A 52,821-nucleotide genomic window follows, 5' to 3' on the forward strand; every position below is an offset into this window, starting at 1 on the left:
TCAACAAAATCCATATGCAGCACCACAAAACCCATACACAACTCAACCACAACAACCGCAATATCAACAACAAATGTATCAACCAAACTACGACGCACGTGTCTCACCACCTAAACCACCAACAATAGATCCAACTCAGCCACAAATTTTACCGCCCGGACCAACACTAGACATTACACAACCACAAATCTTACCACCTGGACCAATTACTGAACCAACACAACAACAAATTCAACAAGTTGTCGGTACACAATTTTTACCTTTCAAGAAACCTGTACTAGATTTCGTAAAACCATGGGTAGATTACGGTTTAAATGAAGCAAAACATACATCACACGAACACGCATTAACAGAAGTTGCTGCGATTATGTTTTTAGTTGGTAAAGGCTTCAATCCGACGATTGCACATTATATCGTTGAATCTTGGGAGAAGAATGAGCAGTTTTAGGGTTGTTTATTTGATAAAATATAAAAAACACAAAAGTGCCAAACCCCTTATACCACAAGGGTTTTGGCACTTTTTAATATCTAAAACAAATTTTATTGAAATAATTATTTTTATAGATTTTCATACTTTTTTATATAGTACGTGAACATATACAGTACAAAAATACACCTTTGTATACACATTTTTAGAAACATCTTACGTTTATCAAACAATAACCAAAAGATGTACCTGCAACCTCATCATATAAATAATAGATATTAAAAAGAGGACACTATAAGCGCCCTCTTCCTTAGGTTTTAAATATGTTCTCCATGATCCATAAACACTTCAATTGCTTCGTTTTGTGGTATGTCTTTTGCATTAGTAAGACCAAAAGTAAAAACAGCGGATAACATCATCATTAATAAGATTGCTTTTTTCATTTTAGCGCCCTTCTTTCTATGCTCTTTTTGTCTGCATCTAAAGCGATGTGCAAATACTTGCTTGCTTTTCTATGATTTTCTGAACCATAGAATATTTCACCTAAAAGAGAAGCATATTCTTTTACCCAATCATATAATTCTTCTTTTTCAAAATACGAAATACCTTCTATAACCACATTTTCTAATTCTTCTTGCGGTACATAGTTATGTACTGCTTTTAAAATTCGGAAATGATGACGATAACATAAGTCGCTAATCTTATAGCCATTCTCAATATATTCATTAGCGATATGACTATAACCTAACTTAAAATGTTCTCTTGCTAAAAGAAACATAGTTTTAGCGTTATTTTCTAATGAATCCTCTAAGTGTTTAATTGCTAACTCTGGCATGTTTTGACTTGCGTATAAAAGTCCTAAATTATGCTTAACTCGTTTAATAAGAAGTTCATCATTAGATTTTTGGAAGGTACCTAGTGCTGAAAGTAAATATTCCTCTGCACTTTCGAATTCATTTAGTCGAATGTGTGCCATTCCTAAAGTATTTAAGCATGCTGCAGTTTTTAATTCATACCCTGGACTAATTGAAAATACTTCATTCGCCTTTGTAGCAAATTGAACTGCTAGGATCGGTTTTAATACGTGATAGTAATGGACTGCAAGCCAATAATTAAATTCAGCTTTTTCAATTTCATCATGCATGTACTCTAAAAACGTTTCAGCTTTTTCAAATTGCATTCTTGCTTCACTATGATTTGCTTTATTAATAGCGTAAATTGCTTTAAATAAATGATGATAGTACTCTAAAAATGTTTCTGTAGACTCTGGTAAAGGCTCGATTTTGTCCAGAATATCTTTTGTACTATCCATATCCCGAATTAGCAGTTTATACCGTGCATTCAATAAAGCGTAGTAGACTAATATTGTTTGGTCTTCCTTAATATTATTGATTTTATTTGCAATATCTTCTTTTATTTTCTGAGACTGTAATACACGTTGTGAAATCATAGCTTGATACCAGTCGTTTAATAATTTTGTGATTTCTTCTTTAGAAATAATGTCAACACTCATCTACTTCTACCCCCTTTTGTTAAATGTTATCATGACATGCTTGTTTGCATAAATAAGTTTTTGAATATTCTAACTTGAAAAAATCATTTTTGAATATTCATGTTAACAAAATGGTCCCTTTTCAAATCCAAAAAAGAACACACGTTTGTTTGTAGTGGAGTTAAAAAAACAAAAGTGAGGTATTACATCATGGAATATAACGGCTTTCCTGTAGTACGTGGAAGAGGTATGATGAAATGGAATCCGTTTGCTTCAATACCGGAGCAATACGAGGAAATACATAGAATGTTTGAGGAACAATATAAAGTACCTAAACCTTTTTTAACACAAGATACTATGGAACGAATAGAAAGAGCGTTAATGCAATCTTTTCACGAGGAAGAAGAAATACATATCTCATACTATCGTGATGGAATGGTGCAAGACATGTACATAAATGTATTACATATTGAACCGATGACGAAAACTATATATTGTACAGATGCTTTTGGTTTGAATACTAAGTTTAAGTTTGATGAATTGGTGAATATAAATTAAAAGAAGCCGCCCGACAGGACTGAAGTGCACCCCAATTGTTAGACACAGCCTAACAATTGGGGTGCACTTCACATATATAGGTGGCTTTTGTACGACAAAAAAAGAGCTCTGCTATACAGCAGAGCAAAAGAAAAATATATAACCCTATAAAAATAATACAAATTATTGATACTTTCAAAAGACGAAATTTAAATTTCCATCACAATAATACCTATGTTTAAGTATGAAACATTCTACCTTCCCTATAGCTATGAATATTCTTATTTTAGAATTCCATAGTATCCAAATAGCTCTTTGAGAAATACCTCAATACCGAACTTCTTCAAAGAATCTTTTCTTTATTCAAAGAGAAGTTCTAAAACTTTTTTCTTATCTTTGTCTCTTCCATAATGAATCAACCTATGACAGTTCGGACATATACTAACTATATTTCCAACAACATCTAAACTATTTTCAAAATCATGTTGCATTCTTAACGGTATTAGATGATGGGCCTCCATATAATTTTTTCGGCTGGCTTCCGATACAAATGTTTCATGTGTGTCATCTATTTCACATTTAAATTCTGCCTGTTTAATAGCTTGTTTAGCTTTTTTCGGATCACGAGGCCATACTTCCCTACCAGATTCCATTTTAGTTTTTTTTCGATTTTCCGATTTCTCTTCTTCTGCAATCTTTACTTTACTAAAATCCGAATCAATATTAGTAAATCCTTGTGGTGTATGGTTCAATTTGTAGCCAAAGAAAGCTGCGAATTCGATTGCTTTAATGTTTACAGGTTTTAGGTCCTTAATAAAATAGATGTATTCCCAAGTTTCATCATTATCGTTTGTTTTCTAAATTTTTCTAGCCACATCTGGGTTATGAGTCTTAGCAAAAATTGTCCCGAAAAACTTAAATTCCCCTTTAGAATATGCTAAAATCCCGTCACCCTCTTTTAACTTTTCCCATCTATCAACATTTGAAGAACCAGGAGTTGCTCCCCACATACATACATTCTCATGTAATTCATTATCTTTAAGTTTAGTTACTGTATCGGCATCTAAATCTGCTAAACATGTAGAAATAGGATATATTTTTTCAATAGTAGCTTCCAAATTTTTTATAGCACTATCATTACTTGCAGTAAAAAGATATAACATATTTAATTCCACCTTTTTTAAATTTCATTATATTTCTTTTTAGAGTCTCGAGATTTCTCTACTGGATATTTTTTATTATTTTTTCTATTTTGTTTATAATAATCTCTTCTAAGTCAATATCCAATTGATCTGCCAACTCATCTTTCATGTCTTCTTTTTTTGTTTCTACAGCTTCCTCACTGCTTTTCCACTGAAAATTCTCCAACAACTCACTCGCCTCTAAAGAAAGAGAAATAGCTAAATCTTTAGGATTGTGGAACTGCTTCCAGTTCCTATCATCCCGAAATTTTAGGACTTTCTCTAAAATAGTTTGATTCATTTTTTGAATCCCCCAGTTACTTTTCATTGGTAAACTCTTCTATTTATCAGGTAAACTATCATAAAAACGTTCAATGGCCGCTACTAAAACTAAATCTTCTAAATGAGCAGTTTTAGGGTTGTTTATTTTTAAAAACATCAAAAATGCCAAATCCCTTATATCACAAAGGATTTGGCATTTTTAAGTATCTAGAACACTCGCTAAGTTTAAGGAAAACTTAACAGACATGCGTCCGGCATAATGCTATGTCCACACCCAAGGATCGGTTACATAAAATAACGTATCTAACATGGGAAGTCTATTGGTCTTTTCCCCTTATAGTAACACTCTCTTCTACTAAGACCTTTTCTTTCTAGGACCTACAATTAATTTAATCGCTGTTCTATCTTCATTATTGATAGAAATCTCTTGAAATGCTGGTACGAAGGCTAAGTCAATACCACTTGGAGCGACGAACCCTCTTGCAATCGCAATTGCTTTAATCGCTTGATTTATAGCTCCAGCCCCAATCGCTTGAATTTCCACATTACCACTTGTTCTTAGTACACCCGCTATTGCACCCGCGACTGAATTTGGGCTTGATTTTGAAGATACCTTTAATATATTTTCCATGTAAGTTGCTCCCTCTATTATTTAATCTCTCTTTCGTTACAATTTTAAATATTTTAGCGTATCTTTAATTACTATTCACACCAAAAACAAACGATGCTTCATATGTACATTATTCTATATTTTCTGACTTCTTCCTGCTCAGCTACGCAAATAAAAAAATAAACTGAATAACCTAATATACATACAGTTAAATGCCATAACTTCACCAAATGATAACATCCATACAGCGAAAGATAATATTGCTGTTTGTCAGACGAAATTAATATAGTAAAGTGAAACTTTAATGAGTGGGGGTTTTGTTCATCCCCACCTAACTTCTTTGCTTTCGCTGAATTTTGAGATGGGAGTCTTACTGCTCGGAAAATAGCGGGATAAACGTTTCCTCGTTACTTCAATCTATTTAGAAATTCCATTTATTTTTCTATCAAATTATGAACCTTATCATCTTCAAAAGGTGTTACAGGTAATACCCAAATACTACATTTCATCATTTGACCACTTTATATTCCACATCTATCTCCTTTTATAGTACAAGCATACACGCCAATTGTGATTCACCTTCATAAACTACTATGTGGTTTAAATTTATTAAGAATAGGAGGTAATATATTGGGTTCATACTATCATTCTTCAAACTCGTATAAAAAATGTTCATGTGACCATTCACATAAACGCAGCTGTCCTGCATACGGAACTTTTTGGCAAACTGAATTTATAACTGTTCCTTTTGGCGATCCTTTTCCATTTAATCACGTTGGACCTTTAGCAGGAGGCGTTTCCTTACTAAATCCTACTACTATACACTTTAGACAATTTGGTGATTATAGAGTTTCGTTCATTTCCAGTATTAATACTACTTTAAATCCTGTATTTCCACATATCCCAGTCATAACTATATTTTTAAATAACAATCCACTTGCTAATAGTCAAGGTGACTTCGCTATTCAAATGAATACTTCATCAAATAACGAATGTCTTCAACTCGTTGGCGAAACGATTGTTACAGTGCCTGCTAATTCAACTCTTCAACTTAGAAATAATAGTGGTTTTAATCGTCAAAGTATTGTAACTTGTGACAATGGTATAAATTCAGTTGAATTAACAGTTACAAAACTAAGTTAATATTATTTCTTTACATTCAGATGCTATTTCAGCATCTTTTTTTATTGAATAACAGTTTTCTTCGACTTTTATTATCTTTCATCACGCAAAAAAAGTGCAGAATTCTTTCTAACACAAGATTTCTGCACTTTTTTATTATACTTATTTATTCTTCCTTATTTCTCTACATAAACCGACTTAACAATCGTACGATTATATGATTTTCCTTCTTTATTCATCCCTTTTATATCCATCGTAACGTTATATACTCCCGGTTGTTTTATATCTTTCAAAGCACCTGTAAATGTATTCGTATTAACATTTTGTAATTCATTAAATTCAGAGACTAACTTACCTTCTTTATTAACGACTCTTACTGTTATGGAAAGATCCCCTTTCATTTCAGGTGCTACAGGTGATTTTTTCAGTTTATACTCAGGTTTATTTACTTTAACTTTTGTAGGCATTTGAAGAACAAATGGCGCGCCACCCTTGTAATCGCTTACAACTAAATATGCATCTTTCGACTGCTTCGCCATCATTTTGATTTTCCATTCGCCTACTTCCAATTTATCAAACTTAAATGTTCTAATTGTCGCCCCATTAAAAAAAGATTCGCCTTCACTAGTAGTTATAGCGCTATCTTTATTTGCATAGATTTTTCCTTTTGGAGATACCATTTGTACTTCAACATCAGAAGAAGCAGTTAGTACAGAAACTATTCCTTCAGCCTTTTTATCAACAGAAATACTTTGCTCTATCCACTGATTTTGTGGTAATTCGCCTCCTAAAATATTTTGATTTGAAGTTGTATTTAATTGTTCTAGATTTTCATTTGAACTAGTGCTGGATGCTACTAAAGCTGGTAACCCCACATTTGTCGTACGTAAATATGGTTCAATTCGTGCAAAAACAGCTGATCCTTTTCTTATATTGTCATGATCAAATCTGGAATCTGTAAATAAATGTGTACCGTACGATAGCTTGGCACTCCATTCATTTACTAGTCCATCATTTGAACCGTACGATGATAAATATAACCCACCCATAGATAATGCAGAAAATGTTGGCCCCCAGCTAGTTCCAGTAGCCGTATAGTAACGGTTTAATTTAGCTGCTGGGTTGTTATCTATTATTGAACGAAACTTTGCCATTTCACCTATTTGTAACGAGTACGTACCATCATCTTTTTGACCTAATATAGAAGCAAGCCACCCTGCCCACCAACTATATGACAAATCTGCTAAATTTGAGCCGTGATGCGGTGTAGCAAGTGTAATAACATTTCCAACAAATCGATTCGCACCATATTCAACTAATGCAGCTTGTGTATCAATTCCACCTTTACTATGCGCTACAATATTAACTTTCTTACCGAAATGATTATATATTTCTTCAAGTTTTTGTGCCAACAATTTTCCGTTATCCCACTGACTAGCCGAACCTTTCCCCGCTGCATCATACAATTGTATAAACACTGTTTGATAGCCTGCTTTTAAAGCATAATCATACATATCATTTATATCATGATATACTGTCTTTCCATACCAACTATCAGCATTACCATTTCTTCCTTGTACAAAGAGAATTGGCGGTTTATTCTCATCATAATTAGCAGGTTTTTGGCCTAAAAACCATTCTCCAGGTGTGAATACTTCTGTATCAGGAAACCCCTTTCCAAGCTCTTTTACAACTTCTGCCTGTACATTTGTGCTAATCGTTGGAGCCATGATAAAAAATACAATTAGTAAGGCCACGCATCTTCTCATCAGTCGCATATTACTCCCCCTATTTTTTTGAAAGAAGGTGTTCTTTATAATATTTTATATTTTCCCTTCCTTAATAATAGCTAATCTTTTATTTTAAAAAGATGTTAGCCCTATTTTTAGAAGGTTACTAGTTGTATACCCTCTTCCTTAACTCTCGTTATTCTCTTTGTTTCTACCTCTTCCTTTTGATAGAATACGACAAAAAAGTTTCTCAATAATTGTTAACTTAGCTACATCCAGATATTTTTTAAATCAATATTGTTTATATAAAGCATACAAATCTTGAAAAAATTTTAGTAAAAAAACATTTTATTACTAGTTAGTTATTTAAAAATATAATAAAGATATGTACTTTCTTTTCATTAAATACAAACTAATTTTAAAGGAGCTTATATTATAAGACTTTCCTACGATTAAAAATTAAACTGAAATTTCAGAATATAAAATCACATTTCCAGAAACATATATTATGATAATTTCCGCGCACTTGAATTAACTTTTTAGAAGTACTAACCTATCGGTGAGCAGAAGAAAATTCTGTAAAAAGAAAGGAGAATACTTTATGATGACCAATTTACAAAAGGAGTTTTTTAAACGCTTAAAAATTCCTGCAAAAGAAATAACATTTGATGATTTAGATGAAATTCTCTTAAAAATGGGAATGATTCTCCCCTATGAAAATCTTGATATTATGGCTGGTACTATTAAAAATATCTCAAAAGATAACTTAATAGAAAAGTTACTTATTCAAAAACGAGGTGGACTTTGTTATGAATTAAACTCCTTATTGTATTATTTTTTAATTGATTGTGGGTTTCAAGTATACAAAGTAGCCGGTACTGTTTATGATCTGTACGATAATAAATGGAAACCCGATGATGGTCATGTCATTATCATATTAAGTCATGAGGGTAAAGATTATGTTGTGGATGCAGGTTTTGCATCTCATCTCCCTTTACATCCAGTCCCTTTTAACGGAGAAGTCATCTCCTCTCAAACAGGAGAATATCGAATTCGTAAGCGAAATACTCGAAAAGGTACGCATATTTTAGAAATGAGAAAAGGAGCTAACGGAGAATCTACAAGTTTCTTACAATCTGAACCTTCAAATGAATGGAAAATAGGCTATGCTTTCACTGTAGATCCAATAGATGAGAAAAAAGTGAATAACATTCAAAAAGTGATTGTAGAGCATAAAGAATCTCCTTTTAATAAAGGGGCTATCACTTGTAAATTAACTACTTATGGTCACATATCATTAACAAATAAAAATTATACAGAAACCTTTAAAGGCACTAAAAATAAACGACCAATAGAATCTAAAGATTATGCTCGCATTCTTCGTGAATCTTTTGGAATAACGCAAGAGAAATATGTAGGAAAAACACTAGAAAGAGGTTAGTTGACTACAAGTACTTCATAATAAAGCAGATTCTATATTTAGAATCTGCTTTATTTTATATTTTGTTATAAATTAATTTAATTTTGTTGTTACCCTTTAATTTTCAATTATATATTCATCATCATATTTATCGTATTGTAACCCTTTCCCTATCTTTGATTCTGTAACTTGATCTCTTAAAAACGGTGCAGCATCCATTTTGCTAGTTGCAATTTCAATTCCATATTTTTTCGTTAAATAAGCTAACTCTAGTAAAAACCACTCTCTTCGCAATGTAACTGGAATATCAAATGTTTTTCTTTTCATATATAATAGCACCTCTTTTATTTTCATAACTTAAAAACATCACTGGATGTACTTATTAAAACTACCTTTCACCGCTAACATCCAATGAAACATTATAGTATATGCATGTCCATTTCAAACGTGCTATCACAAATATGATATTTAAGTTTACATAATTATATTATGTAATAGTAGAAAAGGAAGGCATGTCCCTTCCCCTTCTACTATAGAGATTTAAATTAAGAACATCTTGGTACACCTAAAGCTAAAAATAAACCTGCTACTCCCGCAGTAATCGGTACTTTTAACGTAATAACATCGTCTACCTTCGTTACTAAAAAGTAAGCATTACCTTCTTGTAATATACAAGTTACCAACAATTGGAATTCCATTCAAATCTCCTCCTTTCAATCGATATACTATAATTTATGAAATCTCTTTCAAAACGTAATAGGATATATATCTATTTTTCCCTATATATAAAATAAATGTTTATAAGTCTAGTAAAAATATTAACTTTCTAAATTTATATAAAACGTGTAATATCCAATAAGTTCCTATATAATCAATAAGAAGAATCTTACAAATGGAGGTATGAAAATGACGATTTTAAGTAATATTGGTGCAGCTTTATTTTTTATTGCTTTTATTCTTTTAATCTTATGTATTATTTCATTCTTTAAGAAAAATGGAAAAGCAAAACAATATGGACGTCCTACCGTTATTCTTTTTATGATTTCTATTATATTAATAACGGCCGGTACAACAAAATCGGAACACCCCGTCGTCGAGTTTTTTTCTACTTTAAGTTTCATTCTATTTATATTCTTCCTTGTTCTAGCAATCTTATCTGTTATTAAGAAAACAGGTGTAGCGAAAAAACAATTTATTATTACAGCCGTATTATTTGTCATTTTTGTTGCGCTATCAGGTATTTCAGATCCTTCTTCTGAAAAAACGACAGCAACTAGTACAAAAGTTGCTTCTAACAATGAAGAACAGAAAGATAGCGAAAAGAAAAAAGAGGCGGACGAAAAAACTCAAAAGCAAGAAGATGAGAAGCGTCTAGCCGATGAACAAGCTCGTAAGCAAGAGGATGAAAAACGTCAGGCTGATGAACAAGCCCGTAAACAACAAGAAGAGCAAAAACGTCTAGCCGATGAACAAGCTCGTAAACAACAAGAAGAGCAAAAACGCCTAGCTGATGAGCAAGCTCGTAAGCAACAAGAAGAGCAAAAACGCTTAGCTGATGAGCAAGCTCGTAAGCAACAAGAAGAGCAAAAACGCTTAGCTGATGAGCAAGCTCGTAAGCAACAAGAAGAGCAAAAACGTCAGGCTGATGAACAAGCTCGTAAGCAACAAGAAGAGCAAAAAGCACAGCAAGCTCAAACACAACCTGCTTCAGGAAATACTAGTAGTGCATATTACAAAAATTGTGCCGCAGTTAGAGCTGCCGGGAAAGCTCCTCTATATAAAGGACAACCAGGTTATGACTCACATCTTGATCGTGATGGCGATGGAGTTGCATGTGAAAAATAGTAATAAAAAAGAAGCTTTTACTAAGCTTCTTTTTTATTATCTTAAAATATTCCGACTAATTATTCGTCACTTTTTAGCATCGTACAAGCAATTAGACAAGAATCTGCGAAGAAAACAATTGTGTTGGAAACTGATAAGCTAATGAATTTTACGATAACCGCAACATTATGGATATATAAAAACCAGTTGATTGCGAGAAACTAGTTTAATAAAGTTTCTATATGGGATATTCATTCAACCAACTTAGCGCTTGTTCATAATCATCAAAAAACTTCACAGATTCTTTTATATTGGCTTGCTGTAAATAATTCATTATCTCCCCCTCTTCAAGGAGAAACGCAATTGCCTTACTGTGATTCAAAATAGTTTCATTGAAGAACTTATCTTTCCATGCTTTTTGAACAGAAAAATGATTTGGCGTGTATCCTTTTCTATCCACCAACAATTTGTATTTCCGTCCCTCGGAAATGAATTGCTGACAAACTTGCTCAAAACCATTAAACCATTCATACACATCATCTGTTCTTATATTTCCAATTAAATGGGTAATAATTAAATCTCCTGAAACTGTTGTGCTGATATTCTGTTTATTCAATTTGAAATCATCTCCCTTAGTTACAATTATGCGTAAAAATCTCATAAAGTAAAACTTTAATCAGTGGGGGTTTTACTAGCTAGGAATAAAACTACAAATCATTATTTACTGTATTGCTCTTAGTTACGGAAACAATTATACTAGATGTAATTGAAATGAATAATCTGAATATTCTCAGAATTTAAGTTAGACCTTTACTATCTACATATAGAATTAGAAATATGTCCACTAAATTGATTAGAAAACGATAATAACATTAGGAGGATTACGATGCCCCAGCTTGATTCATTACATCCCACTGTAGAAAAAATAATCAATAATATTGAAAAAATAATGGTCGGAAAACGAAAAGAAACAATCTTAGCTTTGACAGCTCTCTTAGCTGAAGGTCATGTGCTATTAGAAGATGTTCCTGGTGTCGGGAAAACAATGCTAGTACGTGCTCTTTCTAAATCCATTGATGCTGATTATAAGCGAATTCAATTTACACCTGATTTATTGCCGTCAGATGTAACAGGAGTTTCTATTTATAATCCGAAAGAGCTCCAATTTGAGTTCAAGCCTGGACCAATTATGGGGAATTTTGTACTTGCTGATGAAATTAATCGTACATCTCCAAAGACACAATCTGCTTTACTTGAATGTATGGAAGAAGGCAATATTACAATAGATGGTATTACAAGACCTTTACCAAATCCGTTCTTTGTCATGGCTACACAAAATCCGGTCGAATATGAAGGAACATATTCTCTACCAGAAGCTCAGCTCGATCGTTTCTTATTGAAACTAAAAATGGGATATCCTACACCAGAGGAAGAATTTGAAATTTTAAACCGGATGGAAAAAACAAATCCACTCTCTCAATTACAAACCATTACTACAATAGAAGAATTAATTTATTTACAACAAAACGTACGGGTAGTAAGTATGGACAAAGCAATTAAGCATTACATTGTAAAGCTTGTTAATCAGACTCGTACGTACAGTTCTATACAGTTAGGTGCAAGTCCACGTGGCTCGATTGCTTTAATGAAAGCTTCACAAGCTTATGCATTTATCCATGGCAGGAATTATGTTATTCCAGACGATGTTAAATTTTTAGCTCCTTACGTTTTAGCACATAGACTCATTCTAAAAATGGAAGCAAAATTTGAAGGAATAACAGGAGAACAAGTTATCGGAAAAATCGTTGCACGAACTACCGTGCCTACTCAAAGGACGATGAATCCTTGATGAAACGAATGCTACGAGCGCTATATCACGTTATGAAGTTATTGCTACTCCCTTTATGTCTAGTCTTAACATTTATGTACGCTATGCTTCAAGGAGGGTTTGTCAGTTGGTTTTTGTTTTACAGCATAATTCCCATTGCTCTTTATTCGCTACTACTCCCCTTCTACGCTTTACGGGACGCTGAAGTAAAACGAATAACAAACCAAAATGGATATGTAGTAGGAGAACAATTTGTAAGCACGATTACAATAAAAAGAAAACTTCCTTTCCCCTTACTTTATTTAGTTATAGAAGATGAACTGCCACCACAATTTATAAGTTGTAAACAAACAAAGATGAATAAGGTAGTACTCTTCCCAGGATTGAAACGAAATATTTCGTTTCAATATGTTATTGACACAATCCCTAGAGGCGAGCACACTTTTTCAAGCGTTCGTGTCAAAACTGGCGATTTATTCGGCATGATAGAGAAAGAAGTAACTTTTTCAGTTCCAGATACATTTTTAGTCTATCCCCAGTATGTAGATATAGCATATCGACAATTGGAAAATCATTTCGAACAAGGAGCGCTTTCAGCAAATATAAATTCAGCAAAAGACTCTACAATCTCTGTCGGTGTCAGAGACTATAAACCTGGTGATCGCTTTTCATGGATTGATTGGAAAGCAACTGCACGAACAAACAATATTATGACAAAAGAGTTTGAACAGCAGCGCAGCCATAATGTCATGATATTCATAGACAGAACCGAGTCTCCTCTATTCGAATCAGTCGTCACATTTACTGCCTCTATCGTAAGGGCTGTCTTGAAACAAAATTCACCAGCATCATTCGTGTCTATCGGAAAAGAACAAACTATCTTCCCTTTAGACAATGGAGATACGCAGTTACAACAAATCCTTTGTCATTTAGCAAAAGTGCAAGCAGACAGTGTATTCCCGCTCTCCCAGAGTGTAGACATGGAACTAAGAAAAATTTATGAGCCCGTCACGGTTATACTCGTGACCAGTAATCTTTCTCCCGATATTCAAAAGGCGGCTGATTGTGCTGCTATAAAAAATAGAAAATGTATGGTTTTTGTCGTGAAAGAAAAAGCGAATCAACTTTCACACCGAGAAATCAGTATAATAGAAACTCTAAAAAAACGACAAATATTTGTAAACACGGTTTATGAAAACCGGTATACAAACGTGTTTTTTGAGGTGAGCAAATGATAACATTACAAACAAAATACAAGTGGGATACGAACAGATTCTTTATGCATGCATGTGTATTTCTTCTTTTACTAGAATGGCTAAGACCTCTTATAGGTATTACAAATGTAGGTAGATTAGATATTTTCGTAACATTTATAGGAATTTGCTTCGCTCTCTCTTTTTTTCAAACGAGGTGGCAGATTCCAATAAAAATTGTCACAGTCCTATTTATCATTCATTCCCTATATTATAAAAATGCTTTTATAAATCCATCTTGGCTAACAACATTTTTTTCTGATATGTCTCGAAATTCCTCCCTATTTTTCCAAGGGAATTTACTAGATATTTCTCCAGTTTTTCCGACGGTTTTATTTTTTCTCTCATTTTGGTTTTTGAGTTCTTTCACTTCATTTTGGATTATTCATAAAAAACGTGGGTTTCTATTTCTTGTATTGACTATTATTTATATCGCAACTTTTCATAACTTACATTTATACAATGCAAACTACGCTATTATTCGAACTGTTGTCATCGGATTTTTTATGCTTAGTCTTCTTCAAGTAGAACGAATAAAAGAGCGTGAACACTTACAAAATTATGCTAGGGAAATCTCAAAATTACTTAGACCACTTACAATATTTATTGTATTATTAGCAACCATCGCATACTTTGCTCCAAAATTTGGCCCTCAATGGCCAAACCCAATGGATTTTTTAAAATTCAACACATCTGAAGCAAGTAAAGAACAAAAAGTTTCTACAATTGGGTATGGTTTAGATGACTCGCGATTAGGTGGTCCTTTTCAGACGGATCCTACAATTGTTTTCACAGCACGAACGCAAAACAAACACTATTGGAGAGTAGAAACAAAAGATTTCTATACAGGAAAAGGCTGGGAAATTTCTGAAAATCCGAAAAAGATTTCTTTTAAAAATAAAAACGACATCGTAAGCTGGTACGAACAAAATACAAAAACGGAAACGACTGAGGCAACAATTACCATGCAAAAAAGTTACCCTCACCTTACCTATCCAGCAGGATTAGTATCAGTTGAGGCTTCTTCTGATGTATCATACAGTGTTGACCCGTTTTCAGAAAAAATTTATACAATGAATGAAGACTCTTCTACTACTTTACATTCGTATAAAGTAACATATGAGATCCCTGAGTTTTCCATAGAAAACTTGAAAGCTGTAAAAACAAATGAAGGTCAAGAAACAAACCCTTATTTTATGACAAAGTACACACAACTTCCCGAGTCATTACCACAGCGCGTAAAAGACTTGGCTGTCAATCTTACAAATGATAAAGACAACCGATATGATAAAGTATTAGCAATTGAAAATTACTTCACAGACAACTCTTTTACATACGAATCAACGAATGTCTTATTCCCTGCCAAAAGCCAAGATTATGTAGATCAATTCCTTTTCGATACAAAAAGCGGCTACTGTAATAATTTTTCGACGTCTATGATTGTACTACTTCGTTCTGCCGGGATTCCTGCTCGCTGGGTAAAAGGCTATACAGAAGGAACTCTTGACAATACACTTGCCTCTGCAGAAGGTGCGGATGTTTATACAATCACGAACGATAACGCACACTCTTGGGTCGAAGTATATTTCCCAGGATACGGATGGATTCCATTCGAACCAACAAAAGGATTTACCAATCCCTATAATTTTATAAATAATACGCCTGCTCCTATTTCACAAAATAGCGAAGCAAATAATTCTAATAACGAGCAAATACAACAACGAAATAATGAAGCAAAACTTAAAAGTTTAATAGAAAATACAGAAGAAGCTTCTACTAAAAAGGTCACAAATTCTAAAACTAGTTTTTCTTGGTGGTACGTATTCCTCTCTACGATACTAATTAGTATTATAGGATACATTCTCTTCACCACTAGAATGAAATGGATGACATTTCTTATTATTCATTTCTATAAATACCGAAAAAATGATGCTGTTTATCAAAAAGCTTACGGTGCACTTTTAAAACAATTTGCGAGAATTGGCATACCACGGAGTGAAAGTCAAACATTCCGAGAATACGCTCTCCATATCGATACACTTTACAACTCGGCCGATATGCAACAACTTACTGCCAGTTATGAGAACGCTATGTATAAACAGGAGCAGGCTGCAGAAGAATGGAAGAAATCTGTACACTTATGGGAAGTGCTTATGAAAAAAGCAGCTTCTCTACCTAAATCAGATGGCTTTGATACAGTTATTTAATCTTGAAAATGTGAGTTTAAAGAAAACGTCTCAAAGAACTACATTGTTCTTTGAGACGTTTTTTAATAAAGTGAAACTCCTAATTATTCTCCAAGTACCTTCTCAATCTCAACTTCTAAATCTACCGGCTTCGTCTGCGGCGCAAAACGCCCTACTACTTTCCCGTCTTTTCCGATTAAAAACTTCGTAAAATTCCATTTCACTGCTTTCATACCGAGTAAACCTGGTGCTTGTTCTGTCATGTATGTATATAAAGGATGAGCCTTATCACCTTTCACATCCACCTTTGCAAACATTGGGAAGTTTACACCGTAGTTTAATTCACAAAAACTAGTAATATCCGCTTCTGTACCTGGTTCTTGTCCCCCGAATTGGTTACAAGGGAATCCGAGTATTTCGAGTCCTTGGTCTTTATATTTATCATACACCTCTTGTAATCCTTTATATTGTGGTGTAAAACCACATTTGCTAGCTACATTGACAATAAGAAGTGCTTTTCCTTCGTAATCTTTTAACGATTTTTCTTCACCTGTAATTGTTTTAGCTGAAAAATCATAAACTGTCATTGTCTTTGCCCCTCTCTTCACTATCATTCTATGTTTATACTATACTACATTCGTGAATATACAGCTCTTATTACGTACTTAGACGCTGGAATGATAGCATTTACGTTTTTTTCATTAAATATAAAGAAACTGGGAATAAAGCATTTTACTGAAGCCTTGATTTATCAGGCTTTTTCCGTTTAATACAAATTTGATAATATACTCTTATATATGTTTGATAATCAAAATGTGGTCAAAGCCATTTTCTCACATAAAAAAGACCCTTTTCACTGAAGTGAAAAGGGTCTTAAAACATAGATATACTAACGTTTTGAGAACTGGAGTGATTGTTTTTTGGATTGCTAATCTATATAACTCCTCTTATATCGCCATTCTGAAGGCTTCCAATATGGACTAAAACGGATAAAATGGAATCTTGTAGAACAGCATTTGAACCAATTTGAACCATGTAAGAGGATAGTTGAATACAATTCACATTAAAAATCATCAAAATTAACAACATGATTCTCAATATCATATCCTAAGGTCCACATAATATCTTTAAATTCAATTTCCCTTGACTTCATTGACTCATCATAAAATTCAAAATTTATTAACTTATCTCGTATTTGAATAGTTAAATTATTTTCAATTTCTTTACCTGTTTTTAAAAACCTCACATCTCCAATTACAGATATTCCTAACATATTTTCAGATTTCTCTAATGAGACTATGATTTCATCTGAATGTAATAGTTTTTCTTTACCTCGGAAAAATTTCCGCCATATTTTTTGTAAGTCTCTACTATCAAATACTAAGTCTCTTGTATCAATCCCTGCAATTTCAAATAATTTATAAATATACCTTAATTTATCAGTCCTATTTAATCTAGTTCCCAATATAATTTCAGTTTCTTCATCAAAGAACAATTCTGTATACGAATCAAAAGTTGTGTTTAATTCTTCATGTTTAGTTGATATACATGGTATATTCATTAAATCCTTATATTTTAAATCTTTCATATTAATAACTGTAATAAATACTTTTTCCATCATTTCTTTCTGGTTATTTAAAGTATATACATCACCAAATAAAGTAAATACAATTTTTTCTTCTTTTGAAACATCCACTTCTTTAAATGTTTTAATCTCATTTGCTATGTGTTCTTTAGTAGCTTCATCTTCCAGACTAAAGTATTCAATAAAATCTTCGACCTTCATTAAATCTAATAGTTTACCAGTTTTTTTGTAGAACTCTATCTTTAATTGATCATGTACTACTCTTTCTTTACCTAACTTTATTCTCCAATCTGATTTTTCTTCTGACAAACCATCATTTGTTACAATTACAACTTTAGAGAATTTTCTCTTTTTTTCTTCATTAACTTGTAACAAATTTATTAAATCTTTCCATAAGACAAGATCTCCTGCTTTATCAGGAATAACTATGTCTCCAAATATCTTTTCTTTATCACCTTTACTTTTATCACAAAATCCTGGGGGGATATTCTTTGCATACCTATCATCCATATCTGATATATATTCATATATATTTTCTTGGGTATACATTTCTCCAAGAACACTTGAACTTTCAAACAATTTATCAATTCGATCTGTAAGGTCTGCTATTTTTTTTTCATACTCTGCTATCTTGGGTAGATTCTTTTCTGAATTAGAAAATCCTTTTAATTTTTCATTAAGTATATTTTCTATCTCAATACACTTATTTTCAATCTCCTTAACAGAACTTTCAACATATTCATTTATAGTTTCTTCTATATCCTTTTTGAGTAAATTATTTAATTGATCATAATTCTTTGATTTATTTCTAAAACTCTCAGATTTTAGTTTTTGTTTAATTGCTGGAATATCAAATATCTTTACCTTTTCAACAACTGAATTAACATAGTTTTCTAAAATGTTAATATCACTTTTTAAAGAATTGGTTACAGAATTTATATTGGATAAGAACTCTATATACGTCATAAAAGGAATATATATATTCTTCTTTTTATTTTCTAATGCTTTTATATAACTATCTCCATTAGAGTAACTTTGATAGGCATATAAGAAATAATTCGTATCGAAGACAAATAAAGTCTCCTCTGAATCTTCTTGCTTATATTTGTAGTTCAATGCAGACAAATAACTCATAATAACCTTCTTTCTACTCAAAAATTTTGCACTAATGCTAAACAAGTACTAATCTATAAAAGTATGATTTTATTAATTATCAATTTATATAATGAATTAACATCTATCTCTTATTATACGAGGATAAAACTACAAACCGTTTATTAAATTTCTTATGTCCGGAGCACCTTTCCTTTTATCTTCAGTTGTCCATGCAACCGTACTGTTCGTTTCCTTTAAACGTTCTATAAAGTCCTCAATTATCTCTACCTCACTGTCCGTATAAAGATAGAGTTTTCGCAAAGTTTTATCTTGTGGTGTGCCGATTGATAAATGCTTTGTTCCAATAAGTATGATTTTATCATTCTCATCAATACCTAATTCACTAATTACACCTTTGTTAGCCCTTATCGTTTTTATTTTCTCTTCCTTAGGTATTGTATTAGGGATTTTATCGTTAAGTTGCTCAAGAAATAATTTAAAATCAAAAGTGGTACCATTCTTTTGTAGACCGAGTTCAGAAATGATATCCTCTTTTTCTTTCTCTTTTATCCAAACTTCAAAATTCCCCTTTAAATGATTTCCATATGTTTTAAGTTTGATAATTTTGTTAATGCGCCTCAAATGTATGTAAAGTTCATCTCTTCTGGCTGAATCCTCTTCAGAAAGAAACATAATAAAAACAAATCTGCCCTTATTAATATTAATCTCAAAAGCAGTCATTTTATCATCTGAAACTAGTCCTTCCAAATATACTCCTTGAAGGTTAGTAAAATTGAATTTAGTTGCCATTCTAATTATTCACTCCCATAATTTTTTAACCTGTAGTAATTCTATTTGTTCCATCATGGATAAATCCTCTTCAATACCTTTTAACATAATTTTACACCAAACGACAAGTTAAGTCCAAATTATTCCAGTATGACTATTTGCATCGAAGAGATAACTTTTCAACCTATATTTAAATGCAGAGTGAATATATCCCTCTTGCCTCTACTTCTTTAAATACTTTATCGACTTCTTCTAATCCTTTTTCCTGATAACCGATTAATTTGTTTACGGTATTAAAGTAAATTGAAGATATTGAGAGATTAGCTATCACTCCTCGTTTTTCTTCAACCTTCTATAGTAAGTTTCCTAACATTTCTGGGAAATCTATTATCAGTTACTAATCAGTTTGAATTGATGCAAATTCCAGCAAACTACTAGACTTTTATGATGGAAAGTTTTACAATTAAATTGTGAACAAAATGTGACAGTTTATATTCCATTATAAAAGAAAAGGATGGTGTTCATTATGAAAACTGCACAACATGAAACGATTTCAAATCGCGAGTTTTATTTCGTACTATATATGATGTTATTGTATGTTACTGGCTGGGTAATCGATGTAAATGGTTTATTTTTAAGCTCCTACTTTAATTTAGCAGGAGAGATTATGCTTCCAATCGTTGGTGGCATAGTTGGACTGTTCGTTATGTCTATCAATAGAGAACAAACGAAATAACAACACTTTAAAAAGGCAGAAGACGAGCTTTCGTTTTCTGCCTTTTTCTATTTTAGCGTATAATAGAAACATGCAGTATATAAGGAGTGGTAAATATGAAAAAAGTAGAGCAATTATCTTCTCACCTATATCTTATTGATGATTTCGATTTACAGCATAATGAACGAACAGGTACGTACGTTTTATTAGGTGACGATATTACTTTAATTGAAACTTGTGCAGCCCCTTCTCTTCCGTATATTTTAGACGGCTTACAACAATTACATATTGATTTAAACGATGTTAAAAACATTATCGTTACACATGTGCATTTAGATCACGCTGGCGCAGCTGGTTTAATGATGGAGAAGTGCCCAAATGCTACGTTATATGTGCATTCTCGTGGTGCTCGTCATATGATTGATCCAACAAAACTCATTTTAGGTGCAAAAGCTGTCTACAAAGAAGATTTCAATAAACTCTTTGATCCAATTCTTCCAATTGAAGAAGAACGTGTTCATATTGTACAACATGGTGATACGTTAAAAATTGCAAAAGACCGCACCCTTACATTTTACGATACACCAGGACATGCGAAGCACCATATTAGCATTCACGATTCATTAACAAACGGGATTTTCACTGGTGATACAATTGGAATTTATTATAGAGAACTCGCAAACGTTGGTGTAGAACTGTATCTACCATCAACGTCCCCTTCACAATTTCAACCAGATGCGATGATTGCTTCTAAAAATCATATTCAAAGTATGGATGTAGATACTATTTATTTCGGTCATTACGGCGCATCCTCTCATGTTACAGAAGTATACAATCAACTGGAACATTGGCTACCTATTTTCGTTCAGACTGGTAAGGAAGTCTTTGAAAAGTATAATGATTTCGATGAAGCGACTAAAGCTTTACAAACTTTGTTAATGGATAAAATCTCTTCTCATCTTACAAAGTTAAACGTTCCATCAGATCATTCCGTTTATAATATTTTACATTTAGATATAGAAATTAGCGCAATGGGCATTATTGATTATTTCACGAAGCAAGAAAAAGCAAACTCCACTATTAACTAACAGTAAAAGAAGAGATATACAACAGTAGTTATTGTATATCTCTTCTTTTTTTGAATATATTTTGAGTAAAGGATGGTGGAATATAATGCAAAAAGTGATGCTATACCTCTGCTTCACATTATTTATCGTCTTATTATTATTTGTAGGAGTAAAAATTCAATTTTATTTAGATACAGATGCACAAGTGAACTTTAACGTTTATCCAAGATTATTCTACTTTACACTCTTCCCTCTTATAGTTGGCATTTTATTACGCTTTCTTCAATCTATTAATCGCGAAACGAGTAAACAAAACTGGAGCTTTCAACCGGATAAATTTATTGCTATTACAGTGCCTACACTATTCATTTCCTTTTCCCCAGCACTACTCTTTTCACCACTTGCCGAATACCTACCTTATTTAGTTAATATTATTCTAATAAATACAACTTTTGTTACGATTATTAGTTTAATAGCTGGTTATTCCCTTTTAGATTGTTTTATACAAAAGGACAATGCAACGATGAAAAAATATAATTGAATGCTCTATTTTCTTTTAATAAAGAAAGCTCAAAGCTAAAGCTTTGAGCTTTTTTACTTATCTCACCTTTTCATCTACATACTCCATAAACTGCTCCGCTTTAATAAATCTTTCTTTGTACGCCTCAGGTACTTCTTCTATTTTTATTGCACCAGTTGATTTTGTCTTCACTCGTACTATTTCATGTGTCATTAAAGCTTCCATATAGCGATCAAACTCTTCTTGCGTTAATACTTCTTTACTAGATTTATGACCATTTAATTTATCAAAGTATGGTTGAAGGCCCATACTTACCTTTTTCATTTCTTCTCTTTTTGCTGGTGATAATCCATCATAATCTATATTACCATTCGAATCTCCGTACGCAAGCTTTGCATTTGTTAATTTTTTTAGTTCTTTTGTAAACTCCTCATATTCCTTCGTGCCCATTTCATCTTTCGCTTCTGATAACTTTGCATTAAAACGCATATACGCTTCTAACGTCATCGCTCCGGCGTGTTTTTTTAAATTCTCAAAAGATCCGTATATACCATCCGCCATAATAGATTGATATGCAAAACCGGTCGTAGGGATTAAAAATGCTGCTGCAAGCACTCCGGCGATAAGGCGTCTCTTCACCTTACTTCCCCCGCGATTCATTTTGATTTGAACAATTATTTTTTCTTTTAACTCCGGCGGGGCAACAATACCCTTTGCTTCTTCTTGTATAGATTCCCTAACTCTACAATCTAAACTCATTTCACATTCCCTACCTCTCCTAAAAAAATTTCTTCTACTTGCTCTTTTTGACGTAGTTTCTTTAATGCCGCATGAATTCTAGATTTCACTGTACCGATTGGAATATGTAATATTTGTGCTACTTCTTCTTGTGAATAATCGTGTAAGTATCTTAAGATAATAACTTGTTTCAATTTATACGGTAATTTATGAATGAGTTCGATTAGTTTTTGGTTTGATATTTTACTTACAACATAGTTAGAAAAATCAATTTGCACTGGCTTTCTTTGCTCTTCTGCTTTTTTTATAATTCGTAGTCGCATCCACCTCTTTCTTCTATAAGAATGAATTTGTTTAATCGCAAGCCCAATTAGCCAAGGGCGAAATGGCTTCTCGCTATCATATTTACGAAGCGATTCATATAGCTGTATGTATACTTCTTGAACGACATCATCTACATCCATTTTATCTTCAATTAAAAAATGTGCTGTTTTATATACTTCTTGAATCGTTACATCATACAATTCGCTATACGCTTCTTTATTGCCTGATAAAGTTAATTGAATTAAATGTGCGTAATCTATTTCACCCTTCATATTCCAGCCCTCCTTTGTCTTACACTATATATTGGCAGGTAATTCATATTTCGTTCGATTTTTCCGAAAAAGTTTTTTATATAAATTAATATAATGATCCACTGAGTTCATAAGCTTCACTTATAACCACACATAACTATTATATAATTTTCCAATTTCTGATAAAGATTTAAAATAATTTATATAGTCAAATTTAGGAGGACATATAATGAAAGCTATCGTTGTAACGTCGTTCGGTGGTCCTGAAGTGATGAAATATACAGATTTTGATATACCGGCTATTTCAGAAGATCAAGTTTTAATTCGCGTAGTTGCTACTAGTGTAAATTTCGCTGATATTAAATCACGTTATGGCAAAAAAGGAAATAAAGCACTACCTTTTATTCCAGGTATAGATGCCACTGGTATTGTAGAACGTGTCGGTTCTCATGTGAAAAATATTCACCCTGGACAACGTGTCATTGCTTTTCCTCAAAATGGATCTTACGCAGAATACGTTGTTGCAAATGAAAATCTTACTTTCGTTTTACCCCATGAAGTCGCCTTTCAAACTGCAGCCGCTTGTCCGATCGTATCTTTTACAAGCTATAGTTTACTCGCAAATGTTGCAAGGATTCAAAAAGGTGAATCTGTACTCATTCATGCGGCTGCTGGCGGAATTGGCACTACTGCTATTCAACTTGCTAAACTATTAGAGGCTGGAACAGTTATAGGCACTGTCGGAAGTGAAGCAAAAAAAGAAATTGCTTTAGATGCTGGAGCTGATTATGTTATTTGTCATCAAGATGAAGATTTTGTAGAGAAAGTCAATGAACTGACAAATGGTGAAGGGGTTGATGTAATTTTAGACTCTATTTCTGGAACGGTTTCTGAAAGAAGTTTAAACTGCCTTGCTTATTACGGTCGCCTCGTTCATTTCGGTAATGCTAGCGGTGAAATTGGTAACTTTCAAACGAAAGATTTACATGCAAGTTGCCGTTCTATACTCGGTTTTAGCTTTGGAACCACACGAAAAAAGCGTCCTGAACTGCTCCAAGAAACTGCAAATGAAGTTTTCCGTTATTTGCGTGACGGACGTTTACAAATTAAGGCTACGAAATCTTTTCCACTTCAAAATGCAGGGAAAGCACATGAATGGGTCGAAAGTAGAAAAAGTACAGGGAAAGTAATACTAACTGTTCAGTCCTCTTCCTGAAATGAATACTGGAAACAGAGGTGGCATTCATGGGATCACGAATTATGCATGTTATTATCGCTAACGGTATTGCTGAGAAACTATCAATTCACGATAAGACTTCTTTCTTACTTGGAGCTGTAGCCCCTGATGCTGTTCATTCAAAAAAAGAAAAAGGAACCTCACATTTTTATGACGGTACAACGAAGAACTATACGAGAAGAATAGATTATGATTCATTTTTTCATAAATATGAATCACATATAGGTTCCCCATTTATTTTAGGCTACTATACCCACCTCATTGCCGATGATAATTGGCTAAGTGGATTTTTTCTACCTTGGCTAAAAAATAGAATAGAGAATGACGAAACTATCGCACCCCTGTACTATAACGATTTTAAATTGTTAAATGCAAAGTTGCTTCATCATTACGATCAAGAACAACAGCTTTTCTCTCTTCTCAATCAAGAGGCTCACATTGTGGATATTGAAGAGGTTTCTAAAGAAAACGTTTTAGAATTTCGAAAGTATCTTTTTGAAGATATGTTATATCCAAAGCAACATTTGCATGAAGACTTACAAGTATTTACGTTTGACCAAATTGTTGGCTATATTGAGACAGCTATTGAAAAAGGAGTATTTTTTATTAAACAACTCTCTAATGAAAAATCCACTTCAAAAATTTAATCCCCCTCAAATATATTTGAGGGGGATTTTCACATAGCAATATTATTATTGGTTCTTCTCCATAACCGCAAAATAATTCCCTTCGCTATCAGCAAAGTTAAACACTTTACCAGAAGGCATAGTTACCATTTCTCCAACAGTAACATTTTTATTTGTTAAATCTGTATATAGTTGATCAAGATTTTCTGAGAAGAACATTAAAGACGGTGTACCAAGATTCAATTCTGGGCTCATTTTCGAAATAACTTCTTTATTATGTAATATAATGCTCGTTTCCGCACCGCTTTTCGGAGCGATTTCAATCCATCTCATTCCTTGCTTATTATCTTCCTCTGCAACTACATGAAACCCTACCTTCTCCGTCCAAAAATTTACTGCCTCATCTTGATTATTTACATATAACATAATTTGTCCTACTTTATGGATCATTACATTTCCCCCTAATGGTTTTTATATTCTATGTAGCTTTCTACAAATACTATCGTTATTCCTTTTGAGTTGGTATGTACTTCTTTGCAAAATTTATCGACTGACTCATCCCATCCAGTTCATCAAAATAATCATTTCTTTCAATCATGTTATATCCGTCGAATCCAATTTTATCTAATACTTTGAAGAATATATCGAAATCTACTTCACCATTCCCTGCTGCGACTTCTATATACTTAGTTGAACGATCACTTTTCACTTCTTTACAATCTTTAATATGAGTTTGTACTATATAATCTTTTAATAGTAATAAACCTTCTCCCGGATTTTCATTTACATCACTTATTAAATTTGCTGGGTCAAAGTTAACAGCTAGTCCTTTCGAGTTTGCAGTTTCTAAAAATCGTTTTAATACTATTGCTTTTTCAGATCCCGTCTCAATGGCGAAGAATCCTCCAAATCTGAACGCTAAGTCCCCTATTTCATTACAAACACGTAGCATTTTATCATAGTACTCACTATTTTCATCATCAGGGATTTTCCCAATATGGGCTGTTACTACGTTAGCTCCTAACCCTAACCCTTTATCAGTAATATATTTAAAACTCTCTATTACACATTCAGCTTCAGTTCCTATTATTCCATTTTCTCCGAAGCTAATTGCTAATGACGGGACTTGAATCTCATTAAAAGATAAGTTTTCTTTTAAAGTGTTCCATTGTACCTTTGAAATGTTAGCTAAGTTGAAAGTCGGATTCATAGCATATAATTGAATATATTCTAAATCCCATTCCCTTGCTTTTTGTATTCCTTCGTTTACTTCAATATATTTTGTATTCAAAAACATTCCTAATTTCCTATCCATATGTGTACCTTCTTTTTATTATTTCGTGTCAGTTTAATATTCGACTTTTTTATATTATTTCCTCGTATAAACCAAATAAATAAACTACCCTTTTTTCGATACTCCCAGTAGAAGCATATATATGATAGGCACATTAAAAACACTAATACAATTCCCATTATCACTTGTTTACAAACAAAAAAGACGTAACTACAAATAGTTACGCCTTCTCCATCATTTATCTAGGCTTTTTCTTCCCAGTAAATGCTGGTTTCTTTTTCTTTGGTGCTTTCGGTTTCGTTTCTACAAATGATCCTTTGAACATTTCTTGCTTCGTAAATACGATGCCTAGTTTTTTCGCAAATTGCAGTAATTTGCGCTCTTCTTGTGGTGTTACAAGAGATACGACAGTTCCTTCTTTGCCCATACGTCCAGTACGGCCTGAGCGGTGAATATATTGGTCTACTGTGTCTGGTAACTCTAGATGAATTACATGTGTTAAATCGTCAATATCGATACCGCGCGCTGCAATATCAGTAGCAAGTAGAATTTCTAATTTCCCTCCGCGGAAAGCACGCATTGTCGCTTCACGCTCTTGTTTACTTGCTTCTGCATGAAGAGCCGCCGCTTTCATTTTACGGAATTTCAATTTCTCAGTAATTTCATCTAAACGGAATGGATCGTTTAAGAAAGCAACTGCTTTTACATCGCCCATATGCATAATTCTTCTTACGTAATCATTTTTTTCGCGTCGCTCACAAATGATATACGTATGCTCAACTAAGCTTTTTGATTCTGCACGTGTTACACGTACTAATTGTGGTTCCACTGCTAAATCACGTGCCGCATCTTCTGCCGCTTTTGTCATTGTCGCCGAGAAGAATACTAATTGACGATCGCGCATCGTTGATTTAATTACATCTTGCACTGCGCCCATCATTTTTTGCTTTACAATTTGATCAAACTCATCAAATACAATTGTTTTTACTTCATGCATTTTTAGCTTTTTCATACGAATTAATTCTAAAATACGGCCTGGTGAACCGACAATTACTCTTGGGTGTTTCTTTAATTTTTCAACTTGGCGCTTAATATCTGCACCACCAATTAAAGATGCACCTGAAATTTCAGTTCCTGCTGTAAACTTTTGAACCTCTTCATGAATTTGCATTACAAGTTCACGTGTTGGCGCTAAAACAACAACTTGTGGCTGTTTTACTTCAGGATTAATTTTATGTAAAAGTGGTAATAAGTACGCTAATGTTTTTCCTGTTCCAGTTGGAGATTCAGCTATAACGTCTTGTCCTTCTAAAATAGTTGGAATCGCTTGTTTTTGAATTTCAGTTAACTCTTTAAAACCAGCCTTCTCCCAAGCTTGTTGTAAAAATGGTTGCATATCTTTTATCATTTGTTTTTCTCCTTTATCTCTATTTTTGAAGAAAATGCTGTATTGTTCGCACCGTTTCTATCATGTGTGAAATAACAGCTATTAAATCATCAACATGGTCTTCTGTAATCGCTTTTTGAAATAGAACCTCTATCTTATTATGATATGAAATCGCTTGCTTATTATATTCGTATGAAACTTTCTGCATAATCATTCTTTCTTTTCCCCATATAGAACGCATTAATGTTTCAATTTCTTCACATTTTACTTCTGGTTGTTCTAACGGGAATGAAAATGCTAGCTTCATCTCACAACCTGGTGTAAACTGAGGCACTTCTAGTATTTCACCAGACAAGTTCTTTGCATCCACAGATAATGAAAATGTTGCTTCTACTAATGGTTCAAACGGTTCTGTTAATTGAAATGAGATATGATATATACGACTTAATGAAGCAAGATCCATCATATCTTTTCGATCTGTTACAAGAATATCTCCATGTAGATCAAAATCATACACAGCACCTTCTACGATTACTTTTAAATTGTCAAAAGCAGTTGGATCAAACATAATTTCCTCCAAAAAACAGGCGCCTTTCGATGGAAAGGCGCCACTTGATGTATATATAGTTTACAGATAAACGAGATGAATTACAACCTTTTAGAATAAACCTACTGCTTTTCCATCTTCATTTACATCCATTTGAAGTGCTGCTGGCTGTTTTGGAAGACCTGGCATTGTTAACATTGTACCTGTTAACGCAACGATAAAGCCTGCACCGATCGATGGTTTTAACTCACGAATTGTAACGATAAAGTCAGATGGACGACCTAATTTTGTTGCATCGTCAGAAAGAGAGTATTGTGTTTTCGCCATACAAACTGGTAGATTACTCCAACCTTCTCCTTCATATTGAGCTAATTGCTTACGTGCTTTCGGAGCAAATTCAATATCTTTTGCGCCATATACTTTTTGAGCAATTGTACGAATTTTTTCTTCTAATGGTAATTCTAATTCATAAAGTGGTGCGTAGTTGTTTTCACCTTTTTCGATTTCTTTTAGTACTTTTTCAGCAAGGTCAACTCCGCCTTGGCCACCTTTCTCCCAAACTTCTGTTAAGGATACTGCATAGCCACGCTCATTACACCACTCTTGTAAGTATGTAACTTCTGCATCTGTATCTGTAATGAATTTATTAATTGCAATTACGAAAGGCACACCGAAGCTTTGAATTGTTTCAACATGCTTCTGTAAGTTTTCCATACCTTTTGCTAATGCATCTACATTTTCTTCTTTTAATTGATCTTTTGCAACGCCGCCATGCATTTTAAGCGCACGAATCGTCGCAACAATAACAACTGCTTCTGGTTTAATGCCAGCTGCACGAGCTTTAATATCTAAAAACTTCTCAGCGCCTAAATCAGCACCGAATCCAGCTTCTGTAATAACATAATCACCTAATTTTGCTGCCATTGTTGTAGCGATAACACTGTTACAACCGTGAGCAATATTCGCAAATGGTCCGCCATGAATAATAGCTGGTGTATTTTCTAACGTTTGTACTAAGTTCGGTTTTAATGCGTCTTTTAATAATAGTGTCAAAGCACCTTCTACACCTAAGTCTTTAACCGTTACAGGTTGATTTGCAAAGTTATAAGCAACTACGATGCGAGATAGACGCGCTTTTAAGTCTTGAATATCTGTTGCAAGGCAGAACACGGCCATAATTTCAGATGCTACTGTAATGTCAAAACCGTCTTCACGTGGTACACCTTGTACAGGTCCACCAAGACCAATTACTACGTTACGAAGGGCACGATCATTTAAGTCAACACAGCGTTTCCAAACGATTTTACGTGTATCAATTCCAAGTGTGTTTCCTTGTTGGATATGATTATCAATAAACGCTGCTAATGCGTTATTGGCAGTTGTGATCGCATGGATATCTCCAGTAAAGTGAAGGTTAATGTCTTCCATTGGTACGACTTGTGAAAAACCGCCACCTGCTGCTCCGCCTTTTAATCCCATCGTTGGTCCAAGAGATGGTTCGCGAAGTGCAATTACTGTTTTCTTACCAATTTTGTTAAAAGCTTGACCTAAACCAACTGTTACTGTTGATTTACCTTCTCCAGCTGGAGTTGGGTTAATCGCTGTTACTAAAACAACTTTACCGTCTTCCTCATCTTGTAAGCGCTTAAAAATATCAAGAGATAACTTACCTTTATAATGCCCGTATGGCTCTAATTCATCTTCTAAAATATTTAAATCAGCTGCAATTTCTTGAATCTTCTTCATACTCGCTTCTTGTGCGATTTCAATATCGGATTTCACTGTTGTAGTAGTTGTCATATACCCTAGTCCCCCTTTAATTGGTTCTGATGATATTGTATCAGTTTTTTGTATTTTCTGCACTTATTTACCTCCTAAAAATTCTTTCATTTCTTTATACGTTTTTTAACATAAATACCCATAAGAATGTTAACGATTGTTGTAACTCTGTAGGTAGTTGACCTAACATCTTCTCATTTACTCCGCGCTTATATACGCCGATGCCATCTATAACTTTAAAACCTTGTTCTTTCGCTAACTGTTCAAATTCCCAAGGCATCATCGTATTACAAACAACGTCTTTTCCATACAAGCGAGGATAACTGTTCTCTCGTGGCTTTGCTGTCGGCCCTAAAATTGCAATACATGCATATCCATCTTTCTTTAACACACGCTTTATTTCATTTAACGCTCGTAATGGCTCTTCCGTCCATTCTAAAGAATTAATTGCCATAATTGATTCAAATTGCTCATTTTCAAATGGTAATGCAGAAAGATCTCCTTTTATAAAAGATAAATTCGGTCCTTCTCCGCGCTCCTTACCTTTTTGAATCATCACTTCCGATAAATCTACTCCCACTGCTTTATAGCCTGCGTTACTTAATTTATATGTACCGTACCCATCACCACAACCAACATCGAGCACTTGTGCTTCTTTCTTCACGTATTGTTCAAAAAACGGAATAATTGTACTTCTGCTACCACTGTCCCACATCTCTTGACTATTTTGATTCCAAAACTCTGCGCTACTATCCCATTTCTTTTCTGCTGATTCATGCCAATTAAATTTCGTCATACATTCCCCTACCTTCACGCTTTATCACTCATTTCATTCTACATCATTTTCCAAAATTCCTGTTTTATCCCGCTTGCAGTAAGACACCTACCTCAAAATTCAATGGATGCGGACCAGTTAATGGGAGAGAACTGCTCATAAAAATCCAATTGTTGCTGGCTGATAATCAGTCGTGATGGAAAAAATCCCTCACTTTATCTTCAATAGGAGATGGATATGTTAACGATGGAATACGTATTCTCCATTTTTTGCTTTACTTGGGTTTAACTCATACTCATGCTCTTCTCATTTTGAAAGATACTATAGATACACCCAATTGAAAGAGAGGGATGTACATGCGAAGAAAGAGAAATCATCATTTTAAAAGTGGTGAAAAAAACGAAGAGTATGCTGCTGAAATATCACCAGCTGGCATTCCAATTAGACATAAGCGTAAAGAAATTGCAAATGAGATAGAAGGTACAAATACCGGTGCAATGGTAGGCTATGTCGCTTTATTTCTTTCGTTATTCTCCATTGCTTTTTATCCAGTTACGCTCGGCTCCCTAGCAATTTTAGTTGGCCTATTAGCTGTCAATTTCGGAGCAAGAACACTTGGATATACAGCCATTGGTTTTGGTAGTTTTTCTGTTTTATTTACTTTACTTTATCCGCTTGCTTTGTCAGCGTTTTAAAAAAACACACCAAGTCATACTTGGTGTGTTCATTCATGATACAACATAATATGACCGCATCCACAACAATGTTTCGCTGTAATTTCTTGAAACACTGGATAATTTTCTTCATCTCGATGCTCAATAAATACTTTTTCAAATCGATACATGTTTGGTGCATATGCCCAATCTTGTTTCGTACGTGCATATAACGTTGAGGAAAAAAACTCCTCACCGCCACAAACAATACATGTGTTCTTCATCAATACCCCTCCTATGCTTGTCTTACTTCATCTATATGAACATAAGCATAAAAAAAAGACCTTCTATTACTAGAAAGTCTTCTCTGAAACAAAAAGAAATGTACCAAACATTCCTACTCCGCTATATTCTTTTGAAACACCAGCTTCTGTTTTAAATGTTTGCTTTACAGTCATAAAGAATACACCATTTCGTGCATCTGTACTTTCAAATTGTAGTTTTTCTTTTTTACCATCTACATTTTGCGTGCATTCAAAACTACTCTCATTACAATTCAACGCATACTTATCCTGTACATACACTTTAAAATCTGATTCTTTCGGACAAGTTATAAGTAATATTGCCACGAGAATAATACTTATAATACCCACAATTGTATAATATTTCTTCATTTGTACTCCTTTCAAATGACAAGAAAACTTGACTTCATACGCCAAGTTTTCTTAGTCAACAACCCATTGCCACTCTTGTTCTTTCTTATCAAAAATGAGCCAACCTGTTTCTGTTGCTTCCTCTTTCAATTCATCGATATTATCTAACACCTCATCCGTACTTTCATACGAACCAACTACATATACCGGAATTTCAAGACCTCTTCTTGACTCAATCTTCCCTGCTAGATCTATGTAAAGACCATCTTCCATTAGTGGAATAAGTCCCATAATCAATTCTTTTGAAATCGCTGGGAAAATTTTTGATTTTTGGAAGAAAGAAAAACGTTTCTTACCGAAAGCACCGAGTTTATACGGAATGACTTTACTTAACATTCCTACAAAATCAGCAATTCTACGATAATACACTTTGTTGTACCATCCGTCATCATGTGAAAAATAAACAAATCGATTTTTCAGTAACGGAAAGAATGTTCTTGCAAGTGGTTCTTTTTTGTGAGCCAAATATAATAATTCTGCAATTTCTTTCGGCTCTAATTCATCTAAATCGCTTGCATCATCAAAATCTACCCAACAAAATTCATCAAATTCATCAATCTCTGCTTGAATTAACTTATGTATATTTTCTTCCTCAACATATTCAAATAAAGTATGATAATGAAAATCCGTCCATTCAAAGTTGTGCTTTAAAAGCAACACTTGATGAAGCGGTGAAGGGATGTTACTCGCAAACTCTTTAAACGTAATTCCTGATGTAATAAAACAATGACCTCGACGATTACCATTAATATATATCATATTCTTTACTTGGTCAGATCCTCCAGACAAAGCACCTAGCCACCTTCGTTTTATATGTTTCAATTCTATAGCATATTTTAACATGAAAAATTTTAGAAACATAGAAAAAACTTCAAAAACTATTTACAATTTCATGTGTTTTATTACATAGTGATTACAAGAAAAAACGCCTGCTCATAAGCAGGCGTTTTTAAAGGATTTCATCAGGGTTTTGAGGATGATGATTTCCCTCTTTCTTTTCTTCTTTTTGGAACATCGATTGAATTTTATCAATTGTTTGTGGAGCTAATTCAATCATTTTTTCTGCTAAATGTGTCGCATTTTGTAGATGCAGAATATTTACTCCATCTTTATTCACCACAAGAAATGCTACTGGTGTAATCGAAACACCACCCGCGCTACCGCCACCAAATGCAGGGTTACCGTTCGCTCTTTGTCCATCATTCGTTTGGAAATCAGAACCTCCTGCTCCAAAACCGAACGCTACTTTAGAAACCGTTAACACCACACCACCGTCAGCCGTTTGAACAGGCTCTCCAACAATCGTATTTACATCAACCATTTCTTTTAAATTTTCCATTGCTGCTTTCATTAACCCTTGAATTGGATGATCCACCGTTCATAACCTCCTTTGTCATATCTTTCCTAGTTTTTCCGAAAGTTTGTGAACTAAACATAAAATTTTATATTGATTTCAAAAAACTTAAGTTATAATATTTAGAAAAATAAAAAAAAGAGGTCAATTCGTTATGATGCGAAAATTAACAAAGAAAGATCATGAACAAGTATTCGCTTATCTAAAAGAAGAAGCAGCCCTTAACTTGTTTATTATTGGAGATATTGAAGCTTTCGGTTATGACACAGATTTTCAAGAATTATGGGGAGTATTTAAAGAGAATGGAACATTAAAATCAATTCTACTCCGATTCCACGATTCATTTATACCCTATAGTAAAGAAGAATTTATTACCACTGATTATGAGGCACTTCTTTCCACATATAAGCCGCTTAAACTCTCTGGTAAGTCAACTATTGTAGAAAAGTTTGAAATTGCTCCAAGTCTACAATTAGGCGTCAAAAATGAAATGTATTTTTGTGAATGTCTAAATGACAACAACTTACCTAGCACACCAATTCATGAAACAATTAAACTTGCCTCACTAGATGATGTAGAGCGAATTATGCAATTGCGAGGTAACATTGCTGAATTTCCAGTTGTTAATGAATCAGAGAAAATATTAAGACAAGCTCTCAAAACAAATACAGGACGCACATATTATATTGAAAAAGACGGTGCTATCATCGCATCCGCCTCTACTTCCGCTGAAAATTCATTATCCGCTATGGTAGTTGGTGTATGTACACACCCGAATTATCGCGGAAATGGTTACGCTTCACTCATATTACAAAAAATGATCCAAGACTTTACGAAAGAAGGCCGAACACTTTGTTTATTTTATAACAATCCAGCTGCTGGACGAATTTATAAACGACTAGGATTTAAAGACATTGGAATGTGGACGATGTATCGATAATAAGAGATACTCTATAAACGAAAATAGTTGTAACTTAGCAATAAAAGCTGATTACACAAAAACCCCACACCGTTATTATGAAGAAACTACTTGTAAAGCCATACCCCTAACTAAAACATGTCATGTATTCAAGCTAATTTTAGATAGATAAACGCCCCAATTGTTGCATCTACTCCAGCAATTGGGGCGTTTATCCTCAAATTCTTTCCACTATATTTATGAAACATTTATTCCACTTATATCGCTATTATCATTACGTGCAAATGCTCTCCTTAATATTACTGCTTCTTATTATACTGTGCTTTAAAATCAATATATTCCTGTTTCGCATCTTGGTTATTGCCTTGGTGACTATCAAAAGATGTATGTATTTGTGATATGTATTTTACTAACTTGCCTTCATCATTTCTTTTCTTATAATTTATTACAATACTTACTTCCAATATCTGCTTTGAACCATTTTTAGAATCAATATGCAATGCGATTGATCCACCACCATATTCATCATATTGTATTTTCAACTTATCATTAATGATACTCTGAAACTCTAATTCAGTTAGTTTGTATCCAACAGTACTAGGCTGATCAAACTTTTTTATATCATCCCCGGGCTTCATCTTTAGTTTCCCTATCCCTTTTAAACGATCTACAATTAAGTTCACATATGAAACATCCAGATTCGATTCCGGACTTTGTACCTGTCCATTTTTATACATAATATTGGTACGATAAACAACTTCTTCTTTATTATCTTTGCTGTCTACTGCTGAAGTAACCTCTTGTGTTGTATTTCCATATAAACTTTTATCTTTCGTATTATATATCCCTTCCGAAGTTTGATAGATTGTTTTTCTATGCTCTCCATCTTCTTTTTGCTCATATGTACTATATATACCTCTTTGTTTCACATACGCATATCCATCATCACTAGCGGACATAACCTTTTTCATGTCACCTTCATCCAAAGCTTTGACAAATGGCTCATACTCTATCTTCGTCTCCCCAAAACCACATCCACTTAATAAACTTGATACTATTAACAGAACTATCATCATCCTAGCTTTCTTCTTTAACTTCATACTGACCCCCCGTTGATTTCTCTAGGCATTTTTAGGTTCATTACATTCCCATTTTGATAGTAATATAGTTCACCTTTACTTACCGGTATTTATTAACTCATACAGATTATATTGAAGATACTTTAATTTTTAATAGCATTAATTTATATACAATCCTTAATTGTTTATATATTCTATTCGAATTTTCAGAAACCAAAACTTATTTTATTTCTTTAGTTTTCTTTTTTCCTTCTCTTCATAAAGCTTTAGTCTTTTCTGACGTTCCCTTTCATGTTCCTCCCACGAAATATAAAATGATGGAAATTTAAATCTACAATAGGCTAATAATTGGAACTCTGCTGCACCTATGGCTACCGCGTACATTACAAGGGTTCCTGCCATATACCCCACTAAAACCCCTGTTTCATAATTATTATGAACATAAATTAAGATAAGAAGGGTTAGTACATATATCGTAACACCAATCATTGCATTGCCTTTTGTTTTACTAAAAAATGAAGTTGCTCTTTCATCCATACTAAATGCCCCACTCTCTGCTTGTTTAAAGGTATCAATCGTTGTCACCAGGTGAACAAAAACTGCTCCTAGAAACAATAAACCCACATACAATAATGTAATTTGATCAATTGAATAATTCGAAATTGCTGGAAGTATAAACAATGTGAATCCTATAGTTCCTAGCTGAAATGCAAATAATAATATCACAAGTGCTTGCAACTTTTGATATTTGAAACGAGCTTTTGGAATTAGATATAGAATGAAAAAGATTACTTGCAAACCATATAACACTAATTCAATACTAACAATTATTTTGTCAAAGAGAGTCGGATAGTATCCCCAGCCAATCTTAATTAATGCTACCAAAATAAAAAGCATGAATAATGAACTATAAACTATTCCTCCAAACATAAATCCCACAGAGTCTTCTGGGCTTAAGCGATTTCTACATGTTATTTTAAATTCATCTAAATCTTTTTCTTTTATATTCCACATATAATTACACCATCTTTTCTAAAATCATGTAATAACTCTATTTTTGTAGACAAACTGAGAGTAAATAAATGTTTTTGGTATTTCATATTAAACTAGCCTTTTTTACTTTTTCTAATAAACATAACATATAACAATAGCATCGATATTAACCCTATCCCACCGCCCAACACCCCTCCATATTCTTCTAGATATATGCAAAGAAATATACTACCAATAAAAAATATTATTCCGAAGATAACAATCCACTTCCCCAGAAACTCTGCTACTTTATATAGAATTAAAGAGATAAACATAATCCCAACAATAATAGGTGCTATTACACTTTCAAATAAACCTTTTTCTTTTTTTGCAGCTTTAGAATCTTTATTCAAGATATTACATTCCTCCCTTTACTAGTTAATTTATGAATAATGTATTCATTCTATCTTCAATGTAAGTTTACGAGTATCATTTATAACTTTCATTTCAGTTTTTGTTTCGCTTTTGTTCTTTCTCTCTTATTCTTTTTCTATTTGCTATAAATTCTTGGTGTTCCTTTTCATGTTGTTTCCACGTAATATTAAATGATGGAAATTTAAAGCGACAATACACCAATAGGACGAATTCTGCTGATACTACAGCGAATATATATAATATTATTGTTTGTACAACATAAATTGCCATTTGACTAAATGTATAATTAAGATTTAGAAAAATTAATATAAGTAGAACCATTACACCAATTGTCATTCCAATCGATAAATATAATTTTGCGTTAGTAAAAAATGAGACAGCTGGTCCTTCCGATTTATATCCTCCATGTTTTGCCTTTTTAAAAACATCAATTGTAGTTACAATGTGAGTACAAAGCGCCCCTAACATTATTAAACAAATATAAACTAACGTTTTATTATTACTTGGAAAATCAAACATTCCTTCAACCATCATAACGATAAATGGTAATGTTGCTAATTGAAAAGAATAAAATAAAGTCACGATGGCTTGGAGTTTCTGTAATTTAAAAGCAACCTTTGAAGACATGAAAATTATTAAAAAAATCAACTCCAAAATGTATAACTTTACCTCAGATCGTACCAAAAATATTTCAAATGGTGTTAAAGAAATCTTATCACCGTTCAGCAAAACACCTAAAAACATGATGAACATTGGTATAGAAGTATATGCAAAAACTCCTACATAAAAGATTCTTATATAATCCGGACTTAATCGGTTTTTATTTGCAATTTTGAATAAACCTAAATCTTCTTCCTTTATTTTAAGCATCCATCTTTCCTCATTTCGAAGCAAAACTTATTTCTTTATTTTGTTTGCTTCTTTTCCTTCTCTTCATACATCTTTAGTCTTTTCTGACGTTCTCTTTCATGTTCCTCCCACGAAATATAAAATGACGGAAACTTAAATCTACAATAGACTAATAATTGGAACTCTGCTGCGCCTATGGCTATCGCGTACATGATGAATGTAAATATAAAGTAACCAAACATTATGCTCAATGAGTAATTATTTTGTATATAAATTAAAACGAGAAGAATTAGTACATAAATTACCACACCAAACATTACATTTTTCTTTTCCTTATTAAAAAATGAAGTAGATCTTTCTCCCATACTAAACGCACCTTTACTTGCTTGTTTAAAAGTATCAAATGTTGTTACACCATGAACAAGTATTGCTCCTAATACTAGTAAACCTACATAAATAAGCGTAATAAAATTAATAGAATAATTACTCATCCCTGGAAGAACAAACGCCGTAAGACCTATAGTACCTAACTGAAACGCATATAATAATATCACCAATGTCTGGAGCTTTTGAAATTTAAAACGTACCTTAGGGATCAGATATATAATAAAAAAGATTACTTGTAGGCTATATAACAACAATTCCATTCTGACCATTACTGTGTCAAAAAGAGTCGGATAGTAATCCCAGCCAAATCTAATTAATGCTCCAAAAATAAAAAGCATCAATAATGAACTATAAAGCATTCCACCAAACATAAACAACATAGCTCCTTCAGGGCTTAAACGATGTCTACATGTAATTCTAAATTCATCTAGATCTTCTTCTTTTATGTTCCACATTTGTTAGCTTCACCTTTCCCCGAACTATAGTATATTACCAAAATAAAGATTCAATTTTCTTAGTCACTGATTTTATACCTTTTTATTTTCATCGCCACTCTTAACTATCTCTTTTGTTGTACTGCGCCTTGTATTTTAAATATTCCTGTCTCGCATCTTGGTTATTATCCTGTTTTCTATTAAAATACGTTATTATTTGGAACATATTTTCTATTAATTTTCCATCCTCATTCTTTTCTTTAAAATCTATATCTATCCTCATTTGCAAAATTTGTTTTGGATTTTTTGAGGCATCCAGGTGCAATACGATTGTTGCTCCATCAAATTCATCGTATTGTATCTTTAATTTATTATTAATAATATCTTTAAATTCAGATTCAGTTAGTCGATATCCAACTGAATTAGGCTGATCAAACTTTTTTATATCATTCTCGGGCTTCATCTTTAGTTTCCCTATCCCATTTAAACGATCTACAATTAAGTTTACGTATGAAACATCTAGATTTGAATCCGAACTTTTCACCTGTCCATTTTCATACTTAACATGAGTACTATAAATAGTTTCTTTTTTATAATTTTCATTTGTCCTTTTCCCCTTGTCTTTTTCTATATCAGTCGCAACTGTTTGTATCGCCTCTCCATATAAACTTTTATCTTTTGTATTATATACACCTTCCGTAGTTTGACGAATTGTCTTACTGTGCTCTCCATCTTCTTTTTGCTCAAACGTACTATAAATACCTCTTTGAGTCACATAAGCATATCCATCATCACTCGCAGACATTACCGTACTCATGTCCTCTTCATCCAATGCCTTTACTAATCTCTCATACTCTATTTTTGTTTCCCCGAAACTGCACGCGCTTAGTAAAAACGTTACAGTCATTACAATAACTATTTTTTTAACTAACCTTTTACTCATACCATAACTACACCTTTCCCCTTATTTTATACATTACTTGCTATTTGAATATTGTTTTTCATACTTCTCATATCGGGTTTTAGAAGCTTTATCGTTATCTTCTTTACTATTTAAATAGATTGCTATTTTTTGATCATGCCTTATTAATCGGCCTTCTTTATTCTTTTTTTCATATCCCATTGTGATGCTTATTGTAGTGAATTCCATTGGATTTTCTTTTGAATCTTTCGCCGAACTAAACTCCATTAATAATATTGCTTCATCAAATTTATCGTAGTCCACCTTTAACTTATCATTAATTATTTCTTGAAATTCCGATTCGGTTAAGTAATATGTTACCTTGGATGACTCACTAAATCTTTTTTTATCTTTTTTGGGTCTTAAACTATCTATTCCCTTTAATCTATTAAATATAAATCGAACATTCGAAACATCCAAATTTTGATCTGGACTTTTTGATTGATTATCTTCATATTTAATACTAGTTCTATATACAATCTCTTCTTTTTTTTGCTCACTATTTAATGAACTAGCAATTTCTTGCAAAGTTGTTCCATAGAACTTTTTTTCTTTAATATTGTATACTCCTCCTGTTGTTTGATATACAACGCTAATGCGATTATCATTTTCCGCCCCAAACGTGCTATCCCTAACCTCTTCTTTCACATAAGCATACCCATCATCACTCGCAGACATAGCCGTCTTCATATCACCTTCATCCAATGCCTTTACTAATCTCTCATACTCTATCTTCGTCTCCCCAAAACCACATCCACTTAATAAATTTGCTATTATTGACAGAACTATCATCATCTTGGCTTTCTTCTTTAACTTCATACTGACACCCCGTTGATTTCTCTAGGCATTTTTAAGTTCATTATGTTTCTTTTTGGAAAGTAATACATTTCACCTTTACTTACTGATATTTACTTACTGATATTTACTTACTCATACAGATTATATTGAAGATACTTTAATTTTTAATAGCATCGATTTCTATACAATCCTTAATTGTTTATATATTCTGTTCGAATTTTCAGAAACCAAAACTTATTTTGCTTTCTTTTCCTCTCTCTCTTTATAACGCTTTAAGAATTCCTGACGTTCCCTTTCATGTTCCTCCCACGAAATGTAAAATATCGGAAATTTAAATCTACAATAGGCTAATAATTGGAACTCTGCTGCACCTATGGCTACTGAATATAGTATAAGGGTCAATACGGCATACCAACCTATTTGCCCCATCGTATAATCATTATTAATATAAATTAAGATTAAGAGAGTTAATACATATAGTATAGAGGCAATCATTAATAAATCTTTTGTCTTACTAAAAAATGAAACTGAATTTTCCCACTTACTAAATGCGCCTTCGCTAGCTTGCTTAAAGGTATTAATTGTTGTAAAAATATGAATAATAAAAGCTCCTAACAATAATAAGGCTACATAAGTCAATGTAACATGATCATTTGAATAACCGAAAATACTCGAAACAACTACTGTTACAAATCCTATAGTCGCAAGTTGAAGTGCATATAGCAATATAACTATAGCTTGTAACTTTTGAAATTTAAAACGGGCTTTGGGAAATAAATATACAATAAGAAAAATGATTTGTAAGCTATACAAACATAACTCTATTTTAATAATTGTTTCCTCTAGTAAACTAGGATATACTGACCAACCAAATTTCACCTAACATGATTAATGAGGTGTATATGATTGAGCCTAGCATAAAACCTACAGCAGCTTCAGGACTTAAACGGTTTCTACATGTTATTTTAAATGCATCTAAATCTTTTTCTTTTATGTTCCACATATAATGACACCACCTTTTCTAAAAACATGTATTAACTCTATTTTTGTAGACAAACTGAGAGTTAATACATGTTTTTGGTATTTCATATTAAACTAGCTTTTTTACTTTTTCTAATAAACATAAAATACAACAGTAACATTGATATTAACCCTATCCTACCGCCCAATCCCCCTCCATATTCTTCTAGATATATGCAAAGAAATATACTACCAATAAAAAATATTATTCCAAAGATAACAATCCACTTCCCCAGAAACTGTGCTACTTTATATAGAATTAAAAGATAAACATGATCCCGACAATAATAGGTACTATTACACTTTCAAATAAACCTTTTTCTGTTTTTACAGTTTTGGGATCTTTATTCAAGATATTACATCCCTCCCTTTACTAGTTAACTTATGAATAATGCATTTATTCTATATAAGTTTACAATTATCATTTACAACTTTCATTTCAGTTTTTGTTTCGCTTTTGTTCTTTCTCTCTTATTCTTTTTCTATTTGCTATAAATTCGTGGCGTTCCTTTTCATGTTGTTCCCACGTAATACTAGATATTTAGATTCTTATTCAATCAAAAATAGACTTTCCTCTTTCCATGTTGGAAGAGGAAAGTCTATTTATTTCTAAATATATTATAGCCCTTGTTTTATTAATAATTGTTACTTATTATTTTCAGCCTTGTTCTTTATCGTTTTTACAAATTCATTTCGCCATATTTTAAAATTATGAGCAAATTTTCCTTCAATAGAATTTTTATACCCTTCAAATTTCACTTCTAAAATATCAAAGTCATTGAATAATTTATATGTCTCTGCCGTCAAACCTACTGGGTGTAATACCCCACCATAATCATAGAAAGTGTCTTCATCGAGAAGTATTCCTCTTGTAGTAATTACATACTCTACATCTTTTTCTTCCTCAGTACTCAACCTCACTACACTTCCTAAAGGCAAAACTTTCTCCATATAATCTTTCATATTAATTCACCGATCCTTTTAATACGATAATTTTCTCTTCTATTTTTTGTCGCCTTTTTTCTAATTGGCGAATACGATCAATAAAAGCATCACGTGTTTTACCTTGCAAACTATTATCAATACTACTTTCTAATCTTCTAATATCTCCTGTCAAAGATACAGCTGCTTTTTCAAGTTGCATAACAACGTTAATAATTTGATCTCGCCCACCACTGTCCGGAAATGTACTATGAACCCTCGACATTATCATATGTAAATCCATCCTCATACCCCCTTCCTTAACATTTATCAATAATAGGAAACCGAAGCTAACTCTTCATCTTTTGCTATCATAGAAATTACCGCATCTGTTACATCTTGACTTAACTCTTTTAAATCATTTGAAAGTTCGTTCACATCTCTGGAAATCTCTACTAATAATGAACGATTTAATCCTCTACTACCATCATTCATAAAATAGTTTAATAATGATTGGCGATGACTTCTTACATAATCTCCAGCAATTGAAGCAATATTTGTATCAATTTCAAAGTCACCTTTAAATATATCTAAAATATCTTGAACAAGAGAAGATGCTACTTCTTTTGCAATTGCTATAATTTCATCACGGGATAAATAAAGAATAATGCATCCTACTAAAAAATCTACAGCTGCGTTAAATACTGATTCTAACACTTCAAGTACCTTTTCCTTACATTTTGCTAATTTATTCTCTATCCAATCCACAGCCGCATTCACCTGATTTCTAACTTCTTGTATAACTTCCTTACTAAATTTCAAAGCTTTTTTTCCTGTTTCTACACCTATACTTGCTATTTTTGTTGCTAGAGCACTAGTATCTCCCACTACTGTTATTGCAACTAGAATTGCACTGACTGGGGTTCCATTTACCACTAAATCCACTACAACTTCTTCTGTTGTACTTAATGTTTTTTTTCCAGTGATTCCTTTATATAGGTCCCCAGCAGATTCTGATATTTCTAAAAAACCAAATTTCCAATCAAATCCTGTTTCGCTAACCTTTTTCAATTTATCTATTGCTACATTCCCATTCCTAGAATAAAACTTTGGATCATATAAAAAAGAATGCCCTTCCCCATTTTCCATTTTATAAACCTGTCCAGGTATTACAAAATCTGCGGCCTTAATGGCGCCATACAAAGGATCATATTCATTTATAAGACTGCGGCAATTTTTCATATTGGTCCCGTATCCGTACTTAACCACATCTTTATTTAAAACAGGCGCAGGATTTAAAGCTAATACGTTTATATTATCTTCTTGATGTCTTAATGCAACTGTATTCGCTGCTCCGCCACCTAAGGAGTGCCCTAGTAAAGTTATCTTCTTTCCTTTATTCCCCGCCTTGACTTTTTCATAAAATTTTTCTGCTTGACTATACTGAAATTCTGCTAATGACCCCAATATAGGTGAATTAGTTAAATTATGCAGTCCAATTGCTCCATCGGTTGCTAAATCACCTATTTGGCTCGGTTGGGTTCCAACGTATACAATGAAAATTTCATGCGTGTTTCTATCCTCTAAAGCATACGCCCCAAATCCAGTTACTGAATGAATATCATCAGAAGCTATAATATTAGCATTAAAGTTGTCTTGTAACTTCTGTTTATTTATTATTGGATCAGAATTATTATATTTTTTTTCTTGTGCATTATAATCATAAATATCTTTTGCCGATAATCTTAATTTTCCTACATCACTACTTAATTTATAATCTTCCTCATTCACCATATTCTCCCCCTTATATATTAATGGCTTTCTTTAAATTTCTTTTCATATTGTAAGTAATCTTTTTTTGATTTCCGATTATTTTCTTCTTTATTATGTAAATATGTTGTTATTTCTTGATCATGCCTAATCATATTATTTTCTTCATTTCTTTGTTTATAGCCTATCGAAATTGTTATCTCTGTTATTTCCATCGGATTTTCCTTTGTATCCTTAGCAGAATTAAATTCAATTAGTAGTGTTGCATAACTAAACTTCTCATACTCTAATCCTAAATTCCCATTAAATAGCTCTTTAAATTGAGTTTCTGATAAATTATAGCTTATCGTAGCTGGTTGGCTGAAGCTTTTTTTATTCACATTTGGTTTCAATTCTTTTATTCCTTGCACTCTATTGAGCATTAATTTTATATTAGACATATCTCCCCCTCGATTTGAAGCTTCTAGCTGTCCATTTTCGTATCTTATATCTGACTTGAATACAACTTCTTCTTTATATTGTGGGTTGTCACTATGTTTTTCATCCTCAACTGGAGTATTGACTTTCTTTTGTGCCTCACCAAAAAGAATATTATCTTTAATACTATAAATACCTTGCGTTGTTTGATAAACTACTCCTATTTGCTTATTATTATCCTCAATAAAAGTGCTATCCCTAACCTCTTCTTTCACATACGCATACCCATCATCACTCGCAGACATAACTGTCTTCATGTCCCCTTCATCCAATGCCTCTACTAATCTCTCATACTCTATCTTTGTCTCCCCAAAACCACATCCACTTAATAAACTTGCCATTATTGACACGACTATCATCACCTTAGCTTTCTTCTTTAATTTCATACTGTCACCTCGTTAGTTACTCTAGGCATTTTTAGTTTCATTATGTTCCCTTTTTGATAGTAATACACTTCATCTTTACCTAATGGTGCTTCGTTGCTTATATATTTTATGTTGAAGATACTTTGATCATTTAATGGCATTGCGATAATTGCTGCTGTTAGCTTACTTCTCATTTTCATAGGTAGAGCTTCACGATTTCGGTCCATGTAGTCGTGGTGACCTGCTAATACAAAGTAAATGCCTACTGTACGAGATAGATCAATTAAAGTTGCTGCATCTTCCATTTCTAAATAAACAAATTTACTAAACTCTTCAACATTTGTCATGATAATGAGTTGTTTTGTGAATGCAGGAATTTCTCTACCTTCTTGTCTTGCTTGTGCTAATTCAAGAGCTCGTTCACGAATTACTTCCATCCAATACTTTGCATGCATGTTGATTTCATTTTCGTCTACAATGTAGTGCGTCACATCGTCTTTATATTGAACGAAACTATACTCTGCTGTATCCACCAACGTCACACTTTCAAAATAATCTTTATTCAATTGAGATAGGATACTAGATACAATTTGTTTTCTCATACTATCATCTACACTATAAATCATTAAATGATCATTCACTGCAATATCATGAGCTACAACTTCTACGTTTGCAAAATCAAGCCCCATTGGAATTCTTGCTGCTTGTAGAGCTTTTGTAACGTCTTTATTTTTACGATAAGTAGCAATATCAATCACTTCTGGCATCATTGGAATTGCCTTCGGACGTTCTCCATCCCATTCTCGGTCCATATCATTTGCTTCTTGTTGTAATAATTGAATTTGTTGTAGTTCATCTTCTGCTTTCGTAGGCAATGCAGCCTGGAATAATGTAGGAGATTCTAGTTTTATTAACGCTCTTCCTGCTGTTTCTTCCACTTTTATATCAGATCTCCCTACAATACTAGCTACTTCACTTTGATCAATCATATATAGGCAAGTTTGGATTTTAATATTATTGTACAATTGAATTCTAAGTGCATTTTGTCGCCCTGCACTAATTAAGGTATGAATTCCTAAACTTGCACCATCTCGGACAATTTGCATAATTAGCATTTCAAAGCTTTCATAGAACTTCGCTTCTTTTACTGCATCATAATTGTCGATTGCAATAATAATATGTGGTATTTCTTTCCCGCTTGCCTTTTCATACATTTCAATATTTGCAACGTCATATTCACTTAATAATCGTTTACGATTTTTCATTTCTTGAGTTAATCTTTCAACAAACTTTAAACATTTTTCAGATTCATCAATCGTAATCGTATCCGCTACATGAGGTAATCCTTTCAAAGGTAGAAGACCATTTGTTCCAAGGTCCACTAAATACACATGCAAATGCTCCGGACTATGCTGACGAGCTACATCCATAATGACTGATTGTAAGAATGTTGATTTTCCGTAGCCTGGGCTTGAGAAGACCGCTACGTGTCCGTCTTTACTAATATCTAGTGTTAATGGTGTTTGTGATTGTAATTCTGGCTGATCTAGTAGACCAACTGTTGCTTGTAATGGTTTCTTTTCTTTCGTCCATGCTTCTTTGAACTGAATAGCATGTAAGTCTTGTAAATATACGCTTTCTGGAAGTGGTGGTAACCACGGTCTTGCTAACGCTTCAATTTCATTTATTTCTGCGTAATCGTGAATGTAGTCAATAACAGCATCCAGTTCAGATGGTACGCTTATTACTTCTTTACTGCTACCAAGTCCACTTAAGTCTTCACTTAATATTTCATATTGTCCTAGATCATTTATTGCATAGATTGTTGCATCTAAATGTTCTTTATCCTCTTTATTTTCTACATAGTCTGCTCCGCTCCAAGCTGATTGGAATAGTTCATAAATTTCATTATTCCCAACTTGTAAGTAAGCACGTCCTGGTAATGTAATTTCAGCAGCATCCGGTGTTTTTAAAATTTCATTACTATCTGACGTATTTTGAACTTTTAATGCTAGTTTGAATTTCGAGTTACTCCAAATTTGATCATCTACAACACCACTCGGTTTTTGCGTAGCTAATATTAAATGGATTCCGAGCGAACGACCGATACGCGCTGTTGAAACTAACTCTTTCATAAACTCTGGTTGTTCTGACTTCAGTTCCGCGAATTCATCACTAATTAAAAATAGATGCGGCATCGGCTCACTTACTAAGCCTTCTTTATACAGTTTTTGATACTGATTAATATGGTTTACATCATTTTCACCAAATAATCGTTGTCTTTTTTGCAATTCAGCTTTAATTGATGCGAGCGCTCTCATACTTTGTGCTCCATCTAAGTTCGTAATTGTTCCTAATAAATGCGGTAAGTTTTTGAATAAATTCGCCATTCCGCCGCCTTTATAGTCAATTAGTAAAAAGGCTACTTCGTACGGGTGGAAATTGACTGCTAGAGATAAAATATACGATTGTATAATTTCCGATTTACCTGAACCTGTTGTACCTGCTATTAATCCGTGTGGTCCGTGTGCTTTTTCGTGTAAGTTTAAGTTTACGATATCTTCTTTACCACGTAATCCAAGTGGTACAGCTAAAGATTTATGCGCTGCATTTTTCTCCCAACGACTTGTGATATTCAGTTCTTTTACTTTTTCAACGCCGTACATTTCTAAAAATGTTACGCTTTCTGGAATACTATTTTTTAAGTTTTGCAAATGATTTAATGGTGCTAATGCCCGTGAAATATCTTCTAAATTGAATCCTTTTGGCACATGATTTAGCTTAAATTGACGGTTAACAAGTTCTCCTTGCTCTAAGATGATGTTCCCTTGTTTTGCATCTCTTATATCTATTACCGTTTTCACATGCTCCGGTAAACTTTGCATAACATCTTGTACAAATACAAGCGATACACCTAATTGACTCGGGTCATCATTAAAGAATTCCATAACAACATGGTCTAATATTAGTTTTTCATCTGTAATGAGAACGACATAGTGCGGTGCAAAGTACATTTTTTCATTAGTAGAATTTTTTTCATCTAGTTTTAATTTTCGTTCTTTCAATATTTGATACAAACTATTTAACACTTGATCACGGCTACGATCATGGTATACAAATCCACGTACATTTATATCGCGAACACTTCCATGAGGTAACCAGCGCATCCAATCCCATTTTTCTTTTTCCTCTTCCGGAAAAATAGTAATAAACTGCAAGTCATAATAACTATGGAATAAAGCCGTTTGTGCAACTAATAATTGTAATTGCTCTAACACTAAAGAGCGTTGACCAATATAACCGACTGGTCCATTCATTAAATCTGTTACAACTGGTACATCTTCCAATGATAGATAACGCTGTCTTAGTTCACGTGCTATATCAATTAATTCATCTTTCGTTTGACTAAATTCTTCTTCATTAAATTGAATTTCAAAACTCGTATTAGCTTGTCCTGTTCCAACGCTAAATGTTAAGAAATCATGATGTAACATTGTTTTTTCATAAATTCGAGGATTTACTTGAACTGCCATATTACGTATTACTTCTACATTTGGATTGTGATAATGTAATGCGTGACGCTGTTTTTCACTTTCTGCATGTAAATCTTTCGTTTTTTGTTTTATATACTCTCTATAGCTTTTATCTCGTTCAACAATGTCGACTTTATATTGCTTCAAATTTTTAATATACGATGTGACAGAAACAATGATTGTTACTAATGTCATCGCAATCGATGCGATAATAAACATTCCATATTTCATGAAAATAGCAAGTAATACAGTTACGACAATCATGACAAGTGAAGGTGCAATGATTCTTGCTAAATGCTCCGTTGGTTTTGATGGCATACTTGAAGGCTTTGCAATTGTCATTTTCTCTTCTGGTTCACGGTAAATAATACGTGGTGAACGATGATAGTCTGGATAACCACTTTGATAATTTGTTTCTGATTCTACTAAAATAGGTAACGCAGATTTCACTTTATCTTCTGAAGAAAGTACTTGAATGTCTTCACTACCAATCTCCAATAAAATACCATCAAAATATAATACGTCTCCTGATTCCAACATAACGCTATCTTTTAACTTCGTATAATTATGAAATACATCCCCGCCATACACGTTCACTTTAAAAGAATCGTACAACGTTTCGCGAGATAGCATTAAATCTACACTAGTCCCGGTAATAGAAATATCATCGTAATCGTTTTGACTCACTGTAAGAGAATGTTTCGTTCCGATATCAAACACTTTAGTTGTGCCAACAATAGATATAAAGATTTTCAAGCTCACATCTCTTGTTTTCCCAATCTCAATTTCCTTATTGAATTCTATTAATTGATCCTGTACCATCCAAGCATTTACTTCATTATTCCACTTTAACTCTACTTCTTGTTCTAAACTTGGATTCGTAATATCGTTTGTCCACTCTTTTCCAATCGACACTATTGATTGCTCATTTGGATGTAATGTGCACTTATATATTTTGTCTCCATAAGTCAATACTAATAGTTGCTCCATCCGTGTTCACTGCTCCTTTTCAACTGTCTCATCAAGTGCTTACTCTTTTTTCTCTGTGTCCGACAAATTTTTATCGTTTGATGAATTGCCATATTTCTTTTTATATTCATCTAATTGTTGCTCATATGTTTTTAACTTTTGATCACGTTCTTCCCCTGATAAATCCGGATTATTTTTCAGTGATTCAATTTGTTTAACAAGGCCGTACATAATAAGCTGAGGATCATCAAGTGTCTTAGCTAAATCTAATGATTTATCAAAATTACCTTTTCCGTTATACATCCAATACAGCAAATACTTTTCATCACTTTTCAAACTAATGTTTTTCATAATCGATTTCTTTTGAGCTTCACCTAGTTTTTCAGCTGTAATGTATGCAAATGCTAACTCATATTTAGATGCAATCGGTAATGATTCAAACTCCTCTTCATTCAATTGCGTAATGACTTTGTCATAATCAGTTGCTATGAAACTTGCATTTGCTTCTAACAATTTATTTTGATAAGGAAATTTTATAAAAGTGAAATATATTAAAGGAGCAGCTAAAATAACTGTCGCCGCTATGAAGGAAAAAGCTAAGTATTTAAATGATTTATAGCTTTTTTTAGGTACTAACTGCATATTTTTTTCTGTTTTTGTTTGTTCCTTCTCAAAGCTGTCATCAAGAAACTGCAGTAATGCATCTAAGCTTTCCATTTGAGCAACGGTCTGTTCAAATGTTGTTTCTTTTGCATCTTTTAGTAACCCAGCATACAAATCATCAAAGTTATGTTTTTGGGAGAATAAAGCAATAATTAGACACTTATATTGTGTTAAAAATTGCTCTTCTAATAACGGGGTTGGCGGAACAATATCTCGAATTCCTCTATGTATAATACTTGGTATTAAATTAGCATTAAAAACTATATTGTCTGGATGTAAAAAGAACGTGATTCGTTTATTTAAATATTTACGAAACTGCGCAACATTCCGAAGTAGTCTTAATTTCTCATTTCTTCCAAAACGGCTAAGATCGTCCCACTTATATAATTTTTTATCTACTTGATATAGAAACGTAAACATATCATCCGTTTCTTCTATTGTTAATGGTACAAATTCAGATGATTCGCCCGTAATTATATCGAATTGACGGAAGTCTTTTATACGTGTTTGAGATTTGGTCATCTCCAATTTCCAATTTTCTTTTTCTATTTGAAATTGATAGTTCATTGCATCAATTTGAATTATTTTTTCCGTCATGTTTATCCTCTTCTCCTTTTCTTTATAACCCGTAATAACTTATTTTCAAATAACTAAAAGTAAAAAATATTCTTTATAAAACTTGCAAAATATCTCCATCTGTTATTTGGTGATCAATTAAACGATCATTATCTGTTAAAACAATTGACTTATTTTTCACTTTAATTACAAAATGTGAACCTTCATGATTATCAATCTTTAGCGTATCTAATAAGTTTTTTAATAAATATTTAATAGATTGATGATTCGGAATACGCAAATCATATGTATTTCCATTCCATTTACTAAAATCTACTGTCACATTGATATGTGTTTGTATTGCCATCGCTTTACCTCCAACTTTTACGAAGAACTGTATAAATACCGATGCAAATAAGTAGAATGCCGCCGCCAAATAATAATATTATTGTTATACTAATTGGCTCTTCATTCATTGTTTCATTACTTGCTACTTCATCTGCACTTTTTCTGACAATGTATTCACTGCTAAACAAACTATTTTTCGTATCTTTAACACTATTATTCTCTTTTTGTTTTATAAAAAGAGAATCTCGCAAAGCTTCCATATCTTTTTGTTCTTTCTTTTTCTTTTTCTCAATTTCTTCTTCTATATCTTTGTTAAATAACTCAATCGATGCTTTATCTAATTCTGTTTCCTTATGTTCCTTTTTATTTTTTTCTTGGTCGCTTTCTTCAAGTCGATCCACTTTAAACTTAATCTTCCCATCATCACCAAGATAACTGTCAGCCGCGCTCCTTATCGGTAGCGCGACAAACAGTAAAAGGATAGAGAGAAATGATAACTTAGCCACTATGCTCCATTGTTTGATCATTTACTTCTTTTTCCTCCCATTTCTTATGCCATACAAATAGATTACTAACCAATCCAATAATGGCAATTACAAACAATACGACAAAAATAACTTTCCCAGTATCTTTACCACTAATAAAATCATTTAGAAAACTTTCTATATACTGAAGCGGTGAGAATTGACGTATCTTTCCGACAGAGGACATTTGATCTACTTTACTTCCAACTGCCTCAGTTAAAAATAGGTACATGCTTAAAAATACTAATAGTATAAACATACCTACCATTTTTATTTGTCGTAATAAGTAGGTTGAGACCAATACAAACGCCATCATAATAAATGTGATGAACGCAATCCATAGTAAACTTTGATCCTGACCGAACTTTAAAAGACGCCCAGAAATGATACCTATACTAATCCCTTCCACAATTGATATACCGAAAGCTACTACTGTAGTTGGTACATTCATATCAATTAATGAGAATTTCTCTTCAAAATGATCTGATTGCATTCGTTTCTTTTCTTGATTCGCAATTGCGTATGCTGTAAATAATGCAACAATGAAACAAGTTAATACAATTAAGTACGGTGTAAAAGCATTACCTGCTACAATTACTCCATCATTTTGCTTTTGAACTGGACTAGCTAAAAAGTCATATAGCATTTCATTTTGACGATCTCCAATACGACTATTCGCTAAAATTTTCGTAAAGTTTTTGGAGAATGATTTATCATCTTCCATTTTCTTCGTAAAGTCGTTTAATAATAAATCAGCTTTTGAAACAATTGTCGTTCCGCTGTCTTGAATTTCTTTTGCTTGTCCATTGATTTGATCAAATGTTTTATATACATCGTCTGAAGTTGCTAAACTATGTTTCGAACTTTCGACCAATGACTGACTTTGCATCATTAATGATTTAATACCAGAATCTAACGATAAAATAGCTGTTTGCTCACCAGCATGATTTGTTGTTAATACTTGCTGCTCTTCAACTAGCTTTAAGCTATTCTCACGCCATTTCGCTAAACCTTTTACATACTCTCCTAAATTTTCATTCATACTAGTTGCTTGTTGCGTCGTTCCATTTAATTTCTCCGCTAGTAGCATAGAATTTTGATCCGCACTAGTAATAGATTGTTGATAAGAGTTTATTTTTTGTTTTAAACCTGACATATCTTGCTTTATTTCTGTAGTAATACTTGATGAAACAAGATTTGAAATTAAATCAATTAAGCTTTGTTTATTTAATACGTAGTACAAAGATTGATCCGTCGCAATTGCATCTAAACTTCCCTCTTCTAACTTAGGACCTACATCTTTCGTTCTTAAATCAATCCCATAATACATTTCGTAAAGGCTCATTAAACCTTGATAACTTTCGACTGTATCTACTGCTTCTTTTATTAATACACTAGATATGTTTTTTGTTAATACTTCTGCTTTTTGATGTACAACTTGATTCGTTGTACTTTCAATAGTTTTTGAATTGCTACCGTTATCTGTCCCAGTGTCTGGCTT

General features: G+C 33.0%; 53 protein-coding genes and 6 pseudogenes. 15 read left to right on the top strand and 44 right to left on the bottom strand.

All coding sequences use genetic code 11. From position 1 onward, the window contains the following. Positions 1–448: pseudogene (locus MR107_RS15385) on the top strand (hypothetical protein); the annotation flags it as partial. Positions 449–744: 296 nt separating this feature from the next. Here the strand turns inward: MR107_RS15385 and MR107_RS15390 are convergent. Together MR107_RS15390 and MR107_RS15395 are read right to left on the bottom strand one after the other, a co-directional pair. Then, positions 745–870, bottom strand: coding sequence for an aspartate phosphatase (locus MR107_RS15390; protein WP_000709201.1), 126 nt, complete (start codon positions 868–870; stop codon positions 745–747). Next, positions 867–1,940 carry a response regulator aspartate phosphatase gene (locus tag MR107_RS15395; protein ID WP_000109855.1) on the bottom strand — a complete coding sequence of 358 codons (1,074 nt, stop codon included), beginning with the start codon at positions 1,938–1,940 and terminating at the stop codon, positions 867–869. The genes MR107_RS15390 and MR107_RS15395 overlap by 4 nt, the downstream gene beginning before the upstream one ends. Before the next feature lie 189 nt (positions 1,941–2,129). On the opposite strand from MR107_RS15395, the gene MR107_RS15400 reads away from it, so the two are divergent. Then, complete coding sequence (locus tag MR107_RS15400) at positions 2,130–2,477, top strand: YolD-like family protein (protein ID WP_075676935.1); 348 nt, start codon at positions 2,130–2,132, stop codon at positions 2,475–2,477. 338 nt (positions 2,478–2,815) lie between these two features. Here the strand turns inward: MR107_RS15400 and MR107_RS15405 are convergent, their stop codons facing one another. From MR107_RS15405 to MR107_RS15420, 4 genes are all read right to left on the bottom strand, one after another. Next, on the bottom strand, positions 2,816–3,208 hold the full coding sequence (locus MR107_RS15405) for an HNH endonuclease (RefSeq protein WP_001016941.1): 393 nt from the start codon (positions 3,206–3,208) through the stop codon (positions 2,816–2,818). A gap of 105 nt (positions 3,209–3,313) precedes the next feature. After that, on the bottom strand, positions 3,314–3,619 hold the full coding sequence (locus MR107_RS15410; RefSeq protein ID WP_000966110.1) for a hypothetical protein: 306 nt from the start codon (positions 3,617–3,619) through the stop codon (positions 3,314–3,316). Positions 3,620–3,677: 58 nt separating this feature from the next. After that, positions 3,678–3,965, bottom strand: coding sequence for a nucleoside triphosphate pyrophosphohydrolase family protein (locus MR107_RS15415; protein ID WP_002025705.1), 288 nt, complete (start codon positions 3,963–3,965; stop codon positions 3,678–3,680). Positions 3,966–4,274: 309 nt separating this feature from the next. Continuing rightward, positions 4,275–4,550: a stage V sporulation protein S gene (locus tag MR107_RS15420; RefSeq protein WP_000427799.1), complete on the bottom strand. Its 276-nt coding sequence runs from the start codon at positions 4,548–4,550 to the stop codon at positions 4,275–4,277. A gap of 609 nt (positions 4,551–5,159) precedes the next feature. Here MR107_RS15420 and MR107_RS15425 point away from each other — a divergent pair. After that, positions 5,160–5,672 (top strand): hypothetical protein, encoded by a 513-nt coding sequence (locus MR107_RS15425; protein WP_000536148.1) that lies wholly within the window; start codon positions 5,160–5,162, stop codon positions 5,670–5,672. Between the two features lie 155 nt (positions 5,673–5,827). Here the strand turns inward: MR107_RS15425 and MR107_RS15430 are convergent, their stop codons facing one another. After that, positions 5,828–7,429 (bottom strand): esterase/lipase family protein, encoded by a 1,602-nt coding sequence (locus tag MR107_RS15430; protein WP_001238705.1) that lies wholly within the window; start codon positions 7,427–7,429, stop codon positions 5,828–5,830. A gap of 553 nt (positions 7,430–7,982) precedes the next feature. Between MR107_RS15430 and MR107_RS15435 the strand changes: the two genes are divergently transcribed. After that, entirely contained in the window at positions 7,983–8,822 is an 840-nt protein-coding gene (locus MR107_RS15435) for an arylamine N-acetyltransferase family protein (RefSeq protein ID WP_059303890.1), read from the top strand. Positions 8,823–8,918: 96 nt separating this feature from the next. Here the strand turns inward: MR107_RS15435 and MR107_RS15440 are convergent, their stop codons facing one another. Together MR107_RS15440 and exsG are read right to left on the bottom strand one after the other, a co-directional pair. Next, positions 8,919–9,128 (bottom strand): hypothetical protein, encoded by a 210-nt coding sequence (locus MR107_RS15440; protein WP_000824197.1) that lies wholly within the window; start codon positions 9,126–9,128, stop codon positions 8,919–8,921. A 218-nt stretch (positions 9,129–9,346) separates the two neighbouring features. Continuing rightward, positions 9,347–9,499, bottom strand: a complete 153-nt coding sequence (gene exsG / locus MR107_RS15445) for an exosporium protein ExsG (RefSeq protein WP_000395679.1) — start codon at positions 9,497–9,499, stop codon at positions 9,347–9,349. Between the two features lie 208 nt (positions 9,500–9,707). On the opposite strand from exsG, the gene MR107_RS15450 reads away from it, so the two are divergent. After that, on the top strand, positions 9,708–10,646 hold the full coding sequence (locus MR107_RS15450; protein WP_226368557.1) for an excalibur calcium-binding domain-containing protein: 939 nt from the start codon (positions 9,708–9,710) through the stop codon (positions 10,644–10,646). Between the two features lie 217 nt (positions 10,647–10,863). Here the strand turns inward: MR107_RS15450 and MR107_RS15455 are convergent, their stop codons facing one another. Then, positions 10,864–11,286, bottom strand: a complete 423-nt coding sequence (locus MR107_RS15455) for a SpoIIAA family protein (RefSeq protein WP_078404081.1) — start codon at positions 11,284–11,286, stop codon at positions 10,864–10,866. A 225-nt stretch (positions 11,287–11,511) separates the two neighbouring features. Between MR107_RS15455 and MR107_RS15460 the strand changes: the two genes are divergently transcribed. From MR107_RS15460 to MR107_RS15470, 3 genes are read left to right on the top strand one after another with little or no spacing between them, the layout of a single operon-like run. Next, on the top strand, positions 11,512–12,474 hold the full coding sequence (locus tag MR107_RS15460) for an AAA family ATPase (protein WP_242292499.1): 963 nt from the start codon (positions 11,512–11,514) through the stop codon (positions 12,472–12,474). Then, positions 12,474–13,688, top strand: a complete 1,215-nt coding sequence (locus MR107_RS15465; protein WP_078186670.1) for a DUF58 domain-containing protein — start codon at positions 12,474–12,476, stop codon at positions 13,686–13,688. Before MR107_RS15460 ends, MR107_RS15465 begins: the two co-directional genes overlap by 1 nt. Further along, complete coding sequence (locus MR107_RS15470; RefSeq protein ID WP_242292500.1) at positions 13,685–15,913, top strand: transglutaminase TgpA family protein; 2,229 nt, start codon at positions 13,685–13,687, stop codon at positions 15,911–15,913. Before MR107_RS15465 ends, MR107_RS15470 begins: the two co-directional genes overlap by 4 nt. Before the next feature lie 83 nt (positions 15,914–15,996). Here the strand turns inward: MR107_RS15470 and bsaA are convergent, their stop codons facing one another. The 3 genes from bsaA to MR107_RS15485 form a co-directional block, all read right to left on the bottom strand. Next, positions 15,997–16,479 (bottom strand): glutathione peroxidase, encoded by a 483-nt coding sequence (gene bsaA, locus MR107_RS15475; protein WP_000219434.1) that lies wholly within the window; start codon positions 16,477–16,479, stop codon positions 15,997–15,999. A 476-nt stretch (positions 16,480–16,955) separates the two neighbouring features. Then, positions 16,956–18,611, bottom strand: a complete 1,656-nt coding sequence (locus MR107_RS15480; protein WP_071727391.1) for a PIN-like domain-containing protein — start codon at positions 18,609–18,611, stop codon at positions 16,956–16,958. A gap of 129 nt (positions 18,612–18,740) precedes the next feature. Beyond that, a complete protein-coding gene (locus tag MR107_RS15485) occupies positions 18,741–19,382 on the bottom strand; it encodes a hypothetical protein (protein WP_086404613.1) in 642 nt (213 codons plus the stop codon). Between the two features lie 505 nt (positions 19,383–19,887). Between MR107_RS15485 and MR107_RS15490 the strand changes: the two genes are divergently transcribed. The 3 genes from MR107_RS15490 to MR107_RS15500 all read left to right on the top strand — a co-directional run bounded on the left by MR107_RS15490 (position 19,888) and on the right by MR107_RS15500 (position 21,684). Then, positions 19,888–20,097, top strand: a complete 210-nt coding sequence (locus tag MR107_RS15490) for a DUF3925 domain-containing protein (protein WP_000844982.1) — start codon at positions 19,888–19,890, stop codon at positions 20,095–20,097. Between the two features lie 95 nt (positions 20,098–20,192). Further along, on the top strand, positions 20,193–21,164 hold the full coding sequence (locus tag MR107_RS15495; protein ID WP_088362695.1) for an MBL fold metallo-hydrolase: 972 nt from the start codon (positions 20,193–20,195) through the stop codon (positions 21,162–21,164). An 85-nt stretch (positions 21,165–21,249) separates the two neighbouring features. Continuing rightward, the gene (locus tag MR107_RS15500) at positions 21,250–21,684 is read left to right on the top strand and encodes a hypothetical protein (protein WP_001174535.1); all 435 of its coding nucleotides are present in this window, start codon (positions 21,250–21,252) and stop codon (positions 21,682–21,684) included. 57 nt (positions 21,685–21,741) lie between these two features. On the opposite strand, the gene MR107_RS15505 is transcribed toward MR107_RS15500, so the two are convergent. Both MR107_RS15505 and MR107_RS15510 read right to left on the bottom strand, forming a co-directional pair. After that, on the bottom strand, positions 21,742–22,422 hold the full coding sequence (locus tag MR107_RS15505) for a DUF3600 domain-containing protein (RefSeq protein WP_048656746.1): 681 nt from the start codon (positions 22,420–22,422) through the stop codon (positions 21,742–21,744). Further along, positions 22,419–22,997 carry a sigma-70 family RNA polymerase sigma factor gene (locus MR107_RS15510; RefSeq protein WP_242292501.1) on the bottom strand — a complete coding sequence of 193 codons (579 nt, stop codon included), beginning with the start codon at positions 22,995–22,997 and terminating at the stop codon, positions 22,419–22,421. The genes MR107_RS15505 and MR107_RS15510 overlap by 4 nt, the downstream gene beginning before the upstream one ends. A gap of 208 nt (positions 22,998–23,205) precedes the next feature. Here MR107_RS15510 and MR107_RS15515 point away from each other — a divergent pair, with 208 nt between their 5' ends. Next, entirely contained in the window at positions 23,206–24,192 is a 987-nt protein-coding gene (locus MR107_RS15515; protein WP_242292502.1) for a quinone oxidoreductase family protein, read from the top strand. Between the two features lie 29 nt (positions 24,193–24,221). Next, the gene (locus MR107_RS15520) at positions 24,222–24,860 is read left to right on the top strand and encodes a zinc dependent phospholipase C family protein (protein WP_048656743.1); all 639 of its coding nucleotides are present in this window, start codon (positions 24,222–24,224) and stop codon (positions 24,858–24,860) included. A gap of 45 nt (positions 24,861–24,905) precedes the next feature. Here the strand turns inward: MR107_RS15520 and MR107_RS15525 are convergent, their stop codons facing one another. From MR107_RS15525 to MR107_RS15550, 6 genes are all read right to left on the bottom strand, one after another. Beyond that, the gene (locus MR107_RS15525; RefSeq protein WP_000581467.1) at positions 24,906–25,289 is read right to left on the bottom strand and encodes a VOC family protein; all 384 of its coding nucleotides are present in this window, start codon (positions 25,287–25,289) and stop codon (positions 24,906–24,908) included. Between the two features lie 55 nt (positions 25,290–25,344). Next, positions 25,345–26,154, bottom strand: a complete 810-nt coding sequence (locus tag MR107_RS15530) for a sugar phosphate isomerase/epimerase family protein (protein WP_071740306.1) — start codon at positions 26,152–26,154, stop codon at positions 25,345–25,347. 217 nt (positions 26,155–26,371) lie between these two features. Next, positions 26,372–27,541 carry a DEAD/DEAH box helicase gene (locus MR107_RS15535; protein ID WP_000588613.1) on the bottom strand — a complete coding sequence of 390 codons (1,170 nt, stop codon included), beginning with the start codon at positions 27,539–27,541 and terminating at the stop codon, positions 26,372–26,374. A 19-nt stretch (positions 27,542–27,560) separates the two neighbouring features. Then, positions 27,561–28,088: a hypothetical protein gene (locus tag MR107_RS15540; protein WP_242292503.1), complete on the bottom strand. Its 528-nt coding sequence runs from the start codon at positions 28,086–28,088 to the stop codon at positions 27,561–27,563. Between the two features lie 90 nt (positions 28,089–28,178). After that, positions 28,179–29,867 carry a formate--tetrahydrofolate ligase gene (locus MR107_RS15545; RefSeq protein ID WP_013141915.1) on the bottom strand — a complete coding sequence of 563 codons (1,689 nt, stop codon included), beginning with the start codon at positions 29,865–29,867 and terminating at the stop codon, positions 28,179–28,181. Positions 29,868–29,961: 94 nt separating this feature from the next. Next, complete coding sequence (locus MR107_RS15550) at positions 29,962–30,642, bottom strand: class I SAM-dependent methyltransferase (RefSeq protein ID WP_242292504.1); 681 nt, start codon at positions 30,640–30,642, stop codon at positions 29,962–29,964. A gap of 335 nt (positions 30,643–30,977) precedes the next feature. Between MR107_RS15550 and MR107_RS15555 the strand changes: the two genes are divergently transcribed. Continuing rightward, positions 30,978–31,316, top strand: a complete 339-nt coding sequence (locus MR107_RS15555; protein ID WP_001253201.1) for a hypothetical protein — start codon at positions 30,978–30,980, stop codon at positions 31,314–31,316. Between the two features lie 29 nt (positions 31,317–31,345). Here the strand turns inward: MR107_RS15555 and MR107_RS15560 are convergent, their stop codons facing one another. From MR107_RS15560 to ytfJ, 4 genes are all read right to left on the bottom strand, one after another. Next, on the bottom strand, positions 31,346–31,558 hold the full coding sequence (locus tag MR107_RS15560; protein WP_000798747.1) for a hypothetical protein: 213 nt from the start codon (positions 31,556–31,558) through the stop codon (positions 31,346–31,348). 69 nt (positions 31,559–31,627) lie between these two features. Continuing rightward, the gene (locus tag MR107_RS15565) at positions 31,628–31,948 is read right to left on the bottom strand and encodes a hypothetical protein (protein ID WP_000761174.1); all 321 of its coding nucleotides are present in this window, start codon (positions 31,946–31,948) and stop codon (positions 31,628–31,630) included. A 51-nt stretch (positions 31,949–31,999) separates the two neighbouring features. Continuing rightward, a complete protein-coding gene (locus MR107_RS15570) occupies positions 32,000–32,776 on the bottom strand; it encodes an oxalate:formate antiporter (RefSeq protein ID WP_000014087.1) in 777 nt (258 codons plus the stop codon). 160 nt (positions 32,777–32,936) lie between these two features. Beyond that, entirely contained in the window at positions 32,937–33,362 is a 426-nt protein-coding gene (gene ytfJ, locus MR107_RS15575; protein ID WP_000349991.1) for a GerW family sporulation protein, read from the bottom strand. A 133-nt stretch (positions 33,363–33,495) separates the two neighbouring features. On the opposite strand from ytfJ, the gene MR107_RS15580 reads away from it, so the two are divergent. Beyond that, positions 33,496–34,281 carry a GNAT family N-acetyltransferase gene (locus MR107_RS15580; RefSeq protein ID WP_242292505.1) on the top strand — a complete coding sequence of 262 codons (786 nt, stop codon included), beginning with the start codon at positions 33,496–33,498 and terminating at the stop codon, positions 34,279–34,281. Positions 34,282–34,559: 278 nt separating this feature from the next. On the opposite strand, the gene MR107_RS15585 is transcribed toward MR107_RS15580, so the two are convergent. From MR107_RS15585 to MR107_RS15665, 19 genes and pseudogenes are all read right to left on the bottom strand, one after another. Continuing rightward, complete coding sequence (locus tag MR107_RS15585; RefSeq protein ID WP_242292506.1) at positions 34,560–35,360, bottom strand: DUF3952 domain-containing protein; 801 nt, start codon at positions 35,358–35,360, stop codon at positions 34,560–34,562. A gap of 204 nt (positions 35,361–35,564) precedes the next feature. Next, entirely contained in the window at positions 35,565–36,353 is a 789-nt protein-coding gene (locus MR107_RS15590) for a hypothetical protein (RefSeq protein ID WP_000267178.1), read from the bottom strand. 92 nt (positions 36,354–36,445) lie between these two features. Next, positions 36,446–36,724 carry a hypothetical protein gene (locus MR107_RS15595; protein ID WP_001030792.1) on the bottom strand — a complete coding sequence of 93 codons (279 nt, stop codon included), beginning with the start codon at positions 36,722–36,724 and terminating at the stop codon, positions 36,446–36,448. A 94-nt stretch (positions 36,725–36,818) separates the two neighbouring features. Next, the gene (locus MR107_RS15600; protein WP_071740432.1) at positions 36,819–37,616 is read right to left on the bottom strand and encodes a hypothetical protein; all 798 of its coding nucleotides are present in this window, start codon (positions 37,614–37,616) and stop codon (positions 36,819–36,821) included. Positions 37,617–37,651: 35 nt separating this feature from the next. After that, positions 37,652–38,437, bottom strand: a complete 786-nt coding sequence (locus MR107_RS15605; protein WP_000267098.1) for a hypothetical protein — start codon at positions 38,435–38,437, stop codon at positions 37,652–37,654. 100 nt (positions 38,438–38,537) lie between these two features. Then, complete coding sequence (locus tag MR107_RS15610) at positions 38,538–39,359, bottom strand: DUF3952 domain-containing protein (RefSeq protein WP_029442153.1); 822 nt, start codon at positions 39,357–39,359, stop codon at positions 38,538–38,540. Positions 39,360–39,392: 33 nt separating this feature from the next. Next, a complete protein-coding gene (locus MR107_RS15615; RefSeq protein ID WP_071740430.1) occupies positions 39,393–40,196 on the bottom strand; it encodes a DUF3952 domain-containing protein in 804 nt (267 codons plus the stop codon). Positions 40,197–40,409: 213 nt separating this feature from the next. Next, positions 40,410–41,178: pseudogene (locus tag MR107_RS15620) on the bottom strand (hypothetical protein). A gap of 82 nt (positions 41,179–41,260) precedes the next feature. Beyond that, positions 41,261–41,547, bottom strand: a pseudogene (locus MR107_RS31705) (hypothetical protein). A gap of 293 nt (positions 41,548–41,840) precedes the next feature. Next, a complete protein-coding gene (locus MR107_RS15625; RefSeq protein WP_000656387.1) occupies positions 41,841–42,158 on the bottom strand; it encodes a DUF4176 domain-containing protein in 318 nt (105 codons plus the stop codon). A gap of 1 nt (position 42,159) precedes the next feature. Further along, the gene (locus MR107_RS15630; RefSeq protein ID WP_000363091.1) at positions 42,160–42,420 is read right to left on the bottom strand and encodes a hypothetical protein; all 261 of its coding nucleotides are present in this window, start codon (positions 42,418–42,420) and stop codon (positions 42,160–42,162) included. Between the two features lie 26 nt (positions 42,421–42,446). After that, positions 42,447–43,910: an alpha/beta hydrolase family protein gene (locus MR107_RS15635; protein WP_242292507.1), complete on the bottom strand. Its 1,464-nt coding sequence runs from the start codon at positions 43,908–43,910 to the stop codon at positions 42,447–42,449. 17 nt (positions 43,911–43,927) lie between these two features. Continuing rightward, on the bottom strand, positions 43,928–44,749 hold the full coding sequence (locus MR107_RS15640) for a DUF3952 domain-containing protein (protein WP_000768469.1): 822 nt from the start codon (positions 44,747–44,749) through the stop codon (positions 43,928–43,930). Beyond that, positions 44,746–48,975, bottom strand: a pseudogene (essC, locus tag MR107_RS15645) (type VII secretion protein EssC); the annotation flags it as partial. The pseudogene essC and the gene MR107_RS15640, both read right to left, overlap by 4 nt. After that, positions 48,970–49,251 (bottom strand): annotated as a pseudogene (locus MR107_RS31985) (FtsK/SpoIIIE N-terminal domain-containing protein); the annotation flags it as partial. The pseudogenes essC and MR107_RS31985, both read right to left, overlap by 6 nt. A gap of 39 nt (positions 49,252–49,290) precedes the next feature. Beyond that, positions 49,291–50,490, bottom strand: coding sequence for a type VII secretion protein EssB (gene essB / locus MR107_RS15650; protein ID WP_000136611.1), 1,200 nt, complete (start codon positions 50,488–50,490; stop codon positions 49,291–49,293). A 73-nt stretch (positions 50,491–50,563) separates the two neighbouring features. Next, positions 50,564–50,815 (bottom strand): EsaB/YukD family protein, encoded by a 252-nt coding sequence (locus MR107_RS15655; protein ID WP_001007571.1) that lies wholly within the window; start codon positions 50,813–50,815, stop codon positions 50,564–50,566. 4 nt (positions 50,816–50,819) lie between these two features. Further along, positions 50,820–51,323 carry a type VII secretion protein EssA gene (essA, locus tag MR107_RS15660; protein ID WP_000595653.1) on the bottom strand — a complete coding sequence of 168 codons (504 nt, stop codon included), beginning with the start codon at positions 51,321–51,323 and terminating at the stop codon, positions 50,820–50,822. Then, positions 51,295–52,821 (bottom strand): annotated as a pseudogene (locus MR107_RS15665) (type VII secretion protein EsaA); the annotation flags it as partial. The gene essA and the pseudogene MR107_RS15665, both read right to left, overlap by 29 nt.

Source organism: Bacillus cereus group sp. BfR-BA-01441, assembly GCF_022663075.1.
Taxonomy (GTDB): Bacteria; Bacillota; Bacilli; order Bacillales; family Bacillaceae_G; genus Bacillus_A; species Bacillus_A cereus.

What these genes read in the sequence shown, in the direction of transcription:
- MR107_RS15390 (WP_000709201.1), bottom strand. Translation starts at nt 870, where the DNA reads ATGAAAAAAGCAATCTTATTAATGATGATGTTATCCGCTGTTTTTACT.
- MR107_RS15395 (WP_000109855.1), bottom strand. Translation starts at nt 1,940, where the DNA reads ATGAGTGTTGACATTATTTCTAAAGAAGAAATCACAAAATTATTAAAC.
- MR107_RS15400 (WP_075676935.1), top strand. Translation starts at nt 2,130, where the DNA reads ATGGAATATAACGGCTTTCCTGTAGTACGTGGAAGAGGTATGATGAAA.
- MR107_RS15410 (WP_000966110.1), bottom strand. Translation starts at nt 3,619, where the DNA reads ATGTTATATCTTTTTACTGCAAGTAATGATAGTGCTATAAAAAATTTG.
- MR107_RS15415 (WP_002025705.1), bottom strand. Translation starts at nt 3,965, where the DNA reads ATGAAAAGTAACTGGGGGATTCAAAAAATGAATCAAACTATTTTAGAG.
- MR107_RS15420 (WP_000427799.1), bottom strand. Translation starts at nt 4,550, where the DNA reads ATGGAAAATATATTAAAGGTATCTTCAAAATCAAGCCCAAATTCAGTC.
- MR107_RS15430 (WP_001238705.1), bottom strand. Translation starts at nt 7,429, where the DNA reads ATGCGACTGATGAGAAGATGCGTGGCCTTACTAATTGTATTTTTTATC.
- MR107_RS15435 (WP_059303890.1), top strand. Translation starts at nt 7,983, where the DNA reads ATGATGACCAATTTACAAAAGGAGTTTTTTAAACGCTTAAAAATTCCT.
- MR107_RS15440 (WP_000824197.1), bottom strand. Translation starts at nt 9,128, where the DNA reads ATGAAAAGAAAAACATTTGATATTCCAGTTACATTGCGAAGAGAGTGG.
- exsG (WP_000395679.1), bottom strand. Translation starts at nt 9,499, where the DNA reads ATGGAATTCCAATTGTTGGTAACTTGTATATTACAAGAAGGTAATGCT.
- MR107_RS15450 (WP_226368557.1), top strand. Translation starts at nt 9,708, where the DNA reads ATGACGATTTTAAGTAATATTGGTGCAGCTTTATTTTTTATTGCTTTT.
- MR107_RS15455 (WP_078404081.1), bottom strand. Translation starts at nt 11,286, where the DNA reads ATGAGATTTTTACGCATAATTGTAACTAAGGGAGATGATTTCAAATTG.
- MR107_RS15460 (WP_242292499.1), top strand. Translation starts at nt 11,512, where the DNA reads ATGCCCCAGCTTGATTCATTACATCCCACTGTAGAAAAAATAATCAAT.
- MR107_RS15465 (WP_078186670.1), top strand. Translation starts at nt 12,474, where the DNA reads ATGAAACGAATGCTACGAGCGCTATATCACGTTATGAAGTTATTGCTA.
- MR107_RS15470 (WP_242292500.1), top strand. Translation starts at nt 13,685, where the DNA reads ATGATAACATTACAAACAAAATACAAGTGGGATACGAACAGATTCTTT.
- bsaA (WP_000219434.1), bottom strand. Translation starts at nt 16,479, where the DNA reads ATGACAGTTTATGATTTTTCAGCTAAAACAATTACAGGTGAAGAAAAA.
- MR107_RS15480 (WP_071727391.1), bottom strand. Translation starts at nt 18,611, where the DNA reads ATGAGTTATTTGTCTGCATTGAACTACAAATATAAGCAAGAAGATTCA.
- MR107_RS15485 (WP_086404613.1), bottom strand. Translation starts at nt 19,382, where the DNA reads ATGGCAACTAAATTCAATTTTACTAACCTTCAAGGAGTATATTTGGAA.
- MR107_RS15490 (WP_000844982.1), top strand. Translation starts at nt 19,888, where the DNA reads ATGAAAACTGCACAACATGAAACGATTTCAAATCGCGAGTTTTATTTC.
- MR107_RS15495 (WP_088362695.1), top strand. Translation starts at nt 20,193, where the DNA reads ATGAAAAAAGTAGAGCAATTATCTTCTCACCTATATCTTATTGATGAT.
- MR107_RS15500 (WP_001174535.1), top strand. Translation starts at nt 21,250, where the DNA reads ATGCAAAAAGTGATGCTATACCTCTGCTTCACATTATTTATCGTCTTA.
- MR107_RS15505 (WP_048656746.1), bottom strand. Translation starts at nt 22,422, where the DNA reads ATGAGTTTAGATTGTAGAGTTAGGGAATCTATACAAGAAGAAGCAAAG.
- MR107_RS15510 (WP_242292501.1), bottom strand. Translation starts at nt 22,997, where the DNA reads ATGAAGGGTGAAATAGATTACGCACATTTAATTCAATTAACTTTATCA.
- MR107_RS15515 (WP_242292502.1), top strand. Translation starts at nt 23,206, where the DNA reads ATGAAAGCTATCGTTGTAACGTCGTTCGGTGGTCCTGAAGTGATGAAA.
- MR107_RS15520 (WP_048656743.1), top strand. Translation starts at nt 24,222, where the DNA reads ATGGGATCACGAATTATGCATGTTATTATCGCTAACGGTATTGCTGAG.
- MR107_RS15525 (WP_000581467.1), bottom strand. Translation starts at nt 25,289, where the DNA reads ATGATCCATAAAGTAGGACAAATTATGTTATATGTAAATAATCAAGAT.
- MR107_RS15530 (WP_071740306.1), bottom strand. Translation starts at nt 26,154, where the DNA reads ATGGATAGGAAATTAGGAATGTTTTTGAATACAAAATATATTGAAGTA.
- MR107_RS15535 (WP_000588613.1), bottom strand. Translation starts at nt 27,541, where the DNA reads ATGATAAAAGATATGCAACCATTTTTACAACAAGCTTGGGAGAAGGCT.
- MR107_RS15540 (WP_242292503.1), bottom strand. Translation starts at nt 28,088, where the DNA reads ATGTTTGATCCAACTGCTTTTGACAATTTAAAAGTAATCGTAGAAGGT.
- MR107_RS15545 (WP_013141915.1), bottom strand. Translation starts at nt 29,867, where the DNA reads ATGACAACTACTACAACAGTGAAATCCGATATTGAAATCGCACAAGAA.
- MR107_RS15550 (WP_242292504.1), bottom strand. Translation starts at nt 30,642, where the DNA reads ATGACGAAATTTAATTGGCATGAATCAGCAGAAAAGAAATGGGATAGT.
- MR107_RS15555 (WP_001253201.1), top strand. Translation starts at nt 30,978, where the DNA reads ATGCGAAGAAAGAGAAATCATCATTTTAAAAGTGGTGAAAAAAACGAA.
- MR107_RS15560 (WP_000798747.1), bottom strand. Translation starts at nt 31,558, where the DNA reads ATGAAGAACACATGTATTGTTTGTGGCGGTGAGGAGTTTTTTTCCTCA.
- MR107_RS15565 (WP_000761174.1), bottom strand. Translation starts at nt 31,948, where the DNA reads ATGAAGAAATATTATACAATTGTGGGTATTATAAGTATTATTCTCGTG.
- MR107_RS15580 (WP_242292505.1), top strand. Translation starts at nt 33,496, where the DNA reads ATGATGCGAAAATTAACAAAGAAAGATCATGAACAAGTATTCGCTTAT.
- MR107_RS15585 (WP_242292506.1), bottom strand. Translation starts at nt 35,360, where the DNA reads ATGAAGTTAAAGAAGAAAGCTAGGATGATGATAGTTCTGTTAATAGTA.
- MR107_RS15590 (WP_000267178.1), bottom strand. Translation starts at nt 36,353, where the DNA reads ATGTGGAATATAAAAGAAAAAGATTTAGATGAATTTAAAATAACATGT.
- MR107_RS15600 (WP_071740432.1), bottom strand. Translation starts at nt 37,616, where the DNA reads ATGCTTAAAATAAAGGAAGAAGATTTAGGTTTATTCAAAATTGCAAAT.
- MR107_RS15605 (WP_000267098.1), bottom strand. Translation starts at nt 38,437, where the DNA reads ATGTGGAACATAAAAGAAGAAGATCTAGATGAATTTAGAATTACATGT.
- MR107_RS15610 (WP_029442153.1), bottom strand. Translation starts at nt 39,359, where the DNA reads ATGAGTAAAAGGTTAGTTAAAAAAATAGTTATTGTAATGACTGTAACG.
- MR107_RS15615 (WP_071740430.1), bottom strand. Translation starts at nt 40,196, where the DNA reads ATGAAGTTAAAGAAGAAAGCCAAGATGATGATAGTTCTGTCAATAATA.
- MR107_RS15625 (WP_000656387.1), bottom strand. Translation starts at nt 42,158, where the DNA reads ATGAAAGATTATATGGAGAAAGTTTTGCCTTTAGGAAGTGTAGTGAGG.
- MR107_RS15630 (WP_000363091.1), bottom strand. Translation starts at nt 42,420, where the DNA reads ATGGATTTACATATGATAATGTCGAGGGTTCATAGTACATTTCCGGAC.
- MR107_RS15635 (WP_242292507.1), bottom strand. Translation starts at nt 43,910, where the DNA reads ATGGTGAATGAGGAAGATTATAAATTAAGTAGTGATGTAGGAAAATTA.
- MR107_RS15640 (WP_000768469.1), bottom strand. Translation starts at nt 44,749, where the DNA reads ATGAAATTAAAGAAGAAAGCTAAGGTGATGATAGTCGTGTCAATAATG.
- essB (WP_000136611.1), bottom strand. Translation starts at nt 50,490, where the DNA reads ATGACGGAAAAAATAATTCAAATTGATGCAATGAACTATCAATTTCAA.
- MR107_RS15655 (WP_001007571.1), bottom strand. Translation starts at nt 50,815, where the DNA reads ATGGCAATACAAACACATATCAATGTGACAGTAGATTTTAGTAAATGG.
- essA (WP_000595653.1), bottom strand. Translation starts at nt 51,323, where the DNA reads ATGATCAAACAATGGAGCATAGTGGCTAAGTTATCATTTCTCTCTATC.